The organism is Achromobacter deleyi, assembly GCF_902859705.1.
Classification (GTDB): Bacteria; Pseudomonadota; Gammaproteobacteria; order Burkholderiales; family Burkholderiaceae_B; genus Achromobacter; species Achromobacter deleyi.
In genome coordinates, this window is the sequence record NZ_CADIJO010000021.1 from 1 (window position 1) to 55141 (window position 55141).

General features: G+C 66.4%; 57 protein-coding genes, 2 tRNA genes and 1 pseudogene (1 of these 60 cut by a window edge). 9 read left to right on the forward strand and 51 right to left on the reverse strand.

Annotated elements, in window-relative coordinates; genetic code table 11:
- Positions 1-1314 (reverse strand): DEAD/DEAH box helicase (locus HV798_RS24065; protein WP_246289097.1); only part of this gene is annotated, 1314 nt, incomplete at its 3' end.
- A 306-nt stretch (positions 1315-1620) separates the two neighbouring features.
- Here HV798_RS24065 and HV798_RS24070 point away from each other — a divergent pair.
- Positions 1621-3093, forward strand: coding sequence for a YdgA family protein (locus HV798_RS24070; RefSeq protein WP_175193337.1), 1473 nt, complete (start codon positions 1621-1623; stop codon positions 3091-3093).
- A 119-nt stretch (positions 3094-3212) separates the two neighbouring features.
- Positions 3213-4649 (forward strand): YdgA family protein, encoded by a 1437-nt coding sequence (locus tag HV798_RS24075; protein ID WP_175193336.1) that lies wholly within the window; start codon positions 3213-3215, stop codon positions 4647-4649.
- 40 nt (positions 4650-4689) lie between these two features.
- Here the strand turns inward: HV798_RS24075 and HV798_RS24080 are convergent, their stop codons facing one another.
- From HV798_RS24080 to HV798_RS24115, 8 genes are all read right to left on the reverse strand, one after another.
- Positions 4690-5898, reverse strand: a complete 1209-nt coding sequence (locus HV798_RS24080) for a metal-dependent hydrolase family protein (RefSeq protein WP_175193335.1) — start codon at positions 5896-5898, stop codon at positions 4690-4692.
- A 25-nt stretch (positions 5899-5923) separates the two neighbouring features.
- Positions 5924-7651, reverse strand: coding sequence for a dipeptide ABC transporter ATP-binding protein (locus HV798_RS24085; protein ID WP_175193334.1), 1728 nt, complete (start codon positions 7649-7651; stop codon positions 5924-5926).
- 7 nt (positions 7652-7658) lie between these two features.
- Complete coding sequence (locus HV798_RS24090; protein ID WP_025139966.1) at positions 7659-8585, reverse strand: ABC transporter permease; 927 nt, start codon at positions 8583-8585, stop codon at positions 7659-7661.
- Between the two features lie 10 nt (positions 8586-8595).
- The gene (locus HV798_RS24095; RefSeq protein WP_025139965.1) at positions 8596-9567 is read right to left on the reverse strand and encodes an ABC transporter permease; all 972 of its coding nucleotides are present in this window, start codon (positions 9565-9567) and stop codon (positions 8596-8598) included.
- Between the two features lie 157 nt (positions 9568-9724).
- Entirely contained in the window at positions 9725-11332 is a 1608-nt protein-coding gene (locus tag HV798_RS24100; protein WP_025139964.1) for an ABC transporter substrate-binding protein, read from the reverse strand.
- Between the two features lie 275 nt (positions 11333-11607).
- Positions 11608-12996 (reverse strand): GTPase/DUF3482 domain-containing protein, encoded by a 1389-nt coding sequence (locus tag HV798_RS24105; protein WP_175193333.1) that lies wholly within the window; start codon positions 12994-12996, stop codon positions 11608-11610.
- Positions 12989-14419 carry a DUF2868 domain-containing protein gene (locus HV798_RS24110; RefSeq protein ID WP_175193332.1) on the reverse strand — a complete coding sequence of 477 codons (1431 nt, stop codon included), beginning with the start codon at positions 14417-14419 and terminating at the stop codon, positions 12989-12991. The genes HV798_RS24105 and HV798_RS24110 overlap by 8 nt, the downstream gene beginning before the upstream one ends.
- 78 nt (positions 14420-14497) lie before the next feature.
- Entirely contained in the window at positions 14498-15382 is an 885-nt protein-coding gene (locus HV798_RS24115) for a helix-turn-helix domain-containing protein (RefSeq protein WP_175193331.1), read from the reverse strand.
- A gap of 171 nt (positions 15383-15553) precedes the next feature.
- On the opposite strand from HV798_RS24115, the gene HV798_RS24120 reads away from it, so the two are divergent.
- Positions 15554-16447: a DMT family transporter gene (locus tag HV798_RS24120; RefSeq protein WP_175193330.1), complete on the forward strand. Its 894-nt coding sequence runs from the start codon at positions 15554-15556 to the stop codon at positions 16445-16447.
- A gap of 18 nt (positions 16448-16465) precedes the next feature.
- Here HV798_RS24120 and HV798_RS24125 read toward each other — a convergent pair whose 3' ends face one another.
- The 5 genes from HV798_RS24125 to HV798_RS24145 form a co-directional block, all read right to left on the reverse strand.
- Positions 16466-17674, reverse strand: coding sequence for an aminotransferase class V-fold PLP-dependent enzyme (locus HV798_RS24125; RefSeq protein WP_175193329.1), 1209 nt, complete (start codon positions 17672-17674; stop codon positions 16466-16468).
- A 46-nt stretch (positions 17675-17720) separates the two neighbouring features.
- Positions 17721-18194 carry a RidA family protein gene (locus HV798_RS24130; RefSeq protein WP_175193328.1) on the reverse strand — a complete coding sequence of 158 codons (474 nt, stop codon included), beginning with the start codon at positions 18192-18194 and terminating at the stop codon, positions 17721-17723.
- A gap of 113 nt (positions 18195-18307) precedes the next feature.
- The gene (gcvA, locus tag HV798_RS24135) at positions 18308-19210 is read right to left on the reverse strand and encodes a transcriptional regulator GcvA (RefSeq protein ID WP_175193327.1); all 903 of its coding nucleotides are present in this window, start codon (positions 19208-19210) and stop codon (positions 18308-18310) included.
- A 136-nt stretch (positions 19211-19346) separates the two neighbouring features.
- Positions 19347-19422, reverse strand: a tRNA-Asn gene (locus tag HV798_RS24140).
- Positions 19423-19489: 67 nt separating this feature from the next.
- A complete protein-coding gene (locus tag HV798_RS24145) occupies positions 19490-20293 on the reverse strand; it encodes an IclR family transcriptional regulator (protein ID WP_175193326.1) in 804 nt (267 codons plus the stop codon).
- 206 nt (positions 20294-20499) lie between these two features.
- Between HV798_RS24145 and HV798_RS24150 the strand changes: the two genes are divergently transcribed.
- The 3 genes from HV798_RS24150 to HV798_RS24160 all read left to right on the forward strand — a co-directional run bounded on the left by HV798_RS24150 (position 20500) and on the right by HV798_RS24160 (position 24369).
- Complete coding sequence (locus HV798_RS24150) at positions 20500-21894, forward strand: amidase (protein ID WP_246289099.1); 1395 nt, start codon at positions 20500-20502, stop codon at positions 21892-21894.
- Between the two features lie 33 nt (positions 21895-21927).
- A complete protein-coding gene (locus HV798_RS24155; protein ID WP_175193324.1) occupies positions 21928-22893 on the forward strand; it encodes a Bug family tripartite tricarboxylate transporter substrate binding protein in 966 nt (321 codons plus the stop codon).
- Between the two features lie 87 nt (positions 22894-22980).
- A complete protein-coding gene (locus tag HV798_RS24160) occupies positions 22981-24369 on the forward strand; it encodes a GntP family permease (RefSeq protein WP_175193323.1) in 1389 nt (462 codons plus the stop codon).
- 73 nt (positions 24370-24442) lie between these two features.
- On the opposite strand, the gene HV798_RS24165 is transcribed toward HV798_RS24160, so the two are convergent.
- From HV798_RS24165 to petA, 8 genes are all read right to left on the reverse strand, one after another.
- Positions 24443-24649, reverse strand: coding sequence for a sulfatase (locus HV798_RS24165; RefSeq protein ID WP_081821730.1), 207 nt, complete (start codon positions 24647-24649; stop codon positions 24443-24445).
- Complete coding sequence (locus HV798_RS24170) at positions 24650-25408, reverse strand: GAF domain-containing protein (RefSeq protein WP_232786604.1); 759 nt, start codon at positions 25406-25408, stop codon at positions 24650-24652.
- A 191-nt stretch (positions 25409-25599) separates the two neighbouring features.
- A tRNA-Thr gene (locus tag HV798_RS24175) sits at positions 25600-25675 on the reverse strand.
- A gap of 67 nt (positions 25676-25742) precedes the next feature.
- Positions 25743-26186 (reverse strand): ClpXP protease specificity-enhancing factor, encoded by a 444-nt coding sequence (locus HV798_RS24180; RefSeq protein ID WP_025139953.1) that lies wholly within the window; start codon positions 26184-26186, stop codon positions 25743-25745.
- 12 nt (positions 26187-26198) lie between these two features.
- Positions 26199-26810, reverse strand: a complete 612-nt coding sequence (locus HV798_RS24185) for a glutathione S-transferase N-terminal domain-containing protein (RefSeq protein WP_006388039.1) — start codon at positions 26808-26810, stop codon at positions 26199-26201.
- Between the two features lie 151 nt (positions 26811-26961).
- Positions 26962-27813 (reverse strand): cytochrome c1, encoded by an 852-nt coding sequence (locus tag HV798_RS24190; RefSeq protein ID WP_175193322.1) that lies wholly within the window; start codon positions 27811-27813, stop codon positions 26962-26964.
- A gap of 24 nt (positions 27814-27837) precedes the next feature.
- Positions 27838-29226 (reverse strand): cytochrome b, encoded by a 1389-nt coding sequence (locus tag HV798_RS24195; protein WP_025139951.1) that lies wholly within the window; start codon positions 29224-29226, stop codon positions 27838-27840.
- Between the two features lie 74 nt (positions 29227-29300).
- On the reverse strand, positions 29301-29942 hold the full coding sequence (petA, locus tag HV798_RS24200; protein WP_175193321.1) for a ubiquinol-cytochrome c reductase iron-sulfur subunit: 642 nt from the start codon (positions 29940-29942) through the stop codon (positions 29301-29303).
- A gap of 140 nt (positions 29943-30082) precedes the next feature.
- Between petA and mscL the strand changes: the two genes are divergently transcribed.
- A complete protein-coding gene (mscL, locus tag HV798_RS24205) occupies positions 30083-30532 on the forward strand; it encodes a large conductance mechanosensitive channel protein MscL (protein ID WP_025139949.1) in 450 nt (149 codons plus the stop codon).
- Between the two features lie 306 nt (positions 30533-30838).
- On the opposite strand, the gene HV798_RS24210 is transcribed toward mscL, so the two are convergent.
- Complete coding sequence (locus tag HV798_RS24210) at positions 30839-31615, reverse strand: Nif3-like dinuclear metal center hexameric protein (protein WP_175193320.1); 777 nt, start codon at positions 31613-31615, stop codon at positions 30839-30841.
- A 19-nt stretch (positions 31616-31634) separates the two neighbouring features.
- Here HV798_RS24210 and HV798_RS24215 point away from each other — a divergent pair, with 19 nt between their 5' ends.
- Positions 31635-32789: a trypsin-like peptidase domain-containing protein gene (locus HV798_RS24215; protein ID WP_175193319.1), complete on the forward strand. Its 1155-nt coding sequence runs from the start codon at positions 31635-31637 to the stop codon at positions 32787-32789.
- 120 nt (positions 32790-32909) lie between these two features.
- Here the strand turns inward: HV798_RS24215 and HV798_RS24220 are convergent, their stop codons facing one another.
- The 26 genes and pseudogenes from HV798_RS24220 to HV798_RS24345 form a co-directional block, all read right to left on the reverse strand.
- Positions 32910-33347, reverse strand: a complete 438-nt coding sequence (locus HV798_RS24220; RefSeq protein ID WP_175193318.1) for a helix-turn-helix domain-containing protein — start codon at positions 33345-33347, stop codon at positions 32910-32912.
- A 136-nt stretch (positions 33348-33483) separates the two neighbouring features.
- Positions 33484-34275, reverse strand: a complete 792-nt coding sequence (tatC, locus tag HV798_RS24225; protein WP_175193317.1) for a twin-arginine translocase subunit TatC — start codon at positions 34273-34275, stop codon at positions 33484-33486.
- Positions 34276-34490: 215 nt separating this feature from the next.
- Positions 34491-34967: pseudogene (tatB, locus tag HV798_RS24230) on the reverse strand (Sec-independent protein translocase protein TatB); the annotation flags it as partial.
- 72 nt (positions 34968-35039) lie between these two features.
- Entirely contained in the window at positions 35040-35267 is a 228-nt protein-coding gene (gene tatA, locus HV798_RS24235; RefSeq protein WP_006388049.1) for a Sec-independent protein translocase subunit TatA, read from the reverse strand.
- Between the two features lie 14 nt (positions 35268-35281).
- Positions 35282-35650, reverse strand: coding sequence for a histidine triad nucleotide-binding protein (locus tag HV798_RS24240; RefSeq protein ID WP_025139942.1), 369 nt, complete (start codon positions 35648-35650; stop codon positions 35282-35284).
- A gap of 16 nt (positions 35651-35666) precedes the next feature.
- Entirely contained in the window at positions 35667-36017 is a 351-nt protein-coding gene (locus HV798_RS24245) for a phosphoribosyl-ATP diphosphatase (RefSeq protein ID WP_025139941.1), read from the reverse strand.
- Positions 36014-36418 carry a phosphoribosyl-AMP cyclohydrolase gene (gene hisI, locus HV798_RS24250; protein ID WP_025139940.1) on the reverse strand — a complete coding sequence of 135 codons (405 nt, stop codon included), beginning with the start codon at positions 36416-36418 and terminating at the stop codon, positions 36014-36016. The genes HV798_RS24245 and hisI overlap by 4 nt, the downstream gene beginning before the upstream one ends.
- Before the next feature lie 2 nt (positions 36419-36420).
- Positions 36421-37239, reverse strand: a complete 819-nt coding sequence (hisF, locus tag HV798_RS24255; RefSeq protein WP_025139939.1) for an imidazole glycerol phosphate synthase subunit HisF — start codon at positions 37237-37239, stop codon at positions 36421-36423.
- Positions 37236-37976: a 1-(5-phosphoribosyl)-5-[(5-phosphoribosylamino)methylideneamino]imidazole-4-carboxamide isomerase gene (gene hisA, locus HV798_RS24260; RefSeq protein ID WP_025139938.1), complete on the reverse strand. Its 741-nt coding sequence runs from the start codon at positions 37974-37976 to the stop codon at positions 37236-37238. Before hisA ends, hisF begins: the two co-directional genes overlap by 4 nt.
- A gap of 56 nt (positions 37977-38032) precedes the next feature.
- Entirely contained in the window at positions 38033-38731 is a 699-nt protein-coding gene (locus HV798_RS24265; RefSeq protein ID WP_175193315.1) for an imidazole glycerol phosphate synthase subunit HisH, read from the reverse strand.
- 37 nt (positions 38732-38768) lie between these two features.
- A complete protein-coding gene (gene hisB / locus HV798_RS24270) occupies positions 38769-39356 on the reverse strand; it encodes an imidazoleglycerol-phosphate dehydratase HisB (protein WP_025139936.1) in 588 nt (195 codons plus the stop codon).
- A gap of 12 nt (positions 39357-39368) precedes the next feature.
- A complete protein-coding gene (gene hisC, locus HV798_RS24275) occupies positions 39369-40460 on the reverse strand; it encodes a histidinol-phosphate transaminase (protein WP_175193314.1) in 1092 nt (363 codons plus the stop codon).
- Positions 40457-41761: a histidinol dehydrogenase gene (gene hisD, locus HV798_RS24280; protein ID WP_175193313.1), complete on the reverse strand. Its 1305-nt coding sequence runs from the start codon at positions 41759-41761 to the stop codon at positions 40457-40459. The genes hisC and hisD overlap by 4 nt, the downstream gene beginning before the upstream one ends.
- Before the next feature lie 55 nt (positions 41762-41816).
- Entirely contained in the window at positions 41817-42491 is a 675-nt protein-coding gene (gene hisG / locus HV798_RS24285; RefSeq protein WP_025139933.1) for an ATP phosphoribosyltransferase, read from the reverse strand.
- On the reverse strand, positions 42488-43756 hold the full coding sequence (murA, locus tag HV798_RS24290; protein ID WP_175193312.1) for a UDP-N-acetylglucosamine 1-carboxyvinyltransferase: 1269 nt from the start codon (positions 43754-43756) through the stop codon (positions 42488-42490). Before murA ends, hisG begins: the two co-directional genes overlap by 4 nt.
- 2 nt (positions 43757-43758) lie before the next feature.
- Entirely contained in the window at positions 43759-44004 is a 246-nt protein-coding gene (locus HV798_RS24295) for a BolA family protein (protein ID WP_025139931.1), read from the reverse strand.
- A gap of 5 nt (positions 44005-44009) precedes the next feature.
- On the reverse strand, positions 44010-44822 hold the full coding sequence (locus HV798_RS24300) for an ABC transporter permease (RefSeq protein WP_006392336.1): 813 nt from the start codon (positions 44820-44822) through the stop codon (positions 44010-44012).
- Positions 44819-45622, reverse strand: a complete 804-nt coding sequence (locus HV798_RS24305; protein WP_175193311.1) for an ABC transporter ATP-binding protein — start codon at positions 45620-45622, stop codon at positions 44819-44821. Before HV798_RS24305 ends, HV798_RS24300 begins: the two co-directional genes overlap by 4 nt.
- A gap of 173 nt (positions 45623-45795) precedes the next feature.
- Entirely contained in the window at positions 45796-46425 is a 630-nt protein-coding gene (locus HV798_RS24310; RefSeq protein ID WP_175193310.1) for an MlaC/ttg2D family ABC transporter substrate-binding protein, read from the reverse strand.
- Positions 46426-46462: 37 nt separating this feature from the next.
- Positions 46463-47272, reverse strand: a complete 810-nt coding sequence (locus HV798_RS24315) for an MlaA family lipoprotein (RefSeq protein WP_175193309.1) — start codon at positions 47270-47272, stop codon at positions 46463-46465.
- Between the two features lie 84 nt (positions 47273-47356).
- Entirely contained in the window at positions 47357-47857 is a 501-nt protein-coding gene (gene mlaD / locus HV798_RS24320; protein ID WP_025139927.1) for an outer membrane lipid asymmetry maintenance protein MlaD, read from the reverse strand.
- A gap of 12 nt (positions 47858-47869) precedes the next feature.
- Complete coding sequence (gene mlaE, locus HV798_RS24325) at positions 47870-48658, reverse strand: lipid asymmetry maintenance ABC transporter permease subunit MlaE (protein WP_025139926.1); 789 nt, start codon at positions 48656-48658, stop codon at positions 47870-47872.
- Positions 48655-49491: an ABC transporter ATP-binding protein gene (locus HV798_RS24330; RefSeq protein WP_025139925.1), complete on the reverse strand. Its 837-nt coding sequence runs from the start codon at positions 49489-49491 to the stop codon at positions 48655-48657. Before HV798_RS24330 ends, mlaE begins: the two co-directional genes overlap by 4 nt.
- A gap of 263 nt (positions 49492-49754) precedes the next feature.
- The gene (locus HV798_RS24335) at positions 49755-50816 is read right to left on the reverse strand and encodes an NAD(P)H-dependent flavin oxidoreductase (protein ID WP_175193308.1); all 1062 of its coding nucleotides are present in this window, start codon (positions 50814-50816) and stop codon (positions 49755-49757) included.
- Positions 50817-50834: 18 nt separating this feature from the next.
- Positions 50835-51812, reverse strand: a complete 978-nt coding sequence (locus tag HV798_RS24340) for a tripartite tricarboxylate transporter substrate binding protein (RefSeq protein WP_175193307.1) — start codon at positions 51810-51812, stop codon at positions 50835-50837.
- Positions 51813-51846: 34 nt separating this feature from the next.
- Positions 51847-53052, reverse strand: a complete 1206-nt coding sequence (locus HV798_RS24345) for a YbfB/YjiJ family MFS transporter (RefSeq protein ID WP_175193306.1) — start codon at positions 53050-53052, stop codon at positions 51847-51849.
- Positions 53053-53117: 65 nt separating this feature from the next.
- Here HV798_RS24345 and HV798_RS24350 point away from each other — a divergent pair, with 65 nt between their 5' ends.
- Entirely contained in the window at positions 53118-53990 is an 873-nt protein-coding gene (locus HV798_RS24350; RefSeq protein ID WP_175193305.1) for a LysR family transcriptional regulator, read from the forward strand.
- A gap of 16 nt (positions 53991-54006) precedes the next feature.
- On the opposite strand, the gene HV798_RS24355 is transcribed toward HV798_RS24350, so the two are convergent.
- Together HV798_RS24355 and HV798_RS24360 are read right to left on the reverse strand one after the other, a co-directional pair.
- Positions 54007-54645 carry an OmpW/AlkL family protein gene (locus tag HV798_RS24355; protein WP_175193304.1) on the reverse strand — a complete coding sequence of 213 codons (639 nt, stop codon included), beginning with the start codon at positions 54643-54645 and terminating at the stop codon, positions 54007-54009.
- A gap of 153 nt (positions 54646-54798) precedes the next feature.
- Positions 54799-55141, reverse strand: the 3' portion of a protein-coding gene (locus tag HV798_RS24360) for a chromate transporter (protein WP_025139920.1). 185 nt of this gene lie beyond the right edge of the window; only the last 343 of its 528 coding nucleotides appear in the window; its start codon lies off the right edge, out of view; the stop codon is at positions 54799-54801.

Genomic DNA, 55141 nt, shown 5'->3' on the forward strand with positions numbered 1-55141 from the left:
CGGCGCACGGCCGCCACCGGCGCTGCGAGGCGCGGCGTTGGCCGGGCGCGAGCGGCGGTCGCCGCCATTGCCGTTGCCACCGCGGCCGCCATTGCGGTTGCCGCCGCGCGGGGAGCGCGCGTCTTCGTCGCGTTCCTGGCGGTCAAAGGCGGCCGCGCTGGTGGCGGGCGGGGTCCAGTCCAGCACCGGCTTGCGCTCGATGGTCTTCTTGATCAGGCGCTCGATGTCCTTGAGCAGCTTGATTTCGCTGTTGTCCACCAGCGAGACCGCGGCACCCGTGGCGCCGGCGCGGCCGGTGCGGCCGATGCGGTGCACGTAGTCTTCCGGCACGTTGGGCAGCTCGAAGTTGACCACCTGGGGCAACTGGTCGATGTCCAGGCCGCGGGCGGCGATGTCGGTGGCCACCAGCACCGTGACGGTGCCGTCCTTGAAGCCGGCCAGCGCGCGGGTGCGGGCCGATTGGCTCTTGTTGCCGTGGATGGCGGCGGCGGTCAGGCCGTCTTTCACGAGCTTTTCGGCCAGGCGGTTGGCGCCGTGCTTGGTGCGCGTGAACACCAGCACCTGGTGCCAGCCGCTTTCGCGGATGATGTGGCTGATCAGGTCGCGCTTGTGATGCTGTTCGACCAGGTGCACCGTCTGGGTGACCAGTTCGGTGGCGGTGTTGCGCGGGGTGACCGAGACTTCGCCCGGATCATTCAGCACGCCGCGGGCCAGCGAACGGATTTCGTCCGAGAACGTAGCCGAGAACAGCAGGTTCTGGCGCTGCTTGGGCAGCAGGGCCAGGATCTTGCGGATGTCGCGGATGAAGCCCATGTCCAGCATGCGGTCGGCTTCGTCCAGCACCAGGATCTCGACGCCGGACAGGTCGACCGTCTTCTGGCCGCAGTGGTCCAGCAGGCGGCCGGGCGTGGCCACCAGGATGTCCAGCGGCTTGCGCAGCGCGGAGATCTGGGGGTTGATGTTGACGCCGCCGAACATCACCATGGACGTCAGCGAGGTGTGCTTGCCGTAGGTCTGCACCGATTCGGCCACCTGCGCGGTCAGTTCACGCGTCGGGGTCAGGATCAGGCAACGGGGGCGGCCGGGCTTGCGGGCCTCGGGCTTTTTCTGCATCAGCAGATGCAGGATGGGGAGCGTGAAGCCAGCGGTCTTGCCGGTGCCGGTCTGGGCGGCGGCGAGCAGGTCGCCGCCTTTCAGGACCTGCGGAATCGCCTGGGCCTGGATGGGGGTGGGTGCGGTATAGCCGGTGTCGGCAATGGCGCGCAACAGGGAATCAGCCAGCCCGAGGTCGGCGAAAGAGGAAGAGGTAGTCAAAACAACTCCAGCGGCAGCCCGTCGCTCAAGTTGAGAGACTCCAATCCAGGCGGACGAATAAGGAGAAAAGGGAAGCGCCCTGATTGGGCGAAGCTTGGCGGCGAAGTGCCTAGCGGACGTGTGCAGATTGGCAAAGCACACTCGGCGATTGTAGCTGATGCCGCGCCGCAACACCCGTGCGATTCCCGATGGATGTATAACTAAGTAACATTTGGCAGCGGCTATTACGATTTAGGTGTAATCCCTAGGGCGATGCTCCCTATAATCCGAGCGCTTATCTCCCACATAAAGAAATAAAGGGTTGCTATGAAAAAGGCGGCAGTAGCGGGTTTGGTCGTTGCGCTGGGCGCAATCTGGACGGGCACGGCCTGGTACACCGGTCAAAAGGCCGAAGCATTCGTCAAGCAATCGATTGACGACGGCAACGTCGAACTCAAGAAGGTCGCCGACAAATGGGGCGTGAACGCCGTCATCGAACTGATGTCGTTCGAGCGCGGCGTGTTTTCCTCGTCCGAGCGTTATCGCGTGAAGTTCACGCTGCCTGCCAAGGATGGCAAGCCGGCCGAAGAGCACGAAGTCCAGTTCACCGAGCAACTGGATCACGGCCCCTTCCCGCTGTCGAACCTGACGTCGGGCAAGCTGGCGCCGGCCATGGTTGCCAGCCGCTTCAAGATCGAGGAAACCCCTGCCGTCAAGGGCTGGTTCACCGCCACCAAGGGCGCGACCCCGCTGTCTGGCGCCTACAGCGTCAGCTATGGCAAGACCATCACCGGCACGTTCAACCTGGCCCCGGCCGAAGCCACCAGCAACGCCACCACGCTGACCTTCGCGGGCATGACGGGTGACGTCACCTACGAAACCGGCACCAAGCACGGCATCTTCGCCATGAAGAGCGACAGCGTCGCGCTGTCGGGTCCGGCCGACGAAAGCGACATCGTGGGCATGGCCATCAAGGGCATCACGTTCAACAGCGACTTGACCCCGGGCAAGAGCGACATGCTCATGGGCAGCCAGAAGATGACCTTCAAGGACTGGACGATTTCGTCCAAGACCCGTCCGCCCGTGCAGTTCAAGGACACCACCGTGGCCGTGGACCTGGCGGAAGCCGACGCGGGCATCAGCGGCAAGCTGATGCTGGATTTCGGCATGATCAATGTCGAGAACAAGGACATGGCGGGCATGCAGCTGGCCCTGGGCCTGACCAATCTGGACCCGAAGGCGCTCAAGGCCCTGAACGACGTGTATGAAGGCGCCTCACGCCGCATGATGCAAAGCGGCGACGTGCAGAAGTCGCCGGACTTCACGCCGGAAGAGCAGCAATTGCTCAAGACCAATGCCGAACTGCTGCTGGCGGGCAACCCCAGCCTGTCGGTGTCGCCGCTGCAACTGCGCACCGCCAACGGCACGTCGACGTTCAACCTGGACGTCAGCCTGACCAAGCCCGCATCGGTGGACCGCCCCGCGTCGGAAGTGGCCATGCAGGCGATCCGCAAGCTGGACGCCAAGCTGGTGCTGTCCAAGGGCAACATGGCCGACCTGATGTCGATCCAGCCGCAGCTGCAAGGCGTGCCGGCCGACCGTGCCGTGCAGACCGCCAAGGGCCAGGCCGAAATGATCGGCACCATGGCCACCGCCATGGGCGTGGCCAAGGTTGAAAACGACAACATCGTTTCCTACCTGAACTATGCCGACGGCCAGGTCGACTTCAACGGCAAGAAGATGCCGCTGCAGCAGTTCATGATGATGGTCATGAGCGGCGCGATGGGTGGCATGCGCTAAGCCATTCAGGGCACTGATCGGATGCGCTGGCGTGATGCCGGCGCCCATTGCGGGCTGCGGCGCCTTCGGGTGCGGCAGCCCGTTTTTCATGTGACGATCACAACACCAAAAGGGGCATCATGAGAAAGTGGGTATCGACAGGCTGCGCCGTCGTGGCGCTGGGTGCGATCTGGACCGGCACCGCCTGGTACACGGGCAAGCAGCTGGAGGCGGGGCTGGGGCCGTTGGCCGAGACGGTCAATGCGCAGGCGCGGCAGATCGGCTTCACGGTGATGGGTCAGTCCGTGTCGTTCGAACAGGTGTCGTTCGAGCGGGGCGTGTTCACATCGCACGCGCGTTACCGCGTGCTGGCCGCTCCGTCCGAACAGGACCGCGTTGCCGACAAGCAGGCCGTCCAGTTCGTGGCGCGCATCGATCATGGCCCGTTTCCCCTGTTCCGGCTTGCCGAAGGCCATTTCCTGCCCGCGATGGCCGCCGCCCGCGTGCAGTTGGCCGAGACGCCCTCGACCGCCGCATGGTTCAGCGGAGCCAAGGGCGCGGCGCCGGCGATGGTCGAGGCCGTGGCCAGCTATGGCCGGGTGGTATCGGGCACGTTGACGCTGGCACCGGTGGATTATGCGCAGGACGGCACCACGGTCAGCTTCTCGGGCCTGCAGGCCCGGGCCAGCGTGGCCCCGGATGGCAGGCACACGACGTTTGCCGTTGCGGCCGAGAAGATGGATTCCACCGAGCCGTTCGATGAAAAGGGCGTCACGCGCACGCGCCGGCTGTCCCTGCGCGGGCTGGACTTTTCGCACGAATCGACCCAGGCCGCCGACGGCGCGGTGACCAGCGCCAGCCAGGCGGCGATCAAGCACTGGGCGGTGGAGATCGACGATCAGCCGGTCACGTTGCGCGACCTGGTCGTGACGGCCGACGCCAGCGGTACGCGCAATGCCATGAACAACACGCTAAAGGTGCAGGTCGCAGGGATCGATGTGCGCGGCACGCAGGTGGCCAGCGTGCGCATGGCGGCCCGCGCAGCCAACGTGGACCTGGCCTCGTTCGAGGCCTTTCGCGGCACGATGGAGCAGGCTGAGGGCGGCGCATCGATGGGCGAGAAAATGGAGGGCATGGCGCTTCTGATGAAGTTCCTGCTGGCCAAGCCGACCTTCGCGGTGGACACGCTGCAGGTGGACACGCCCAGCGGCCCGGCGACGCTGCGGCTGGAGGTGGCACTGGATGCGCCTACGCTGTGGAACCGCGCGCCGGCCGCGATCATCAAGGAAACCGTGAAGAAGCTGGACTTGCGCCTGAGCGTGCCCACCGAGAGCCTGGTGGACCTGATCTCGGTGCGTGGCCTGGCAGAGGGGCTGCCTGCCGAGGTCGCGCGCGATGCGGCGCGTCAGCAGGCCGATGCCATCCGCGACCGGTTCCTGCGGAGTCAATGGGGGCGTCAGGACGGCGACAAGCTGGTCACCAATCTGAACTTCGAGGGTGGCCAGGTGGATATCAACGGCGAACGCATGACGGTCGATGCGTTCTTGGCCCGGCCGCTGATGCCGCGCTATCGCTGAAGCACCGCGGACCCGCGCCAGGGTCCGCGTCCGCGGGATATCAAGCCGGTAAAGCCCCCGCCGCCACGTCGCCGTTACGCAGTACCGCTACGTGCGAGCGCTTGTCGGCGGCCTTCATGATGTCTTCGGTGGGGTCGCCCTGCACCAGCAGCAGGTCGGCCACGTTGCCTTCCAGCACGGCGCCGTGCCGGTCCATGCCCATCAGATCGTGGCCGCGGGATGTGCCGGCGATCAGCGCGTCTATCGGCGTCATGCCGAATTCGACCATATAGGCCAGTTCCATCGCGTTGTCGCCATGCAGGTTGAAGGGCGTGCCGGCGTCGGTGCCCAGCGCGATGCGGCCGCCGGCCTTGTAGTACATCTGGATGGATTCGCGGTGGCGTTGTTCCACCGCGCGGGCCTTTTCCACCGCGTAGGCGGGAATGCCGTTGTCCGCGTTGGCCACGATGTTGCGCACGGCCGCGATGGTCGGGACCAGGTAGGTCTGCGCTTCCAGCATTTCGCGCAGGCAGTCCTCGTCCATGAAGATGCCGTGCTCGATCGAGTCGATGCCTGCGCGCACGGCGTTCAGGATGCCCTGGGTGCCCTGCGCGTGGCTGGCCGTGCTTTTGCGAAAGCGCTTGGCTTCGTGCACCCCCGCCTTCATTTCGTCGAAGCTGTAGTGCGCATCCATGGGGCTGACGCCGGGCGTCATGACGCCGCCGGTGGCCATGATCTTGACGAGGTCGCAGCCGGCATGCACCTGCTCGCGCACCGCCTTGACCACTTCCTCGCAGCCGTCGGCCACACGGCCGATGCGGTTGCCGTGGCCGCCCGTCATGCAGATGATGCGGCCCGAAGCCTTGATGGTCGGGCCGGGAAATACGCCCCGCGCAATGGCGTCGCGCACGCCGAACTCCAGGTAGTCCTTGCCGCCGCAATCCCGTAGCGCCGTGCAGCCGCCGCGCAGCGCCGCCTGTGCGTTTTCCAGTGCGGTCAGCGTAATTTGGGCGGGTCCTTGCTTGGCCATCTGCGTCTGTGGATCGGCGCCGCCGGTGTAGACCAGGTGCACGTGGCAATCGGCCAGGCTGGGCATCAGTGTCATGCCGCTCGTGTCCACCCGCCGCCCGGCGAAACCGGTGAATTCACCGGCTGGCGCCACGCGCACGATGCGCTCGCCTTCCACCAGCACGCCGTGATTGGGCAGGATCTTGCCCAGGCCATCGAACACCTTGCCGCCGATGAACAGGGTTTGCCGCGTTGCCGTCATGTCTCGCTCCTTGGGGGTAGAGGCCCTAGCCGATCACTTCCAGCCCCTCGCGGGACATGGCCTGCAATCGAGGCATCAGCCCCAGCAGGTGCTGGCTATAGGGGTGCTGGGGATGTTCGAACAGGGCTTCCGTATCCGCCACTTCGAGCAGTTCGCCGTAGCGCATCACGCCGACGCGATCGCACATCTGGCGGATCACCGGCAGGTCGTGGCTGATGAACAGCATGGTCAGGCCCAACTGCTCCTGCAGGTCTTTCAGCAGGTTCAGGATCTGCGCCTGGATGGACACGTCCAGCGCCGAGGTGGGTTCGTCGCAGATGAGAAAGCGCGGCCGCGTGGCCAGGGCGCGCGCAATGCAGATGCGCTGGCGCTGCCCGCCCGAGAATTCATGCGGGAAGCGCTCGGCGGCGCGGTCGCCCAGCCCCACCACGTCGAGCAGGTCGGCGACCACCTGGCGGGTTTCGGCTTCGTTGGCCGCCAGCTTGTGAAAGCGGATCGGCTCGGCCACGATGTCCAGCACGCGCATGCGCGGATTGAGCGACGAGAACGGGTCCTGGAAGATCATCTGGATCTGCCGGCGAAACGGATTGAGCTGCTTTTCGCCCTTGATCGCGGTCAGGTCGGTGCCGCCGAAATTGACTGATCCTTCGCTGGGCGTATACAGCCCCGAGATCAGTCGCGCCACGGTGGACTTGCCCGAGCCGGATTCGCCCACCAGGCCGAACACCTCGCCTTCGCCGATCGAGAAATTGACGCGTTTGACGGCATCCAGCGTGCGCTGATTGCGCTTGAGCAGCGCGGCCTTGAGCACGAAGCGCATGGACAGGTCCTTGACCTGCACCAGCGGGCCGCCGGTGGCCGCGCCGAAGTCGCGGCGCTGCCCCAGCCAATGCGTGGCAAGGTCCAGCGGCTTGGCGGGCGTCTTGACGTCTTCGATGTAGGTGACCAGCGGAAAGCGCTTGAGCTTGATGTCCGGCCGCGGCACGGCCGAGATCAGGCTGCGGGTGTAGGGGTGATCGGGGTCGCCCAGGATCTTGGCGGTGGGGCCTTGCTCGACCAGCTTGCCGTGGTACAGCACGGCCACCCGGTCGGTCACGTCGGCGATCACGCCCATGTCGTGGGTGATGATGATCATGCCTACCTGTTCCTGGCGGCACAGCTTTTTCAGCAGGTCCAGGATCTGCGCCTGGATGGACACATCCAGCGCCGTGGTGGGCTCGTCCGCGATGATCACTTCGGGTTCGCAGCACAGCGCCAGCGCGATCACCACGCGTTGCCGCATGCCGCCCGAGAACTGGTGGGGGTATTGCTGCACGCGCAGCTCGGGCTGGTCGATGCCCACTTGGGCCAGCAACTGCACGGCGCGTTTCTTGGCGGCATCGTGCGTCAGGTCCAGGTGCACCAGCATGGTCTCGACCAGCTGGCTTTCCACCGTCTGCAGCGGGTCCAGCGAGGTCAGCGGGTCCTGGAAGATCATGCCGATGCGGCGGCCGCGCACTTTGCGCTGTTGCGCCGGGGTGAGCGTGTCGATGCGTTCGCCGTTGAGCAGCACCGCGCCGCCCGCCAGGCGGCCGGGCGCTTCGAGCAGGCCGATCACGGCGTTGCCGATGGTGGACTTGCCGGCGCCGGACTCGCCGACCACGCCCAGGATTTCGCCTTTCTCCAGCGACAGCGACACGCCGTCCACGGCCACCAGGGTGCCGCGGCGGCTGGGAAATTCAATGCGGATGTCTTCGATGTTGAGCAGGGCCATGACGTCCTCAGCGCAGCTTGGGGTTGAGCGCGTCGCGCAGCCAGTCGCCCAGCAGGTTGACCGACAGCACCAGCGCCACCAGCGCGATGCCGGGGAAGATGGAGATCCACCACATGCCCGAGAAAAGATAACTGTTGCCGATGCGGATCAGCGTGCCCAGCGAGGGCGCGGTGGGCGGCAGGCCCACGCCCAGGAACGACAAAGTGGCTTCGGTGATGATGGCGATGGCCAGGTGGATGGTGGCGATGACCAGCACCGGTCCCATCACGTTGGGCAGGATGTGCCGGCGCAGGATGGTGATGCGGCCGATGCCGATCAGCCGCGCCGCCTGCACGTATTCCTTGTTGCGCTCGACCAGCGTCGAGCCGCGCACCGTGCGCGCGTATTGCACCCAGCCGGAAATGCCGATGGCGAAGATGAGTACGTACAGCGCCAGCTGGTCATGCATGTCGCGCGGCAGCAGGCCGCGCGCCACGCCGTCGATCAGCAGCGCGACAAGGATGGCGGGGAATGACAGCTGTACGTCGGCGATGCGCATGATGAAGCTGTCGACGCGGCCGCCGGCATAGCCGCTGATGAGACCCAGCGTGACGCCCAGCACCATCGAGAACAGCACCGAGGCAAACCCCACCAGCAGCGATACCCGCGAGCCATACATCACGGCCGACAGGATGTCGCGGCCCTGGTCGTCGGTGCCCAGCAGGAAATCCGGGCTGCCGCCCTCTTCCCAGGCGGGCGGCGTGTTGGCGTCCATGATGTTCACGGACGCGAGGTCGAACGGGTTGTGCGGGGCGATAAGGGGCGCGCCCAGCGCGCCCAGAAAAATGACCAGCGTGACGGCGGCGGCGACGATGGCGCCTGGCGAACGCTTGAAGCTGTGCCAGAGGTCGCTGTCGGCGGCGCGCGAGAAAAAGGGAGCGATGCGGGCGATCATTGGGGTTCCCTTATTTGCTCTGTACGCGCAGGCGCGGGTCGACGGCGAAATACAGCAGATCGACCACCAGGTTGATGACGACGAACATGAAGGCGATCAGCACCAGGTAGGCGGCCATCACAGGGATGTCGACCATGCTGATGGCCTGGATGAACAAGAGGCCCATGCCCGGCCACTGGAACACCGTCTCGGTGATGATGGCGAACGCGATGATGGAACCGAGCTGCAAACCGGTGATGGTGATGACCGGCACCATGGTGTTCTTGAGCGCGTGGCGAAAGTTGATGAGCCGTTCAGGCAGGCCGCGGGCGCGCGCGAACTTGATGAAATCGGCGCGCAGCACTTCCAGCATTTCGGCGCGCACCAGCCGCATGATCAGGGTCATCTGGAACAGCGCCAGCGTGATGGCCGGCATGATCAACGCCAGCAGTCCCGACTTCGTCAAAAAGCCCGTGGTCCACCAGCCCAGCCCCACCACGTCGCCGCGGCCAAAGCTGGGCAGCCATCGCAGCTGCACGCCGAAGAACAGAATGAGCAGGATGCCGATGAGAAAGGTGGGCAACGAAATGCCGGCCAGCGAGATGGCCATGAAGGCCTTGGACAGCACGCCATGGCGCTTGAGCGCGGTGTAGATGCCCATGGGGATGCCGAGTGCCAGCGCCATCACGGCGGACACGAAGGACAGCTCCAGCGTGGCGGGCATGCGTTCTTCGAGCAGTTCGCTGACGGGGCGGCGGTGGCGGTATGAAATGCCGAAGTCGCCGCGTACCGCGTTAGCGACGAAATGCGCGTACTGCACCACGAACGGGTCATTCAGGCCGAGCTGTTCACGCAGCTGTACGCGCTGTTCGGGCGTGGTGTCCTGCCCGACCATGCTGGCGATCGGGTCGCCCACATAGCGGAACATGGAGAACGCGATCAGCGCCACCGTCAACATCACCAGCACCGACTGGATCAGCCGCTGCGCAATAAAGGAAAGCATGGTTGGATGCCCTCTTGGTCGGATAACGCCGGGCCGCGCGTTGCCGGGGTCGGCAAGCGGGGCTGGGCCGGGCGCGCCCGGGCGGCATGCGGCCGCCCGGAGATCGCATCATCGAAGGCCGGCAGGCGCCTTGCGGCGCTTGCTGGCCTTTGTGGGGCTACGGCAGGACGACGTCGCGCAGGTCCAGCACGTCATCGGCGCGCTGGATGACCTTGATGTTGTCCTTCACGCCCCACGACATCGGCTGCTGGTGCAGCGGCAGGTAACCGAAGTCGCTGCGCACGATGCCGAAGGCTTCCTTGATCATCGCGTTGCGCTTGGCCTGATCGGTTTCAACGCCGATTTTGTTGGTCAGGTCGTCGACCTTCTTGTTGCAGTAGCCGCCCAGGTTGAACTGGCCCGCGGCCGTCTTGGCATCGCGGCACGACGTCAGGTTCAGCAGCGTGTTGTGGGCGTCGGTCGAGCTGGGCGTCCATCCCAGCATGTACATGCTGGTCTGGTTGCCGGCCTGCAGCAGGATCTTGCCGAAGTACTTCGACTTGGTCTGCGCCAGCAGGTTGATCTTGATGCCGACCCGCGCCAGCATGCCGGCCACGGCCTGGCAGACCTTTTCGTCATTGACGTAACGGTCGTTGGGGCAGTCCATGGTGACCGTGAAGCCCTTGGGATAGCCGGCTTCGGCCAGCAGCTTCTTGGCGCGTTCGGGATCCGGCTTGTAGGGGGCACCGAACGATTCGTCGTAGCCGTTGATGGCCGTGGCGATCAGCGAGCCCAGCGGCTTGGCCGCGTTGCGCATGATCTTCTCGTTGATGGCCTTGGTGTCCACGGCCAGTACGACGGCTTCGCGCACCTTCGGGTCCTTGAAGGGGTTCTTGCCCTTGACGTCCGAGAACAGCAGTTCGTCGCGGTCCTGGTCCATGCCGATGAAGATGGCGCGGGCTTCGGGCGCGGTCAGGGGTTTCACGCCCTTGGCGTCTTCCAGGCGCTTCCAGTCCTGCACCGGCACCGGCTGCACCAGGTCCATTTCACCGGAAATCAGCGCGGCCACGCGCGTGGCTTCCTGCGTGATGGGCTGGAAGATGACTTCGTCGACGTTGGTCTTGATGTCCTTGTTCCAGTAGCCGTCGTAGCGCTTGAGCACCGTCTTCACATCCGGCTGGCGCGAGACCAGCATGAACGGCCCGGTGCCGTTGGCGTTCAGGTTGGCATAGTTGCCCTGGTTGTCGCCCTTGACGTTGGTAGCTTCGGTGGTCTTGTTCTTTTCCGACCACGACTTGCTCATGATGTACAGGAACACCCATTCGCGCGGCAAGATGGGATTGGGCGTGGGCGTGGTGACTTCGATGGTGTAGTCGTCGACCTTCTTGATGTCGGACGCCTTGGCGCCGTAGCCCTTCATGTCCGAGCCAGGCGTGAGGCTGCGCTTCCAGGAGAAGATGACGTCGTCGGCGGTGAAGGGTGAGCCGTCATGGAACTTCACGCCTTTGCGCAGCTTGAAGACCCACTTGGTGGGCTCGGGGTTTTCCCAGCTTTCGGCCAGCAGCGGCGTCAGTTTCAGGTTGCCGTCGTAGCCGGCCAGCGTTTCGTAGATGTTGCCCTGGAAACCCAGCGTGAAGGTTTCGTTCAGCGCCATCGGATCCATCGATGTGGCGTCGCCTTGGTACGACCAGTGGAAGGTCTTGGCGGCCGCGCCGGCGCTGAATGCCAACGAGGCAGTCAGTGCAGCCGCCAGCGCCGCTTGCTTGATGTGGGGAAAAGTACGCATAGCCCTCATGCTCCGTAATGCGCGGATAGCGCGACAGAAGTGATAGGGCCCTGGCCCCACCGGGAGCCGGGGCATGGCGTTGCTGCTTACGACGAAAGGCGGTTCACGGTAGATCCAACCCCTTGTGATTGTCATTGGCGGGGACGGACCGCACCGATGCAGATCGAATCTTATAGACGCATTCGTTTAAGCGTCAATCGGTTTGGATTGGGGTTAGTACTTGCTTGCTTCACGCTGGGAATGGTGCGTTTGGCGGGTGGCGCGGGCGCGCGGACTCAAGGCGCTGGCGCGGGGTCGGAAGCAAGGGTTTTCGCCAATTCGCGCACCACTTGCTTGCGGCGTTCGCTGTCTTCGTGGCCTTTGGCCAGCGCCGACCATTCGGGCCGGCTGCGCGCTTCCTTGAGCGCGTCGGGCAAGGGGCCGCGGCGCAGGGATTCGTCGTCGGGGCGTTGCAGCCGCAGCGGGTCGCGGGCGGCGTGGCCGCGGCGTTCCAGCGCATCGATCAATTGGCGCTGGCGCAGCGCCAACAGGCGCAGCACGGCGTCGTCCACACTGATCTCGCGCCAGCCGCGCAGCTTGCCCGCCACGCGCTTGCCGAGCTTTTCCACGCCCTGCCACAGGCCACCGGCGGCGGCGCCGATCAGCATGCCGGTGCCCAGGCTCAGGCCCGCGCTGAACAGGTCCACGGCGGCGCCGGCCATGGCGCCGGCTGCGGCGCCCATGCCCACCTGCACGCCCATGTCCTTGAGCGCCTGGGGGTGGAACAGGTCCATGCCCCAGCGTTCGCCTTGCAGCGGCAGCGCATCATCCGAAAAGTCGGACGCACGGAAGTTGTACAGCGCCAGCAGCGCGGTGACGCAGGCTTGCTCGCGTTGACGCACCTGTTCGCGCAGGCGCTGCGACGCATCGGCCAGCGCGGTGTCGTCGCCCGCGCTGGCGATGTGCAGCGCGGCGACATCCACCAGCAGGTCGGCCAGCAGTTCGTACGCGGCGGCGTGGCGTTCGCGCCGCTGCCGGGCCAGGCTGTCGGCCAGGCGCGCGAGCGTATCGGCGTGGCGGTCCAGCAGCACGCCAAGCTTGGTGTAGAGCTGCTGCTCGCCATCCAGCGGTGGCGCGACGGTATCGAATTCGACCGCGGCGTGCAGGCCCAGGCGTGCCAGGGCGTCGCGCCATTCGGCGGCGCGGTGGGCGGGCGCATTGACGAAGTTCAACACGGGCAGCAAGGGGCGGCCGCAGGCGGCCAGGATGGCGAGTTCGTCGCGGTGCTTGCTGAGCACGGGATCGCGCGCGTCGATGACGTACAGCGCGGCGTCGCAGTCCAGCATCTTCTTCAGAACGCGGGCTTCCTGCTCGTAGCGGCCATGGGCCTCGGGCGTATCGAGAAAACGCCGGATGCGCGCAGGGCCGTCCAGCCGTTCTTCGGGAGGCGCCAGGCGTTCCAGGTATTCGAGCAAGGCAATGCTGTCTTCCATGCCGGGCGTGTCGAACCATTCCAGCACGGCGCGGCCGTCCAGCCGCAGACGTGCGCCTTCGACATGGCGCGTGGTGCCCGGGCGGTCGGCAACCTCGCCGAAGGTGGTGTCGCGCGTCAGCGTGCGCAGCAGGGACGTCTTGCCGGTGTTGGTGTGTCCCACCACCGCGATGCCGATGACATGATCAGGCATGGTCGTGCTCCAGCCAGGCCAAGGGGGCGCCGGTGCTGTCCAGGATGGCGCCCGCAGCCAGCCCGAGGGCGGCCAGGCGTTCGCGCCACAGCGGTTCGCGCGTGTCGGCGTTGGCCGGGGCCAGCAGCCAGACGCGTGTCTGGCCGGCGTGCGCGGCCAGCTCCGCAATCAGCGCCAGGGTGCCCCGGTCGGGGGTCTGGCGCGCGTCGCAGGCGATCAGCAGGCGCGAGGCGGCGGCCTGAGCCAGGGCATCCAGTACGCGGTGGCGCTGTTCGCGGGTATCCAGCTTGCCGGCATCGCGGATGGTCGCGGGCAGCTCGGCCGGCGGCCAGGGCAGATCCGCGGGCAGCTCCAGCCCCAACAGCACGGGCTGGCCGCCCAGGACCAGCGGCGCGGCCGGCGCCACGCGCGGTTCGTGCAGCGGATCCACCGGCCGGTCGATGCCGGTGGATTGGACCGGCGGGTCCAGCCGGTCGCGCAGCGCCGCATGGCCTGCCAGCGTGGGGTCGATGGCCAGAGTGCGCACCGCCCGGCGGGCAACGGCCAGGCAGGCCAGCCAGGCCGCGAGGCGCGGCAGAATGCCGTAGACCACGACCACGCCGATCAGCCATACCGACCATTGCACCTGGGCGTCGGCGGCCAGCGCCTGGGCGCCATCGCTGGCGCGCACCATGGCGGCGTCAGGCAGTGCAAAGCCCAGCTTGGATGGCAGCCAGCCGATGGCCTGCGTCAGCCAGACGAAGGTGTCGGGCGCAAGTAGCGTGGTGGCCCAGATGAAGCGGTAGCTGGCGGTGGACAGCAATACCAGCAGGGTTGCCAGCGCCGCACCCAGCCCGGCCAGCCACAGGCCATGGCTGACGGCGCCGAACAGCCCGCGCAGGGCGCCGGCGCGTGCCATCAGGTTCAGGAAGGCCTGGGGCACCAGCGCGCCGTCCGGTCCACGCGCCAGCTTGCGCGTGGCCCAGAGCCACAGCCGCCCCAGTGGCGTCATGGCCGCGGGCCGCAGCAGGAAGCTGGCCAGCCACAGCAGAAACGTCAACGCATGCAGGCCCAGCAAGGCGCCCAGCGCCCACAGCACGTTCACGGGCCGCGTACCGTCACCCAGGGCGCCCGCGGCCACACCCACGCCGGACACCAGCGCCAGCAGCAGCAAGACAGCCAGCACGGCGAGCGCGCTGCGGCGCCAGCCGTCGATCAGGGGAATCAGGTTTTCGCGTTGGGCCAGCAGTTGGGCACGGGCCAGGATGCGGTCTGGCAGCGGGACATCCTGTTGGCGCACCTGCCGCACCACACTGGCGTCTTCCAGCGGCCCCCAGTGGGCTTCGCGCAGCCGGATGAGTTCGGCCAGCCAGTGGGCGCGCACGGGCGACTGGCCAGGGGCGTCGAGGGAGTAGGAAAGGTCGCGGGAAGTCGGCGATGGCATCGCGGGCAGGGCAGGCGATCAGGCCGCGAAGGGCGATGGTCCATTGTAGACCGCCCGCGTGCGGGCGCCGCCTGGGGGTCAGTGGCGGCGGGCGGCGCGGTATTGGCCGGGCGTGACGCCGACCGCGTCGCGGAACACGCGCGACAGGTGGCTGGCATTGCCAAAGCCCGAGGCCTGCGCGATGCCGGCCAGATCGCCCTTGCCGGCGGCCAGCAGTCCGCGCGCATGGGCCAGCCGGCGGCCGCGCACCCAGGCGTGCGGCGGCTCGCCGAAAGACGCGTGGAACATGCGGGCGAAGTGATAGGTGGACAGCGCAGCCACGCGGGCCAGCTCGTCCAGCGTCAGGGCGTCGGCCAGATGCGCATCGACGTAGTCCATCACGCGCCGCCGCACGGCGGGCGCCAGGCCGCCGCGCGCGGGGACGGCGGCGCGGCGCGTCACGCCCTGGTTCAGCAGGTGGTGCAGCACGGTTTCGGCCGCGCTGCTGGCGGCCAGCCGATCGGCGGGCGCGGCCCAATCGGTGCCCAGCAGGGTCCGGCAGACATCGGTCAGGGAGTCGTCGTGGATGTACGTGCGGTCACGCAGTTCCAGCGTGCGTGGTTCGCAGTCCAGCCGCATCACGGCTTCGCGCGCCAGGCGTTCCGGGGCAATGTACAGATGCAGGAAATGCACCGTGTCGTTCATGCTCCAGCGCGAATAGTGTTCGGCGGGCAGCACGCAGAACTTGCCGGCGCCGCCATGCAGTTGATGCCCGACACGAAACGATTTTTCACCGCCGTGCAGATAGAGCGACAGCGTGTGGTGCCCCGGCATGTCGTAGCCCAGCGTCTCGCAGGCGCTGCGGCCCCATTGCGAGATGGCGATGCCCTCGCCCAGCGAGGCCGCGCGTTCCAGCGTGGCGGTGGAGGCGGACAGGGTGCGAAAGACGGAGAAGTCGGACGGAGCCGAAGCGGTGGTGCCCATGGAACCGAAATGCTACTGCGATCCACGCGTGCGCGGCAGGTACCGGCGAAGAAAAAACCGCAAGAACCGGCAATTTTTCGGACTTCGTTCGAGGCAGACTGGGCCTTGCTGCCGGCCGCTGTCCGCAGGTCTGGCCCTCATGTCTTTTTCTGCCCTGCGGGGTGTCTCAAAGTGAACCTTTTCCTGTATTTCCTGACTGTCGTCATCTGGGGCACCACCTGGATCGCCATCAAGCTGCAACTGGGCGTGGTGGCCATTCCGGTGTCCATCTTCTACCGCTTCGCACTGGCCGGCCTGGTGCTGTTCGCCATGCTGCTGCTGATGCGCAAACTGCAACGCCTGGACCGGCGCGGACATTGGCTGTGCCTGGGCCAGGGCCTGTGCCTGTTCTGCTTGAACTTCCTGTGCTTCTACACGGCCACGCAATGGATTCCCAGCGGCCTGGTATCGGTGGTGTTCTCGGCCGCAACGCTGTGGAACGCGTTGAATGCGCGGCTGTGGTTCGGCACCCGCATCGCCCCGCGCGTGATGGTCGCCGGCCTGGTGGGTTTTTCCGGCCTGGTGCTGTTGTTCTGGCCGGAACTGTCGGGCCAGCAGGCCAGCCACGAGACCCTGCTGGGCCTGGGCTTCGCGTTGCTGGGCACGTTCTGCTTTTCGACCGGCAACATGCTGTCGTCGCTGCAGCAGCGCGCGGGCATTCGCCCGTTGACGGGCAATGCCTACAGCATGCTGTACGGCGCCGCGGTGCTGTTGGCGGGCTGCGTCGTGGCGGGCGTGCCGTTCCGTTTCGACACGTCCTCGGCCTACGTGGGCGCCCTGCTCTACCTGGCGATTCCGGGGTCGGTGATCGGTTTCACCGCCTACCTGACGCTGGTCGGACGCATGGGGCCGGCGCGCGCGGCCTACTGCACCGTGCTGTTCCCCGTGGTGGCGCTGAGCGTGTCCACCTTTGCCGAAGGCTACCAGTGGACGCCGCCCGCATTGCTGGGCCTGGCGCTGGTCATGTTCGGCAACCTGCTGGTCTTCACGAAATGGACGCCGTTCGTGCGCCGGGCGGCGGCGTAACGGCCCAGGCCATGGGGCTTATCGGCGCTGGCCGGCCAGGGTGCGCAGCGCTTGCACCAGCCGGTCGATTTCATCCGGATGCGTCAAGTAGCTGACCGAGGCGCGCGCAATCTGCGTCAGCCCGCGCGCATTCATGTCCAGCGGTGTGTACGGCACGCCGTTGCTGCCGATGACGATGCCCTGCGCCGCCAGCGCCTGCTGTACGGCAGTGGCTTCCTGGCCCGCCAGGTTGAACGACACCAACCCCGAAAGTTCGCGCCCCTGGTCCAGCACCTCGATGCCGGGGATGGCAGCCAATTCGGTGCGCAGCGCCTGGGCGGTGGCGTCGACCTGGGCGCGGATCGTATCCAGGCCGATATCCAGCGCTTCCTGCAATGCATTGGCCTGGCCGCAACGCAGCGCCACCGACGCCTCGGCGGATTCGAAGCGTCCCGCATCGGCGCGCAGCCGGGGCTCGCCGTCGGCATCGAGCGGCGCGGAATAGGTGTCGACAAAAGCGGGCGTCAGCTGCGCCAGGAAATCGCGCCGCACATACAACAGGCCGGTGCCGCGCGGGCCGCGCAGCGCCTTGCGGCCCGCGCCGCTGAGCACATCGCAGCCGACTTCGGTCACGTCCACCGGGAGTTGTCCCACCGCCTGCGCGGCGTCCAGGTAGTACGGCACGCCGGCCGCGCGCGTCACCCGGCCCACGGCGGCAGCGGGGTTGATCAGGCCCCCGTTGGCGGGCAGCCAGGTCAGCGCCACCAGACGCACCCGCGCATCCAGCATGGCCTGCAAGGCAGCGGGGTCGACGCAGCCGCTGTCATCGGATGGAATGGTTTCGATGGACACATCCACGCCGCGCGTCGCCAGCCGCATGGCCGCCAGGTTGCCACCCCATTCGTGGCGGCCGACCAGGATGCGGTCGCCGTCGCGCCACGGGCCCAGCGCCGCGAACGCCGAACCCCAGCCGGGTGAGTTGCCGCCCGTCAGCGCGATTTCATCGGTCTGGGCGTTGAGCAGCCGGGCCGCCAGATCGCGGGCCTTGCCAGTCAGTGCGCGGGCGGCCACGCCCGCTTCCATGGGCCCCTGCTCGGCCTCGCGCCGCAAGTGGGCCTGGATGGCGTCCAGCGTGGCGGCGGACGGCAGTGATGCGCCCGCATGGTTCAAGTGCACGGTGGTGCGCGTGCCGGGCGTGGCGGCGCGCAGCGCCTGCAAGGTGTCGGGGGTCAACGGGGCAGCGGGCATGGCAGTTCCAGAAAGCGGCGCCGGACCGCAGCCCGGCGCCAAGACATCAGGCGGGGGTCAGTGCGATGACCGCTTCGACTTCCACGGCCACGCCTTGCGGCAGCGACGCCACGCCGACGGCGCTGCGCGAGTGACGGCCCGCATCGCCGAACACCTCGACCATCAGGTCCGAGGCGCCGTTGGCGACCGCGCTCTGGCGGTTGAAGTCCGGCGTGCTGGCCACGAACACGCCCAGGCGCACCACGCGGGCCACGCGGTCGATGCGGTCGCCGGTGGCGGCGGCGATCTGCGACAGGATGCCCAGGCCCGACAGGCGCGCGGCGGCCACGCCATCCTCGTCGGACACCTGGTTGCCCAACTGGCCCAGGAACGTGGGCTTGCCGCCCTGGCGTGAAATCTGGCCCGAGATATAGAGCAGGTTGCCTTCCTGCACGAAAGGCACGTAGTTGGCGGCGGGGGCGGCCGCGGCTTCCAGCGTCAGGCCAAGTTCGGCCACGCGGCCGGAGATCGAGCGGGTCATGGGCATCACCTCTGAAACGGAAAAGGGAAAAGACATCCCCCCCGATGCTATCGGCCGCAGCCGGCGCTGACCAATCAATTCTTGCCAGGTATATATGAGTAAAACTAATGCGTTCAGTCCGATGCCGCGGCGTCGGCCAACCAGGCATGGAAGGCCTGCGCCGTGTCGTTGGCTTTGCCGCGCGGGCTGATGAACCACCAGCCGATGCGGGCATCTTCCAGAACCGCGCCCGGCAGGGCCTGGACCAGTGCACCGCTGGCCAATTGCGCGGCGATCATCCGGTGACGGCCCATCGCCAGGCCCTGCCCGGCCAGCGCGGCTTCGACCACGATGTTGTAGTCGTGCAGGCGCACCGTCTGGGCGCGGCCCAGATCCAGGCCGAAGCGACGGGCCCAGGCATCCCATTCGAAAGGGTGTTTGGTGTGCGAGGCCAGAAGCGGATAGCGCAGCAGGTCGTCGGGCGTGCGCGCACGCCGTTTGCCAGCCACCAGCGCCGGTGCGCAGACCACGGACAGCCGTTCGGACATCAGGCGCCGCGCCCGCACGCCAGGCCACGTGCCGCGGCCATAGCGGATCGCCACGTCGACCTCGCCGCCCGCCACATCAGCCAGGCCGATATCGGGCAGCAACTGCAGGTCGATCTCGGGATGGGCCGCGGCAAAATCCGGCAGGCGTGGCGCCAGCCAGCGGGTCGCGAACGAGGCCAGCAGCCCCACCTTGAGCACGCGCCGTTCGGTGGCCGGCGCGCGGATCGCCTCGGTGCCCTGGCGCAGCAGTTCAAAGGCGGCATGCACCCGCTGGTAGTAGGCCTGCCCGGCCGGTGTCAGCGCCACGGCGCGGGTACGGCGTTCGAACAGCACCACGCCCAGTTCCGTCTCCAGCCGCTGGATATGGTGGCTGATGGCGCTTTGCGTGACGAACAGTTCTTCCCCTGCCAGGCTGAAGCTCAGGCGCCGTGCGGCGGCCTCGAAGGCGCGCAGCGAGACCAGGGCGGGCAAGGAACGGTGGGAACGCATGGCAGATGCAGGGGGAACCAGGGATGCGCGTCATCCTACGCCGGGTGGCGGGCGCAATGCAAAAAGCCCTTCAAATGGGACTCGCCAATGCAAAAGGCCCGCAACAACGTTGCGGGCCCTTCAGTACTGCATTCTTTGGCTCCCCGAGCTGGGCTCGAACCAGCGACCTGCGGATTAACAGTCCGTCGCTCTACCGACTGAGCTATCGGGGAACAGGTAGAGGGGCCGAATTATGCACAAATTTTGCGGGGAATGCAAAACGGGTGTGCGCGGACCGTTTTACCCCTGCTGGATGGCCTGCGCCGTGCGGAACAATTGCGGCACGATGTCCTGCTGCAGACGGTCGACGGGATAGTCGTGGCGCAGTGCCCGCACGCTGATGGCCGCCAGCGGCGCATTGCGCGCGTCGCGCATCAGCACGGCGGCGCCCACCTGGTTCTGCAGCACCTGGTCCTCGGTCAATGCATAGCCGTCTTCGCGGGCCTGGCGCACCAGATCCGCCAGTGCGTCGGGGGCGGTCACGGTGCGCGGCGTGTAGGCGCGAGGCGGCGATTGCCGTAGCGCGGCCTGCACGCCGTCATCGTCCAGCGTCGTGAGCAGCATGCGGCCACCGCTGTTGCACCACGCCGGCATGCGACGCCCGGGCAGCATTTCGGCCAGCGTCAGCTGGCGGCTGGGCAGGCGCAGCAGATAGATCATGTCGCCGCCGGCCAGGACGCTCAGGTGCACCGCCAGCCCGCAGCGGTCTCGCAGCGCCACCAGATGCGGCGCGGCCATCGAGACCAGCCGGTCGTTGCGCAGGAAGAAATAGCTCAGCTCCACCACGCGCGAGCCCAGGCGATACCGGCGCGTCGCTGGGTCCTTGACCAGGTAGTCCAGCTTTTCCCACGTATGCACGAAGCGCTGCGCGGCGCTCTTGCCCAGGCCGGTCAGGGTGGCGATGTCGGTCAGGCCCAACGATTCGGTGGCGTCGCGGAACGCTTCCAGCACACGCATGCCCTTTTCCAGCGAGGCGACGAAGAGCGGGTCGTCGGCTGCGGGGGCGGCGGGCAACTCAGCGGCGGGGGGCTTGCGCGTGGCCATGGCGGGATTCGTCCGAAAAGCGACCAAAAGGTGTTCTATGGGCGTGGCTCACGAGTTTCCCCGAATTGTCCGGGAGGGGGATAGCCACTATAAAGTTAATTATTCAATACTTTGTATCGTATAGCAATACACCTAGGCTGCACATGACGATTGCCCCCCTGTCCGCTCCCCCCTCCCTTTCCGCCACGCCTTCTCCGCTTTGCCACATGACCGCCATGGCGCTGCGTACCGACATCGCCGCCGGCCGGGTCAGTGCGCGCGAGGTCACCGCAGCGCACCTGGCGCGCATCGCCGATGTGAATCCCCACGTCAATGCCGTGGTGACGTTGGACGCAGAGCGCGCCATGGCGATGGCCGCCGCCGCCGACGAACGCCAGGCCCGCGGCATGGTCCTGGGCCTGCTGCACGGCCTGCCGGTGGTGCACAAGGATTCGTTCCTGACCGCCGGCATGCGCACCACGTATGGCTCGCCCGTGTACCGCGACTTCGTGCCCGGCCACGACAGCCTCATCGTCAGCCGCCAGCGCGACGCCGGCGCCATTACACTGGGCAAGAGCAACCTGCCCGAGTTCGGCGCCGGCTCGCAGACCTACAACACCGTGTTCGGCGCCACCCGCAATCCCTACGACCTGCGCATGACTGCTGGCGGCAGCAGCGGCGGCGCCGCGGCCGCCCTGGCCGCGCGCATGGTGCCGCTGGCCGATGGCACGGACATGGGCGGCTCGTTGCGCAACCCGGCCTCGTTCTGCAACGTGGTGGGCCTGCGGCCGTCGCCCGGCCGCGTGCCGCAATGGCCCAGCGCCAATCCCTACAACGCCTTGACGGTCGCCGGGCCCATGGCGCGCACCGTGGCTGACGTGGCGCTGCTGCTGGCGGCCACTGCGGGCCCGGACCCGCGCGATCCGCTCTCGCTCGAGCAGGACCCGGCGCGCTTTCTGGACAGCCTGGAACGCGACTTCAAGGGCGTGCGCATCGCCTATGCTCCCACCTGGGGCGGCTTGCCGACCGAGCCCGCGGTGGTGGCGGCGCTGGCGCGGCAACTGCCGGTGTTCCAGACCTTGGGCGCGATCGTCGACGAGGCCTGCCCCGACTTCACCGGCGGCGATGCCGCCTTCCATGCGCTGCGCGGCCAGGTGTTCGCCGTGGGGTACGAGGCCACGCTGCGCGAACACCGCGCGCTGCTGAAGGATTCCGTGGTCTGGAACATCGAACTGGGCCTTACCCAGCCGGCGGCCGCGGTGCTGCAGGCCGAGCGCGACCGCACCGCCCTGTTTGCGCGCATGCACCGGTTCATGCAGACCTACGAATTCATGATCGGTCCCGTAAGCCAGGTGCTGCCGTTTGCCGCAGAAACCGAAACGGTGGCGCAGATCGAAGGCGTGCCCATGCACAACTACATCGACTGGATGCGTTCGGGCTATTACCTGTCGCTGACGGGCCATCCCGCCATTTCCGTGCCCTGCGGCTTTGCGGCCAATGGCTTGCCCGTGGGCATCCAGATCGTTGGCCGCTACCGCCAGGAGCACGCGCTGCTGCAGCTGGCGCACGCGTTCGAACAAGCCACCCAGTTCTGGCGCCAGGCGCCTGTCTTGCCGTCCTGACCTTCACTTCATAAAACACAAGGGGAATTCCACATGCACAAACCGTTCGCCCGGGCGTTTGCCCTATGCCTGTTGTCCGCCGCGCCGTTGTGGGCCGCCGCGCAAAGCTATCCCGACAAGCCCGTCACGATGGTGGTGCCGTTCCCGCCGGGGGGCTCCACCGACGTCATAGGCCGCCTGCTCGCCGCCAAGCTGGGCGCGAGCCTGGGGCAGACCGTCGTGGTCGAGAACAAGCCCGGCGCGAATACGGGTATCGGCGCCGCGGCCGTGGCCCGCGCGGCGCCCGACGGCTATACCTTCATGATCACCGGCGCGCCCACGTTCACGCTCAATTCGCTGCTTTACCCCAACCTGAACTACGACCCGCTCAAAAGCTACGAATACGTGGCCATCGCGGGCAGCACGCCGTTCGTCATCCTGACCAACCCGCAGACCGGCATCGGCAGCGTGGCCGACATCACCCGCAAATCCGCCACGCAACCGCTGAGCTTTGGCTCGTTCGGCAATGGCTCCACGCCGCATATCGCGGGCGAATCCCTGGCCCAGCTCACCGGCGCCAAGCTGCTGCACGTGCCCTACCGCGGCAGCGCGCCCGCCATGACCGACCTGATCGGCAACCAGATTCCCTTGTCCATCGATACGCTGGTGGCCAGCTTGCCGCAGATCAAGGCAGGCAAGGCCCGTGCGGTAGCCCTGACGGGCCGCACGCGTTCGACGCTGGCCCCCGACGTGCCCACGGTCGCCGAAAGCGGCGTGGCCGGCTACGACTTCGAGACCTGGTTCGGCATCGTGCTGCCACGCGGCACGCCGGCCCCCATCGTCGAACGCCTGTCCAAGGAAATCCAGGCGGTCATGGCGCAGCCGGACACCCGGGCCAAGCTGCAGGATCTGGGCTTTGACGCCACCTACCAGGACCCGGCGGCGTTCCGCAGCAAGGTCACGGCGGAACTGGACCGCAACGTGGCCATCATCAAGGCAGCGGGGATTCGTCCCGAGTGACAGGGGTATTTCAGGACGGCGCCGGCTGATCCCTTATCATGGCACCCAGAAGGTTCGCGACCTCTCTCGTTTTTTCTGGGTTTATCCATGTCTTCGTTCGACATTCAATTGCTGCTCACCGCCCTGGTGAGCGTTCTGGTGCTGGTCGCTCTCATCGTTTCGCGCATCCGCATGCATCCGCTGCTGGCGCTGCTGATCGTTTCCCTGGGCGTGGGTTTTGCCACCGGCATGGAACCCACCGCCATCGTCAAAAGCCTCACCGATGGCGCCGGCAAGACGCTGGGCGCAGTAGGCGTGGTGATCGCGCTGGGCGCCATGCTGGGCAAGATCCTGGCCGATTCCGGCACCACTGAACGCCTGGCCAACGCCATCCTGGCCCGTACCTCGGTCCGCCTGATTCCCTGGGCCATGACGCTGGTGGCTTTTGTCATCGGCATTCCCATGTTCTTCGAAGTGGGCCTGGTGGTGATGCTGCCGCTGATCTTCAGCGTGGCGCGCAAGCTCGAAAGCCAGGAACGCTTCAAGGGCTCGGCCTACGTCTATGTGGGCGTGCCCGTCATTTCGGCCCTGGCGGCCATGCATGGCATGGTGCCGCCCCATCCCGGCCCCCTGACCGCCATCGCCAGCCTGAAGACCACGGTCGGCCCCACCATGATCTACGGCTTCATTGCCGCACTGCCCGCCATGATCCTGGGCGGCCCCCTGTACGGCGCCTTCATCGCGCCGCGCATGACCACCCGCCCCGATGACGCCCTGCTCGAGCAGTTCACCGCCACCCAGGATGCCGCCAATGGCCGCGCCCAGGCCAGCGTGGGCCTGGGCGTGCTGGCGGCCCTGCTGCCGGCGCTGTTGATGCTGGTGCATGCGGTGGCCGAGATGCTGCTGCCCAAGGGCTCGGGCCTGCTGCACGCGGCTGCCTTCCTGGGCAACCCGCTGGTCGCCATGCTGCTGGGCGTGCTGTTCGCCATGGCCACCCTGGCCCTGCCGCGCGGCGGTGATGCCGAAAAACTGCGCGGCGCACTGGGCCAGAGCCTCAAGCCCATCGCCGGCATCATGCTGATCATCGCCGGCGGCGGCGCGTTCCAGCAGGTGCTGACCAGCGCCAAGGTCGGCGACGCCATCGTGCACCTGACCCAGCAGTTTGCCTTCCCGCCGCTGATCCTGGGCTGGCTGATCGCCATGCTGCTGTCGGTGTCCACCGGTTCCGCCACGGTCGGCATCGTCGGCGCCGCGGGCCTGTTGGCCCCGCTGGCGGGCGCCGACCCCAACCTGAACCTGCCCCTGTTGGCGCTGTCGATCGGCTGCGGCTCGCTGTTCTTCAACTACGCCAATCACGCGGGTTTCTGGATGGTCAAGGAATCCTTCGGCATGACCATGGGCGAAGCCACCAAGACCATTTCGGTGGTGCAGTCCATCGTCTCGGTCGTGGGCCTGATCATGGTGCTGCTGTTCAATATGCTGCCAGCGCTGGGGTGATGCCCCTGCTGGTATGAAATGCAAAAGGCCCAACCAAACGGTTGGGCCTTTTGCTTGCCGCCGAATTTGGGACTCAGGCGGGGGCCAATTTTTTCAAGGGCGACGGTGGACCGGCATCTTCGTGCGCGCCCTGCCTGATTCCTGCGCTTCCGCTGGTAATGGCACGTACGCCCACGTCGGTAAGCGTCAGTTCACGTACCTTGATGACTGCACCCGGTTTCGAAATGAGCTTGGACTCTTTGACGAACGCCTCGGACGGCTTTCTGATGGCAGTGTTCATTCAATACCTCTGGGTGACAAAGTGGCTGATGGCTTTGGTGCCTGCACCAACAATTTCCACGACATCGTTGCGTTCAAATAGCGACCGGTCACTTGAGTCCAAGTAGATCACGCCGATGGGGTGCTGTCCAGATCGGTCCAGGACAGGTACGGCCATTGCGGAGTAGCGCCCCGGCCCCAGTTTTCGTGCTTCTGCCTCCGTGTAGCCCCACTCTTGCACTAATTCGTTGCGCAGTTGCTCTTCAGTTCCGTGTTGACTGGACATCACCAAGGGCTTCTTGCTGCGAATGGCTCTGCCCGTTATGCCCGTATGGATTGAAAACGTTCGTCCGACTCCTTCACCCCCCGAGCCTGCGTAGTTGATGATCTGTTCAATCTGTTGAGGGTCATGGATGGGAGGAACAACTCGATGAAAGGTCGCACGGATATCGGCGCCACAGCCTCGTTTGTCGCACCATTCCGAAAGCATGGTGTGCACGGTGGATACTGCAGCGTATAGCCCCTCGTGGACGACATCTGGGCCTTCTTTCTGGTCCTCAGCGCGGGCCGTCGCAACGCGTACGATTGTCGCGATTGCGAGCCATATGCATGCAGCGGTGGCGAAACCGAATATCCATGGATCGAACGTGGGTTCACGCCAACTCTTGATCGCGGCGGAACCTGCCACGATGATTGGAGGGCCATTGAATAAAACTTCTCTAGGCGATTTCTTTTGCCAGAAGCGCTTTCGCTGTGCTCCTGGAAGATGATTTGCATTCATGCAGCGGAGCCTCGCCAAGCCTGAGAGTAGGCTTGATTGTAGCGTCGTGCTCCCCGGCAAAAGAGGGGCGAACTTGCCGAAACGAGTAAGTCAGACAAGGTCCGTGTTGAATTCTTATCGACCAAAAAAAACCGCGCAGCCTTGGCTGACGCGGAATTTCAAGCGGTTGTTACCGCTGGCCAGATTTGAATTGGTGCCGGTGAAAGGAATCGAACCCTCGACCTTCTCATTACAAGTGAGCTGCTCTACCAACTGAGCTACACCGGCGTGGCGTGCCGGGGCACGCGCAGGGACCGCATTGTAATTAAAAAACGCGACCCCTGCGTGGCGCTCGCTATTTGACGATCGTCAGGCGCGGACGCTTGGGTTCGTCGTCGCCGCCGTCGTCGTCAGGGGCGGCATCCGCGTCGGCTTCGGGCGTGGCGGTGTCGGACGCGTTCTGCGTGCCCGGCGCCGGCGGTTCGTAGGGCTGCACTTCGAAGCCCATGCCTGCGCCGGTTTCGCGCGCGTAGATGGCGCTGACAGCGCCCACCGGCACGTAGACGTTTTCGGTCACGCCGCTGAAGCGGGCCTGGAATTCGATGAATTCATTGCCCAGCACCAGGCGGTTCGTGGCCAGCGTGCCGACGTTCAGAGTGATCTGTCCGTCGCGCACGTGGGCGACGGGCACCATCGTGTGCTCGTCGACCTGCACGGTGATGTACGGCGTGTAGCCGTTATCGGTGCACCATTCGTGCAGCGCGCGGATCAGGTACGGTTTGGTCGAAGTTTCACCCATCACGCAACAACCTTAGCGACGCATCACTTTTTCCGAAGGCGTCAGCGCTTCGATGTAGGCCGGACGCGAGAAGATGCGTTCGGCGTACTTTTGCAGCGGCGCTGCGTTCTTGGGCAGTTCGATGCCGTAGTGGTCCAGGCGCCACAGCAGCGGGGCCACGGCCACGTCGAGCATGGAGAATTCCTCGCCCAGCATGTACTTGTTCTTGAGCAGCATGGGGGCCAGCTGGGCCAGGCGGTCGCGGATGTTCTGGCGGGCGTTGGCCAGCTTCTTCTCGTCCGGCTTGGCGCTGCGGTCTTCCAGCGTCGAGACGTGAACGAACAGTTCTTTCTCGAAGTTGTACAGGAAGAGGCGCGTGCGGGCGCGCATGACCGGGTCGGCGGGCATGAGCTGCGGGTGCGGGAAGCGTTCGTCGATGTACTCGTTGATGATGTTCGACTCGTACAGGACCAGGTCACGCTCGACCAGAATGGGCACTTGACCGTACGGGTTCATCACCGAGATGTCTTCGGGCTTGTTGTACAGGTCGATGTCGCGGATCTCGAAATCCATGCCCTTTTCGAACAACACGAAGCGGCAGCGTTGCGAAAACGGACACGTGGTTCCGGAATAGAGCACCATCATGGCGGTAAGTCCTTTATGAAAAACGAAAGGCCAGCGCCTTAATCTAGCAGGCGCTGGCCCCGATTGCCAGGCGGGGATAGGCGTACAGCCCTATCCGCCGCTTCCGGCTCCGATATTGGGGACGGAAGTTGTGCCTGGCGGGGCGTTGCGGTTAGCGCACGTGTTTCCAGTAAGAGGCGTTCAAACGCCACATCACCAGGAAAAACAACAGCAGGAACAACATGACACCGACGCCGAGCTTGACGCGGAAAGTCTGGACGGGCTCGGCCATCCAGGACATGAACGCGGTCAGGTCAGCGACGTCGTTGTCGTATGTTGCGACTTGGGCCGGGTTGGCGGCCTTAAATTTGGCATCGAAGGTGGCATGGCCGTGGTATTTGTCTACCGGTTCGGCCTTGACCGTGGAAAAACCTTGAGCATCGTACACCGTCGTGACCCGTTCCCAGGTTTTCGGGGCGCCTTCCTTGCCCTCGACCTCGTGCATGGCCACGGTGGTCAGCTCGCGCGGACCCTGCCGTTCCCAGAGGGCGTGGGGCATGCCCACCGACGGAAACACCAGGTTGTTCCAGCCCGTGGCGCGTGACGTGTCGCGGTAGAACGTGCGCAGGTAGGTGTAGATGTAGTCGGAACCCGAGGGGCCGGCGTTGACGGATTTGGCACGGGCGATCACGGACAGGTCCGGGGGCGTCGTGCCAAACCACTTCTTGGCGTCCTTGGGCGTCATGGCGATATTCATCATATCGCCCACCTTTTCGCCGGTGAACAGCAGGCTTTCCTTGATTTGCTGGTCGGTCAGCCCGATGTCCTTGAGCTTGTTGTAGCGCATCGATGACGCGCTATGGCAGTTCAGACAGTAGTTGACGAACAGCTTGGCGCCGTTTTGCAGCGACGCGACGTCGTTGACGCGGTAAGGCGCCTTGTCCAGCGGAAAGCCGCCTTCAGCGGCGTAAGTGGCGGTACACGTGAGCATCAAGGCCACGGCACCAATCAGCTTCTTGATCATGGTTAGTCCGTTATTCTCGTGGGCTCAGTGGGCGTGGAACGTGACGCGGTCGGGCACTTTCTTGAAGGTGCCCAGGCGGCTCCAGACCGGCATCAGGAAGAAGAATGCCAGGTATAGCAGCGTGCCGATCTGCGACGTGATGTTCAACGGCGGACTGGGCGGCTGCGTACCGATGTAGCCGAGCACCAGGAAGTTGACCATGAAGATGCCGTAGATCCACTTGTGCCAGGTGGGGCGGTAGCGGATCGACTTGACCGGCGAGTGGTCCAGCCACGGCAGGAAGAACAGGATGACCACGGTGCCGCCCATGGCGACCACGCCCCAGAACTTGGCATCGATGGCGCGCAGCAGCACGGCGACGATGATCAGGATCGCGGGGATGGCGATGCGCATGAAGCCCTTCAGGTTGCTCTTGACGAGCAGCGCGATGGCGCCCAGCACCGAAGCGCCGGCCAGGACCCACGTGAATTCATCGGTGGTGGCGCGCAGCATCGAGTAGAACGGCGTGAAATACCAGACCGGGGCGATGTGCGGCGGCGTCTTCAGCGAGTCAGCAGGGATGAAGTTGTTGAACTCGAGGAAGTACCCGCCCATTTCCGGCGCGAAGAACACGATGAAGGCAAAGACGAGCAGGAACCCCGCAACGCCGACCAGGTCGTGCACCGTGTAGAACGGGTGGAACGGGATACCGTCTTTGGGCCGGCCGTATTTGTCTTTCGGGCCTTCCTTGATCTCGATGCCGTCCGGGTTGTTCGAGCCGACTTCGTGCAGCGCCACCAGGTGAGCGGCCACCAGGCCCACCAGCACCAGCGGAATGGCGATGACGTGGAAGGCAAAGAAGCGGTTCAGCGTGGCGTCGGACACGACGTAGTCGCCGCGGATCCAGATCGACAGCTCGGGGCCGATGAACGGGATGGCTGCGAACAGGTTCACGATCACCTGTGCGCCCCAGTAGGACATCTGGCCCCACGGCAGGAGGTAGCCGAAGAAGGCTTCGGCCATCAGACAGAGGAAGATCGCGACGCCGAAGATCCACACCAGTTCACGCGGCTTGCGGTACGAACCGTAGAGCAGCCCGCGCAGCATGTGCAGGTAGACGACGACGAAGAACATCGACGCGCCGGTGGAATGCATGTAGCGCACGAGCCAGCCCCACGGGACTTCGCGCATGATGTATTCGACGGATTGGAACGCGCGTTCGGCGTCCGGCTTGTAATGCATGACCAGGAAAATGCCGGTCACGATCTGCAGCACCAGCACCAGTAGTGCCAGCGAGCCAAAGAAATACCAGAAGTTGAAGTTCTTCGGTGCGTAGTACTCGGACAGATGGGCTTTCCAGGTGGAAGTCACCGGGAAGCGCCGGTCCAGCCAGCCCAACAGGCCTGTCGTCTCGACGGTTTTCTCGCCAGCCATGTAACGGCTCCTTCTCTAATACGTGGCGTATTTGTTTTACTTACGTAATTCGGGAAAAAAGCGCGACGCGAGCGTCAGGCCTTGTTGTCTTCATCAACGCCCACGATGATGCGGGTGTCGGTGAGATACTGGTACGGCGGAACTTCGAGATTATCGGGAGCAGGCTTGTTCTTGTAGACCCGGCCAGCCAGGTCGAACGTGGAGCCGTGGCACGGACAGAGGAATCCGCCTTGCCATGAGGCGCCCATGCCGCCACCGCCACCTGTCTCGAAGTGCGCGGTGGGCGAGCAGCCCAGATGAGTACAGATACCGACACAGACGAAGATTTCGGGCTTGCGCGACCGGCCTTCGTTTTCGGCGTATTTGGGGGTGAACCCGGCGCGTTTGGAGTCAGGGTCCGCCAGAAGGGCGTCCTGAGTCTTGAGGCCGGCGAGTTGCTCGGGAGAGCGGTGGATGATCCAGACAGGTTTTCCGCGCCATTCCACCGTTTTCATTGTGCCGACGGGAATGTCGCCGATGTCGACTTCGACAGGGGCTCCGGCGGCGCGGGCTTTTTCGGAGGGGGAAAACGTGCTTACTAGGGGTATTGCCGTTGCGACACCTGCTACGCCACCCACAGCACAGGCGGTGGTAACCCAGAAACGTCGCGAAGGATCAGGTGGCAGGTTGGGATCAACCGCACCGTCATCGTCATGCACCAGCGTATCCTGACTCATCTTCCTATCCTTGTTGATGCGCCCGCTCTACGAGTAGCATCACTTCTGCGGCATCGGGTTCGCGGGAATGTGTAACAACATAGCAACCGCGTATTATAGCGCCAGCCCACTGGCGGGCGTATCACGAATGGAGTGCTTTTATGAGCAAAGCGACTGGTTTCGTCAAAGAATTCCGAGATTTCGCTGTTAAAGGTAATGCGGTTGACTTGGCGGTCGGTGTGATCATCGGCGCAGCATTCGGCAGGATTGTCGATTCGCTGGTCAAGGACATCGTCATGCCATTGGTCAATTTCGTGCTTGGCGGGTCTGTCGATTTCTCGAACAAGTTCCTGGTGCTGTCGATGCCTGCGGGATACAACGGGCCGATGACTTATGCGGATCTGACGAAGGCGGGCGCGAACGTGTTCGCCTGGGGCAATTTCGTCACGATCATCATCAACTTCGTGTTGCTGGCGTTTGTGATTTTCTGGATGGTGAAGGCGATCTACAAGGCTCGCACCAAGGCCGAGGAAGCGCCGGCCGCGCCGGCTGCGACGCCCGAGGATGTGGCGCTGCTGCGCGAGATCCGGGATCTGCTCAAGCGGCCGTAAAGACAAGGCGCCCTTCGGGGCGCTTTCTTTTTGTGGTTGCAGGGTGTGTTTGCTGGTGGCGGCGCTGTGCTTCGTGGGCCGCCCCGGGCTACAGACGTCGGATTTTGCAGACCGTCAGACCGAGGATTGCGTGCGGGATTTGCGGGGCCCGCCGATTGCGGCCGCGCGGGCGGCCAGCAATCGGCTTACGCGCTTGTGGGGCGTTGTGGCGGTGGGCGCTGCGCGCTGGCGTTGGGCTGCGAAATCGGACCAGTTCTGTTGCTTGCGTGGTCTTGCGCGTGTGAGCGTTCTGCCGCCCCGCTCCCTTTACACCGGGTTATCCAGGTCGACAAAGTCGACCTGGATGCCGAAGCGGTCGGCGACGGCTTGGCCCAGGGCCTGGACGCCGTAGCGTTCGGTGGCGTGGTGGCCGGCGCCGATGAAGGCGACGCCGGTTTCCTGGGCGAGGTGGAAGGTGGATTCCGAGGCTTCGCCGGTGATGTAGGCGGTGGCGCCGGCGTCGATGGCGTCGGCGAGCATGCCTTGGGCGCCGCCGGTGCACCAGGCGATGCGGGCCAGGGGCTGGTCGGGCTTGCCGACGATGAGGGGCTGGCGGCCCAGGCGTTGCTGGACGCGGGCGGCGAGGTCGCCCAGGGTGGGCAGGTCGGGGGCGGTGCCCAGCCAGACGAGGTTGTCGGCGCCACAGGTGCGGGGCGTGCCGTCGTCGCGGCGTTCGGGGGCAAGGCCCAGGATGCGTGCGAGTTGGGCGTTGTTGCCCAGCGTAGGGTGGGCGTCCAGGGGCAGGTGGTAGGCGTAGAGGTTCAGGTCGTTTTTCAGGGCCAGGGCCATACGGGTGCGGCGGGTGCCGATGACGCGGCGGTCTTCGTTGCGCCACATCCAGCCGTGGTGGACGAGCACGGCGTCGGCGCCGCGTTCGACGGCGATGCGCAGCAGGGCTTCGCTGGCGGTGACACCGGTGATAATGTGTCCGACTTCGGAACGGCCTTCCACCTGCAGCCCGTTGGGGCAGTAGTCCTTGAAACGGGCGGCTTGCAGGGTGTCGTCCAGCCAGTTGGCCAGGACGTGGGAGTCCACTTTACTCATTGCTAGTCCTATCAGAAACATGCGCCGATATTGGCTGATATTCGCTCAGGCCGTCACGGTCTGCCTGGGTATTCTATTCGTGGTGACCACTTTGCGGCCCGATCTGCTGCGGTTGGGCGGGCCGGCGGTCGCGCCGCCCGCGCCTCAGCAGGCGGTGAGTGCGCGGCCGTTGGCGGGGGCGGTGTCATATGCGGACGGGGTGGCGCGCGCTGCACCGTCGGTGGTGAATGTGTACACGACCAAGCACGTGAATGTGCCGTTGGTGCCGCTGCCGGACGATCCGATCCTGCGCCAGTTGTTCGGGCAGGTGCCGGGGGTGAGCCGGCGCCAGCCGAGCACCAGTCTGGGGTCGGGGGTGGTGGTGAACCACGACGGTTTCGTGCTGACGAACTATCACGTGGTGCAGGCGGCGGACGCGATCGAGGTGGCGTTGGCCGACGGACGCAAGGATACGGCGAAGGTGGTGGGCGCCGATCCGGATACGGATCTGGCGGTGCTGAAGCTGGCGACGCTGCGCAATCTGCCGGCGGCAACGCTGGCGCCGGATCGCGGCCTGCGGGTGGGCGATGTGGTGCTGGCGATCGGCAATCCGTTTGGCGTGGGGCAGACGACGACGCAGGGCATCGTGTCGGCGTTGGGGCGCAACGGGCTGGGCCTGAACACGTACGAGAATTTCATCCAGACGGACGCGGCGATCAACCCGGGCAATTCGGGCGGTGCGCTGGTGGATGCGCAGGGCAATCTGGTGGGCATCAATACGGCGATCTATTCGGAATCGGGCGGATCGCTGGGCATCGGCTTTGCCACGCCGATCGATATCGCACGCAAGGTGATGGACGAGATCGTCAAGACAGGCGGCGTGAAGCGCGGCTGGCTGGGCGTGGAGCCGCAAGACCTGACGGCGGAACTGGCGCGGGCGTTCCAGATGGATGCGAACGCGCGCGGGGTGATCATCGCGGGTGTGATGCGTGACGGTCCGGCCGCCAAGGGCGGGCTGCGGGTGGGCGACATCGTGCAGACGGTGAACGGCAAGCCGATGACGGATACGTCGGGGCTCTTGGCCGAAATTGCGCAGTTGCCGCCGGGGCAGCGCGCCACGCTGGGCGTGCTGCGCGGCGGCAAGGCGACCGATGTGGCGGTGGTGGTGGGCACGCGCCCTGGGCTGCCGCGCTAGCGGGCGCGAGTGGCAAGCGCAGGCCGGACGTTGAGCTTGGCGCTTTTGATCTGAGGTGGCCTCTGGCAGGTGGCGCTTGGTTCGGTGGCCGGGCCGTTTGGCGCGGTGCGTCGACCCTGCTCATGACATACCCCGGGTGATACCCGCGCGTCGCAAGGGTCGCTGCGCCTTGGTGGCCCGGTTTGTGCCCGGGTCTTCGAGCATCAGGCGCACGACTTTCAGTATTTTCCTTTGGGTGGTTTCTGGCTGACGGCGCAGCAGCGCGCAGATTTCGCTGCAGCAGCCATCGGTCAGTGCGACACCGGCCGCCGCATCAGGCGCGGCCGGCGTGGCGCCTGGCACCGCGGGGCTGGCCACGCCGTCGGTCAGCCAGGCCACGTGGGTGCCCAGCGCCTGCGCCAGCCGCAGCAAGGTGCCGCGGGTGGGCGAGTAGCGGTCTTCGCGAGTCAGGATGCGGTGGATGCAGGACTGCGGCACGCCGGACAGGCGCGCCAGCTGGTTCTGGCTTTTGATGCCGCGACGCCGCATCAGGGCGCGCAGCCGAAGGGCAAGCGACATGGTTGCAATGTAGGATTGCAGCCGGCTTCCAACAAGCGGAAACGGTCCGCTTGTTGAGTCGCTTTGGCAGGAAATGGATGCCGGGGGCGGCCTGCCGAGGGCGCAAGGCCCCCGGTATCGTCGCGATGGCGCCGGCTTAGTGGCGCTCGGTCAGCGAGCCGTCGGCCGGGGCGTCTTCGGCGCCTGGCTTGGGGGTGACCATGCGTGCGCAGATCAACCCGATTTCATACAGCAGGCACAGCGGCACGGCCAGCATGAACTGGCTGACCACGTCGGGTGGCGTGACCACGGCGGCGATGATGAAGGCGCCGACGACCACGTAGCCACGCGCGCTCTTGAGCTTGGACAGCTCGACCACGCCCATGCGCACCAGCAGCACCACGGCCACAGGGACTTCGAAGGTGATGCCGAAGGCCATGAACATCGTCATGACGAAGCTGAGGTAGGCCTCGATGTCAGGCGCCGGCGTGATGGACTGCGGCGCGAAGGTGGCGATGAAGTGGAAGACCGTGCGGAACACCACGAAATAGCAGAACGCCATGCCCGCGATGAACAGCAGCGTGCTGGAGATGATCAGCGGCAGCGCCAGGCGCTTCTCGTGCTTGTACAGGCCGGGCGCGACGAAAGCCCAGGCTTGGTACAGCACCACGGGCAGCGCCACGATGAAGGCAGCCATCATGGTGACCTTGACCGGCACCATGAAGGGCGTGATGACGCCGGTGGCGATCATGCGGGTGCCTTGCGGCAGCGAGGCCAGCATGGGCTGGGCCAGCACGTCGTAGATGGCCGAAGCGCCGGGGTAGATGAACAGGATGATGAACACGACCACCACGGCGCCAACGGCGCGCAGCAGGCGGGTACGCAGTTCGACCAGGTGGGAAATGAAGCTTTCCTGCTGGCCGTCTTCTTGGGAGGCGTCCTGGGTCACGTTGTCGTTCCGGAGGGCGTGGCGGGCTTGGCCGGCGGGGTGTCGCCAGCGGCGGACGAAGTTGCAGCAGGCGCAGCCGCGGCGGGTGATCCCGCGGCGGGCGCGCTGGGCGCCGGGGCGGGCTGGGTCGCGGGCACGGGGGCGGGCGTATCCAGGTCCAGGCTCAGGTTCGGGCTGGGCGGTGCGATGGTGCGCGGCGCGTCGGGGGCGGCAGGCGATCCTGCGGCAGGCGAACCTGCGGCAGGCGAGCCCGCGGCGGGTGCGTCAGCCGTCGCCGTGACGTTGGCCGAGGGCGTCGTGGCGGGTTGGCCGGCCAGCGGTTGCATCAGGGGTTCGGCGGGGGCTGCCGCGGCGTCGGTGCCGGCAGCGGCGGCCGGTTTGCCGCTGGCTTCGCGGGCGACCTCATCGAGCTCGGCGCGGAATTGCTGGACGGGTTCCTGCAACGCGGCGTGGGTATCGTTGAGCGATTGCTTCACGCCTTGGGCGGCGTCTTCCATTTCGTTCTTGAACTTGCGCAGTTCATCCAGCTCGATTTCGCGCTGGATATCGGATTTCACGTCGTTGACGTAACGCTGCGCGCGGCCCAGCAGGTGGCCGACCGTGCGGGCGACCTTGGGCAGGCGTTCGGGGCCGATGACGATCAGCGCGACGACGCCGATCACCATCAGTTCAGTGAGGCTGACATCAAACATTCGACGGCCGCTCGGGAATTGAGGCTATGAGGGCCGGCCGGTTCAGGCCGGGCCCGGGGGGCGAGCAGGCGCTCAGGAGTTGGACTTTTCCTTGGCCTGCACATCGATGGTGTCGCCGGCCACACGTTGCTGCGCGATCGGTTCGGCGGGCTTGTCGCCGTTGGCATCTTTCATGCCTTCCTTGAAGCCCTTGACGGCGCCGCCGAGGTCGGAACCGATGTTGCGCAGTTTCTTGGTGCCGAAAATCAGCGCCACGATGACCAGAACGACCAACCAATGCCAAATGCTAAAGCTACCCATGACGGTTCTCCGTATTACGCGGTGGGGGCCACGCGCCCTTTCCAGGGTCGCGAGCCGCCGATGATGTGGAAATGCAGATGCGGGACTTCCTGGCCGCCTTCGACGCCAGAGTTGATCATGATGCGAAATCCGCCATCAGGGCCCGGACGGCAACCGTTTTCAGCGGCAAGCCGCGGCGCCAATGACATCATTCTACCCAACCAACCTGCGTCCTCACCCGTAATATCCTGCATGGATGTGACATGACGTCGAGGGATGAGCAGCAAATGCACCGGTGCGGCCGGATTGATATCGTGAAATGCAACAAAGTCCTCGTCCTCGTAGACCTTCTTGGACGGGATTTCGCCAGCGGCGATCTTGCAGAAAAGACAGTTGGCGCTCATTTTTGCAGGTTCCGAGTCAGTCTTGGGGACGGCTGGCCTTCTCGGCCAGGCCCGACAGGCCCTCGCGGCGGGCCAGTTCGGCCAGCACGTCGTCGGGGCGCAGGTTGAAGTGCGTCAGCGCGACCAGGCAGTGAAACCACAGGTCGGCGGTTTCGCTGACGATGCGGTCGGGCACGCCGTCCTTGGCGGCCATGACCAGTTCGGTGGCCTCTTCGCCGATCTTCTTGAGAAAGGCGTCAGGGCCCTTGGACAGCAGCTTGGCCGCGTACGATGCCTTGGGATCGCCGCCGTTTTCAGGGCGGCGGGTTTCCAGGGTGTCGGCGATGCGGGCCAGGACGTCGTGGGCGCTAAGGGGCGTATCGGTCATTTGTAGATCAGTTCGGGGTCTTTCAGCACCGGGTCGACGGTAACCCAGGCAGCCTGGTCGGTCTGCCCTTCCAGGCGGCGGTAGAAGCAGCTGGCGCGGCCGGTGTGGCAGGCGATGCCGCCTTCCTGGTGAACCTTGAGCAGCACCACATCGCCGTCGCAGTCCAGGCGCAATTCATGCACTTGCTGCACGTGGCCCGATTCTTCGCCCTTGCGCCACAGGCGCTGGCGTGAACGCGACCAGTACACCGCGCGGCCGGTGGCGGCGGTTTCGGCGAGCGATTCGCGGTTCATCCAGGCGACCATCATGATCTGGCCGTTGTCCGCATCTTGCGCGATGGCGGGGATCAGGCCGTTTTCGTCGAAGACGACGTCGGCCATCCAGCTGGGTTCGTTGCTCATTTCTATAACCTCACTTCAATGCCTTGCTCGGCCATGAAGCGCTTGCATTCGCCGACCGTGTGCTGGCCGAAGTGGAAAATGCTGGCGGCCAGCACGGCGCTGGCCCGGCCGGTGGTGACGCCGTCGGCCAGGTGTTGCAGGTTGCCGACGCCGCCGGAGGCGATGACGGGCACCGGCACGGCGTCCGAGACGGTGCGGGTCAGTTCCAGGTCGAAGCCCGACTTGGTGCCGTCGCGGTCCATGCTGGTGAGCAGGATTTCACCGGCGCCGTAGGCGGCCATGCGGCGAGCCCAGGCCACGGCGTCCAGCCCGGTGGCCTTGCGGCCGCCATGGGTGAAGACTTCCCAGCGCGGGGCTTCGCCCGGGGCGGATACCCGGCGTGCGTCGATGGCGACCACCACGCATTGCGAGCCGTGGTAATCGGACGCGGCGCGCACCAGGTCCGGGTTGGCCACGGCGGCGCTGTTGATGCTGATCTTGTCGGCGCCGGCATTGAGCAGGCGCTGGATATCGGACACCTGGCGCACGCCGCCGCCGACGGTCAGCGGTATGAAGACCTGCGAGGCCACCTGCTCGATGATGGGCAGGATCAGGTCGCGGCCGTCGCTGGTGGCGGTGATGTCCAGGAACGTGAGTTCGTCGGCGCCCTGCTCGTTGTAGCGGCGGGCGATCTCGACGGGGTCGCCCGCATCGAGCAGGTTGACGAAATTGACACCCTTGACGACCCGGCCGGCGGTGACGTCAAGGCAAGGGATGATGCGGCGGGTCAGCGCGCTCTGGGCGGGCGCGCCGGCCTCGGGGGACCTGCTGGGAGTGGTCATTTTGCCAATTCGTCGGCGCGGGCCTGGGCCGCTTGGAAGTCGAGCGTGCCTTCGTAGATGCTGCGGCCCAGGATGGCGCCTTCGACGCCCTCTTCCTCGACGGCGCACAGCGCTTCGATGTCCTGGATGCCGGCGATGCCGCCCGAGGCGTACACGGGAATGCGCACGTGCTGCGCCAGGCGCACGGTGGCTTCGACGTTCACGCCCGACAGCATGCCGTCACGGCCGATGTCGGTGTAGATGATGGCTTCGCAGCCGTAGTCTTCGAACTTCTTGGCCAGGTCGAGCACGTCGTGGCGGGTCAGCTTGCTCCAGCCGTCGGTGGCGATCTTGCCGTCGCGGGCGTCCAGGCCGACGATGATCTGGCCCGGGAAGGCGCCGCAGGCGTCCTGCAGGAAGCCCGGGTTCTTGACCGCGGCGGTGCCGATGATGACGTACGAGATGCCGGCGTCGAGGTAGCGCTCGATGGTGTCGAGATCGCGGATGCCGCCGCCGATCTGGACGGGGATGTCGTCGCCGACAGCGTCCAGGATGGCCTTGATGGGCGCTTCGTTCTTGGGCTTGCCGGCGACGGCGCCGTTCAGGTCGACCAGATGCAGGCGGCGGGCGCCTTGCTCGAGCCAGCGGGTGGCCATGGAAGCGGGGTCTTCGGAGAACACCGTTGCATCGTCCAGGTCGCCCTGGCGCAGACGCACGCAGCGTCCGTCTTTGAGATCGATGGCGGGGATCAGCAGCATGGTGGGCAGCGGGAAAATATAGGTTGAATGGTCTGGAGCGCGTGGGCCGAAGCGGCCTACGGCTGCCAGTCTACAAAATTGCGATACAGGCGCAAACCGTGCTCGGCGCTCTTTTCCGGGTGGAACTGCACCGCGAAAATGTTAGCTGCCGCCACCGCGCAGGTAAAGGCAACGCCGTAATCGGTTTCACCGACGGTCAGGCCTGCATCGACCGGGTCGGCGTAATAACTGTGGACGAAATAGAAATGCGTGTCGTCCGGAATGCCGTCCCAGATAGGGTGAGAGCGTGTCTGGCGGACTTTGTTCCATCCCATGTGCGGGACTTTCAGGCGTTCGGGGCGGCCGTCGACCAGGCCCGCGGCGCCGGTGTCGGCCAGGCAGGCTTCGTCGTCGGCCGGAACCGGGTCGGCAAAGCGCGGGCCCGAGAAGCGGCGCACCACGCCGGGGAACAGCCCCAGGCAGGACGTGCCGCCCTCTTCGCTGGCGTCGAACAGCATCTGTTCGCCGACGCAGACGCCCAGCAGCGGCTTGCTGCGCGCGGCTTTGACGACCGCTTCGCGCAGGCCGGATTCATTCAGGGTGCGCATGCAGTCCGCCATGGCGCCCTGCCCGGGAAAGACGACGCGGTCGGCCGCGTCGATGTCCTGGGGCTGGCTGCAGATGCGGATGTCCGCGTCGGGGGCGGCGTACTTGAGCGCGCGCGCGACGGAGTGGAAGTTGCCCATTCCGTAGTCGACGATGGCGATAGTGGTCACTTCGATTTACCTGGTGCGTGGCGGGAGGTCGCGGCGGTTACAGCACGCCCTTGGTGGAGGGCACGACGTCGCCCATGCGGGGGTCGACTTCGACGGCCATGCGCAGCGCGCGGCCACAGGCCTTGAAGACCGTTTCGCACTGGTGGTGCGCGTTGGTGCCGCGCAGGTTGTCGATGTGCAGCGTGATCAGGGCGTGGTTGACCAGGCCCTGGAAGAATTCGCGGGTCAGGTCGACGTCGAAGGCGCCGATGTGCGAACGCGTGAAGGGGATGTGATATTCCAGGCCGGGGCGGCCGGAGAAGTCGACCACCACGCGCGACAGCGCTTCGTCCAGCGGCACGTAGGCGTGGCCGTAGCGGCGCAGGCCGGCCTTGGTACCCACCGCCTTGGCGATGGCCATGCCCAGGGTGATGCCCACGTCTTCCACCGTGTGATGCGCATCGATGTGCAGGTCGCCCTCGGCCTTGATGTCGAGGTCGATCAGGCCGTGGCGTGCGATCTGGTCCAGCATGTGGTCCAGGAAGGGCACGCCCGTGTCGATCGTCTGCTTGCCGGTGCCATCGAGGTTGATGGCCACGCGGATGCGGGTTTCGTTGGTGTTGCGGGTGATCTCTGCGGTACGCATGTCAGAACTCGATTAGGCACTCAGGATGTCTTGCAGTGCCGATAGCAAAGCGGCGTTCTCGGCCGGGGTGCCCACCGAGATGCGGAGGCAGTCGGCCAGGAGCGGATGGGCGTTGGAGAAGTTACGAACCAATATTTTGCGCGTTTTCAGGGCAAGATGCACGGCGTTGCCGTCCAGCTTGCCGGAAAAGCGGGCGAGTACGAAGTTAGCGGCGGAAGGGAATACCCTGACGCCCGGCAATGCGGCCAGGGCGGCGGCCAGCGGTTCGCGGTCGGCGCGCAGGCGGGCGGCCTGTTCGTCCAGCACCGGCTTGTGGCGCAGCACGGTCAGCACCGCGGCCTGGGTCAGCACATCCAGGTTGTACGGCGGGCGCACCTTGTTGAGCTGGGCGATCCAGTCGGGGTGGCCGGCCAGGTAGCCAAAGCGCAGGCCCGCCAGGCCGATCTTGGACACGGTGCGCATCACCACCACGTTGGGCGCGGCCAGCACCTGGGGCATCCAGCTGCGGTCGGTGAAGGGCTGGTAGGCCTCGTCCACCACCACCAGGCCGGGCGCCGCGGCGATGATGGCGGCGATGTCCGCGTCGGACCAGGCGCCACCGGTGGGGTTGTTGGGCACGGCCAGGAACACCACCTTGGGCTGGTGCTCACGAATGGCGGCCAGCATGGCGGAAATATCCAGGGACAGATCGCTGTTCAACGGCACGCCGACGAAGCGGGCGTGATCGAAGCGGGCCGCCATGTCGAAATAGACGAACGACGGCCAGGGCGACAGCACGACGTCACCCGGGCTGCAGCAGGCCTGCACCGCGATGTGGATGAGCTCGTCCGAGCCGTTGCCGAACAGCACGTCGGCGTCGGCTGGCACGCCGAACGCCGTCTTGACCGCCTGCTGCAGCTCGGACAGATCGGCGGCCGGATAGCGGTTCAGCGGTGTGTCGCGCAGCACGCGTGCCAGGTCGTCGCGAACTGCCTCGGGCAGCTCGTACGGGCATTCCATGGCGTCCAGCTTGATGCAGCCGTCGGCATGCGCCACCGGGTAAGCGGCCAGCGCCAGGATGTCGGGCCGGACCGTGCCGGCGATGCGGCCGGCGACGGCGCTCATGGCTTGTCGATCCGGTACTGGGCGCTGGCGGCGTGGGCCTGCAGGCCTTCGCCCAGCGCCAGCTCGGCCGCGATGCGGCCCAGCGTCTGGGCGCCCTGGTGCGAGACCTGGATCAGGCTGGAGCGTTTCTGGAAGTCGTAGACGCCCAGCGGCGACGAGAAGCGGGCCGTGCGCGAGGTGGGCAGCACGTGGTTCGGGCCGGCGCAGTAGTCGCCCAGGGCTTCCGAGCTGAAACGGCCCATGAAGATCGCACCGGCGTGGCGGATCTTGGCGGTCCAGGTTTCGGGCTGCTCGGTGGAGATTTCCAAGTGCTCGGGGGCGATGTCGTTGGCGATGCGGCAGGCTTCGTCCAGGTCGCGGACCTGGATCAGCGCGCCGCGGTTGGCCAGGCTGACGCGCAGGATGTCGGCGCGCGGCATGGTGGGCAACAGGCGCGCGATGGCGGCTTCGACCTCGGCGATGAAGGCGGCGTCCGGGCACAGCAGGATGGACTGGGCAAGTTCGTCGTGTTCGGCTTGCGAGAACAGGTCCATGGCGATCCAGTCGGCCGGCGTCTTGCCGTCGCAGATGACCAGGATTTCGCTGGGGCCGGCGATCATGTCGATGCCGACCACGCCGAACACGCGGCGCTTGGCGGCGGCCACATAGGCGTTGCCGGGGCCGACGATCTTGTCCACGGCGGGCACGGTGGCGGTGCCGTAGGCCAGCGCGCCCACGGCCTGCGCGCCGCCGATGGCGAACACGCGGTCGACGCCGCCGATGGCGGCCGCGGCCAGCACGATGGGGTTGCGCACGCCGTCGGGCGTGGGCGTGACCATGATCAGTTCTTCGACGCCGGCCACCTTGGCCGGAATGGCGTTCATCAGCACCGACGACGGGTAGGCTGCCTTGCCGCCCGGCACGTACAGGCCGACGCGGTCCAGCGGCGTGACCTGCTGGCCCAGCATCGTGCCTTCGGCATCGGTGTAGGTCCAGGTCTCGGCGCGTTGGCGCTCGTGGTAGCTGCGCACGCGTTCGGCGGCGGCTTCCAGGGCATGGCGCTGGGCCGCGGGCAGTGCGGCCAAGGCAGCATGCCATTCGGCCTTGGGGATTTCGAGCGTGGCCGCCGAGGCGCCGGGCATGCGGTCAAAGCGCTGGGTGTATTCCACCAGCGCCGCGTCGCCGCGGGTGCGCACGTCGGCCAGGATGCCGGCGGCGGCGCGGTCGATGGATTCGTCTTCGGTGGCCTCGAAGGCCAGCAGCTTGGACAGGGCGGATTGGAATCCGGGATCGCGGGAATCGAGACGGTTGATCAGGGCCATGGCGTCATGGTTCAAGCAAAGGAGCGGCCGCCGCGCGGGGCGCGGCGGGCGGAAGTCAGGCGTTGCGGGTGGCGGCTCTTGCGAAGGCGTCCAGCAGCGGCTGCAGGCGGTCGCCGCGGGTCTTCAGGGCCGCCTGGTTGACGATCAGGCGCGATGAGATCGGCATGATGTCTTCGACGGCGACCAGGTCGTTGGCGCGCAGCGTGCCGCCGGTGGAGACCAGGTCCACGATGCAGTCGGCCAAGCCTACCAGCGGCGCCAGTTCCATCGAACCATACAGCTTGATGATGTCGACGTACACACCCTTGGACGCAAAGTGTTCACGGGCTGACTGCACGTACTTGGTGGCCACGCGCAGCCGCGCGCCCTGGTGCACCGCGGCCTGGTAGTCGAAACCGTTGCGCACGGCGACCGCCAGGCGGCACTTGGCGATGTTCAGGTCGATGGGCTGGTACAGGCCGCCGGGCTGTTCGGCGGCATGCTCGATCAGCACGTCCTTGCCGGCGATGCCCAGGTCGGCCGCGCCGTACTGCACGTACGTCGGCACGTCGGAGGCGCGCACGATGATCAGGCGCAGGCCGGGATCGCTGGTGGGCAGGATCAGCTTGCGCGAGCTTTCGGGGTTCTCGGGCACTTCGATGCCGGCTTCCGCCAGCAACGGCATGGTTTCTTCGAAGATTCGCCCCTTGGACAAAGCCAGGGTCAGGGGCGCGAGTTGGGCATTGCTCATGCCGATTCCTTGCCGGTTGCGCGTTGAATGTTGGCGCCCAGGGCGCGCAGCTTGACTTCCATGCGGTCGTAGCCGCGATCCAGGTGATAGATGCGGTCGACCACGGTTTCGCCGTCGGCGGCCAGGCCGGCAATGACCAGGCTGGCCGAAGCCCGCAGGTCGGTCGCCATGACCGTGGCGCCCGACAGGCGCTTGATGCCGCGCACGATGGCGGTATGGCCGTCGATGTCGATGTCGGCGCCCATGCGGCGCAGTTCCTGCACGTGCATGTAGCGGTTTTCGAAGATGTTCTCGACGATGACGCTGGTGCCGTCGGCGACGGTGTTCAGGGTCATCAGCTGGGCCTGCATGTCGGTGGCGAAACCCGGGTACTCGTGGGTGCGGAACCCCACGGCCTTGGGCCGCGTGGACATGGCGCCGCGGATCCAGTCGGGGCCGGTCTCGATGGTCAGGCCGGCCTCGACCAGCTTGTCCAGCGTGGCGCCCAGGATGCCGGCGTCGGCGTTCTTGAGCAGGATGTCGCCACCGGCCGCGCCGACGGCGCACAGGAAGGTGCCGGCTTCGATGCGGTCGGAAATGACGCGGTGCTCGGCGCCGTGCAGGCGCTCGACGCCGTCGATCACGATGCGGTCGGTGCCGTGGCCCTGGATGCGGGCGCCCATCTTGATGAGCAGCTCGGCCAGGTCCACCACCTCGGGCTCGCGGGCGGCGTTTTCCAGCACGGTGCGGCCTTCGGCCAGCACGGCGGCCATCAGCAGGTTCTCGGTGCCGGTGACGGTGACCATGTCGGTGCGGATGGAGGCGCCCTTCAGGCGCTTGGCGCGCGCCACCACGAAGCCGTGCTCGATGCTGATTTCAGCGCCCAGCGCGGCCAGGCCCTTGATGTGCTGGTCTACCGGCCGTTGGCCGATGGTGCAGCCGCCCGGCAGGCTGACGCGGGCTTCGCCAAAGCGCGCCACCAGCGGGCCCAGCACCAGGATGGACGCGCGCATGGTCTTGACCAGGTCGTACGGCGCTTCCAGGTTGTCGACGCGGTCGGCCTGCAGCATGACCATGCCGTCGGAGGCGCGTTCGGCGCGGACGCCCATGCGGCCCAGCAGGCGCAGCATGGTGGCCGTGTCGTTCAGGTGCGGCACGTTGGACAGGGACAGCGGATCGGCCGTCAGCAGCCCGGCGCACAGGATCGGCAGGGCCGAGTTCTTGGCGCCCGAAATGGTGATTTCGCCGCGCAGTTGCGCGCCGCCGGTAATGCGTAGCTTGTCCATGGTCACTTGCCCGCCTGGGTGTACTCGCCAGGGGTCAGCGTGCGCATGGACAGGGCGTGGATCTCGGCTTTCATGCGGTCGCCCAGTGCGGCGTAGACCAGTTGGTGGCGCTGGATCAGGCGCTTGCCTTCGAAAGCGGCGCTGACGATGACCGCGTCGAAATGCGAGCCGTCGCCTTGCACGTCGAGATGTTCACAGGGCAGGCCGTCCGCGATGTATTGGCGGACTTGCGCGGGAGTGGGAAGCATGGACGTCAGTTCCTGAGTTTGTAGCCGCTGGCCAGAAGCCGCAGCGCATAGATCGACAGTGCGAGGAACACCCCCGTCACCACCGCCAGGCTGCGCCAGGGGGAGACGTCCGACACCGAGAAGAATCCGTAGCGGAAACCGTCGATGGTGTAGAAAATGGGGTTCCAGTGGGACACGCCCTGCCAGAAGGCGGGGAGCGTATGGATGGAATAGAACACGCCGGACAGGAAGGTGGCCGGCATGATCAGGAAGTTCTGGAAGGCGGCGAGCTGGTCGAATTTCTCGGACCACAGGCCGGCGATCAGGCCCAGCACGCCCATGATGCCGCAGGCCAGCACGGCAAACACCAGCAGCCACAGCGGGTTGGCGGGCACCAGCGACACGAAGAACAGCGCCACCACCCACACGCACAGGCCCACGGCCAGGCCGCGCACCACGGCCGCCAGCACGTAGGCGGCGAAGATGTCGCGGTGCGACAGCGGCGGCAGCAGCATGAATACCAGGTTGCCGGTGATGCGGCTCTGGATCAGCGACGAGGACGGGTTGGCGAAGGCGTTCTGCAGCATGCTCATCATCATGAGCCCGGGGATCAGGAACGCGGTGTAGGGCACGCTGCCGTACACCATGACGCGCCCTTCCAGCACGTGGGCGAACACCAGCAGGTACAGCAGCGCCGTGATGACGGGCGCGGCGATGGTCTGGAAGCTGACCTTCCAGAAGCGCAGCAATTCCTTGCGCAACAGGGTCGGAAAGCCCGACCCCGCATCCAGGCGGGGTTGCACCAGCGGCTGGCTGGCGTTGGCGGCGGGCTGCGTCATTGGGGCATCTCTTCGGGTTGCGGGGCGGGCTTGTCGTCCTGGTGCATGATGCGCACGAAGGCGTCTTCGAGGTCGACGCCGCCGACGCGCGCCAGCAGCGCCTGGGTGGTGTCCAGCGCCACGATGCGGCCACCCTTGAGCATGGCGATGCGGCCGCACAGGGCTTCCGCTTCTTCCAGGTAGTGGGTGGTGAGCATGATGGTGTGGCCGGCCTTGTTCAGGCGCGAGATGAATTCCCACAGCGTGCGGCGCAGATCGACGTCCACGCCCGCCGTGGGCTCGTCCAGCACGATCACGGGCGGGCGGTGCACCAGCGCCTGCGCCACCAGCACGCGGCGTTTCATGCCGCCGGACAGCGCCCGCATGTTCGAATTGGCCTTGTCGGCCAGGCCGAGATTGAAGAGGATTTCGTCGATCCAGTCGTCGTTCTTGCGCAGGCCGAAATAGCCCGACTGGATGCGCAGCGTTTCGCGCACCGTGAAGAACGGGTCGTAGACCAGCTCTTGCGGCACCACGCCCAGGGCCCGCCGTGCCGACTTGTAGTCGGCCACGACGTCGTAACCACAGACGGTAGCGCGGCCGGCGCTGGCGTGCGCCAATCCGGCCAGGATGGAAATCAGGGTGGTCTTGCCCGCGCCGTTGGGGCCGAGCAGGCCGAAGAACTCGCCGTGCTCGATGTTCAGGCTGACGTTGTCGAGCGCTTGGAAGCCGGCCCCAGGCGCGCGGCCGGTGAGCTTGCCCCAGCCGCTACGGCGCGGCGAGTAGATTTTGGAGACGTTCTCTAGACTAACGGCAGACATGACGGCGGGGAGGTTGCCCGGAAAAGAGCGAATTGATCATTATATAAGCGGCCCGCCTTGCGGCACGCTGATAGCCCCGGCGACCGTAGGGCATGGGCCGTAATGTGTCCCCAAAATAACAGGCCCGGCGGGCCGCAAGGGCGCGCCGGGCCGGCAGGCAACCGGACAGGACCTTACTGGTTGCGCTGGTTCAGGGCCTGGATCAGGCCGTCGATGCCGTTCTGGTTGATCTGCTGGGCGAACTGGTTGCGGTAGTTCTCGATCAGCCAGATGCCTTCGACGTTCATGTCGTAGATCTTCCAGCCCTGGGGCGTTTTTTCCAGGCGGTAGTCCACGCCGGTGGGCTGGCCGTTGGCCTGGCTGATGAGCGTGCGCACGACCACGTCGTCGGCCTTGGCGTCGCCGCGGAACGGCAGCGACGTGACCTTGGTGCTGGAGGTGACGCGGGTCAGCGCGCCGCTGTAGGTGCGCACCAGCGTGCCGCGGAAGGCATCGGCCAGGGCCTTTTTCTGGGCATCGCTGGCCTGGCGCCAGTAGCGGCCAGCGGCCAGGCGCGTGGTCTTCTGGAAGTTGACGTACGGCAGGATGTGCTCGTTGACGACCTGGTTGATGCGGGCGGTATTGCCCGCCTTGATCGCGCCGTCGGCCTTCAGGACGTCCAGGGCTTCATTGGCCACGCCCAGCACGAACTGGTCGGGCGCACCGTTGGCGTCGGGTTGCGCCTGCACGGCGGCGGATGCCGCCAGGCCCAGCAGGCCGGCCAAGGCCAGGCGCTGGAGCAGGGAAAAGAAAGAAAACCGCATGGAAACTCCTTGCTGTACTGAAACGCAATCCAACAGCTTACTTGGTTGCGGGCATCGGTGCAGGCGCGGCGGCGCCCTTGTCCTTGGTGGCGGGGGCGTCGCCCTCGTCGTCTTCGTAGTTGGGCAGGCTGGATTCGTCGTCCACACGCTGGCCGTTGACCATGGCGGCACGGCGTTGCAGGTAGGCGTCGCGAATGAAGCTGTACGGGTCGAGCGCGACGCGGTCGATGGTGTCGGTGGCGCTGAGCAGGCTGGCGCGCGTGTCGACCACTTCCAGGCCCCACAGCGAGTTGCGCAGCGGCACGTTGTCGATGGCGCTCACGCCCATGTAGCCGTACTGGCGGCCTTGCCAGTCGCCGATCAGGCCGACGCCGTCGCGCACGCTGGACGAGCCGAAGAACGGCAGCACCAGGTACGGGCCCTGGCCCAGGCCCCACACGCCCAGCGTGGTGCCGAAGTCGTTCGGGATCTTGCGGGCGCCGTTGGCCGAGGCGACGTCGAAGCAGCCGCCCACGCCCATGGTGGTGTTGAACAGGAAGCGGCCCAGCGTGTTGACGAAGTCGTGGCCACGGCCCTGCAGGAAGCTGTTGGTGCCCGACCAGAGGTCGCCGACGTTGCTGAAGATGTTGTGGACACAGCTGCGCACCGGCTGCGGCGTGACATAGGTGTAGGCCTGTGCGACCGGCTTGAAGACGGCGCGGTCGACGGTGTCGTTGAACTTGTAGACACCGCGGTTGAAGCCTTCCCAGGGGTCGCGCGGGTCCGGATGCTGCGGGGCGGCGCAACCCGCCATCAGCGCGCCGGCGGCGGCCACGGTGGCGATACGGGAAAGAGCTTTCGTGTTCATGATCAGGGCATCCCTATCAGCAGAGTTCTATTCTTATTGCAGCGCATGCCTCGCGCGGCGATAGCCGCACGCGACGGATGGTCTTTAATTCGGGGCTTTCGCTTCAGGGGCGGCGGCCGCGTTCGAGCCTTCTTTCTCGGCCGAGCCGTACAGGAACTTGCTGATCAGCTGTTCCAGCACGACGGCGCTTTGGGTATAGCGGATTTTTCCGCCATCGGCAAAGTTGTCTTCTTCGCTGCCCGGGGTCAAGCCCAGGTACTGTTCGCCCAGCAGGCCGGACGTGAGGATGGCCGCGGACGAGTCCTTGGGGAACTGGTAGGCCGTTTCCAGGTTGATCGCCACGACGGCCTGGAAGGTCTTGTCGTCGAAGGAAATCTTGGCGATGCGGCCGACCACCACGCCCGCGCTTTTCACGGGCGCACGGACCTTGAGGCCGCCTACGTTATCGAAATTGGCCGTGAGCGTATAGGTGGGAGCAAAAGAAAAGGTGCTCAAGTTGCCGGCGCGCAACGCCAGGAACGCCAGCGCGGCCGCGCCCAGCAATACGAACAGGCCTACCCAGAAGTCGGTTTTTTCGCGTGACATGATCGATCCGTATCAGTTTCCAAACATCAAGGCAGTAAGCAGGAAGTCCAGCCCCAGCACCGCCAGCGAGCCCACCACGACCGTGCGGGTGGTGGCGCGGGCGACGCCTTCGGGAGTGGGTTTGGCCTGCCAGCCTTCGTAAAGCGCAACCAGCGTCACCGTGACGCCGAACACCAGGCTTTTGAGGACGCCGTTCAGGACGTCGTTCCAGACATCGACGCCGCCCTGCATCTGCGACCAGAAGGCGCCTGCGTCAACGCCAATCATCAGGACGCCCACGACCCAGCCGCCCAGGATGCCGACCATGGAAAACACGGCGGCCAGGATCGGCATGGCGATGATGCCGCCCCACAGGCGCGGCACCAGGACGCGCCGCACGGGGTCGACCGCCATGACTTCCATCGCGGACAGTTGTTCGCCGGCCTTCATCAGGCCGATTTCAGCGGTGAGCGAGGTGCCGGCCCGGCCGGCGAACAGCAGCGCCGTGACCACGGGGCCCAGCTCGCGCACCAGCGACAGCGCGACCAGCAGGCCCAGAGATTCCGAGGCGCCGTAGCGGTTCAGCGTGTAGTAGCCCTGCAGGCCCAGCACGAAACCCACGAACATGCCGGACACGGCAATGATCAGCAGCGAGTAGTTGCCGATGAAATGGACCTGTTGCGACACCAGCCGGGGGCGCGACAGCGCGATGCCGCTGCGCGCCAGCATGGCGCCGAAGAAACGGGTGAAGCCGCCGATGCCGGTGATGCGGTTGCGCAGCCAGCCGCCCAGCGCGCCGATGGCGTTGTTCGATGCGTTCATGCGCGGCGCCCTTGTTGTTGCGACAGCCATTTCTGGAAAGCCGGCGTCTCGGGGTACTGGAACGCGACCGGGCCGTCGGGTTCGCCTTTCAGGAATTGCTGCACGTAGGGGTCTTGCGAGGCCGACAGGCTCTCGGGGCTGCCGGCGGCCTTGAGTTCGCCCTGCCCCACCAGGTAGACCTGGTCGGCGATGGCGAAGGATTCGTGCACGTCGTGGGTGATCAGCACCGAGGCGCAGCCCAGGCGGTCGGCCAGGCTGCGGATCAGGCGGGCAGTGATGCCCAGAGAGATCGGGTCCAGGCCGGCGAAGGGCTCGTCGTACAGGATGAGTTCGGGTTCGAGCACCACCGCGCGGGCCAGCGCCACTCGGCGGGCCATGCCGCCGGACACCTCGGCCACCTTCAGGTGGGCCGCGGCGCGCAGGCCCACGGCATCGAGCTTGTCCAGCACGCGTTCGGTGATGTCGGATTCGGTCAACCGCGTGTGCTCGCGTAGCGGAAACGCCACGTTTTCGAAGACATTCAGGTCGGTGAACAGCGCGCCCTGCTGGAACAGCACCCCCATGCGCTTGCGCAGGGCTTGCAGTTCGGCGGGCGTGGCGCGGGCGATGTCCTGGCCGAAAGCCAGCACCGTGCCTTCCTTGGCGACGAGCTGGCCGGTGGCGGCCCGCAGCAGGGTCGTCTTGCCGGAACCGGAGCCGCCCATGATGGCGACCACCTGGCCCGGGCGCGCTTCCATGGAAATGTCGCGCAGGACGGTGAAATCACCGTAGCCGAGCGCCACGCCTTGCAGGTGCAGGGCAAATTCCGGGGGGCTGCTGGTTTGAGCGGGCATGGGCAACGAACGGGTGTTTCGGTGGCGAATGCCCTGCTGCCGCGCTCGTGGGCGGGCGGAAAGACCGGCCGGCGCGAGCGAGACAGGCTGCGTCGGGAAGCGCCCTGTTACTCATATGCCGGGTGCAGGAAGACAAACTGTTGCACCCAGCGGCGAGGGGCCATTGTAGCCCGATGATTTGTCACCGCAGTGCGGTATGGCTGTCCGTGGAACAGTGTTTTCGCCCCGGGGAACAATCGACGGGCCGCCGGCGGGCCCCCGCGTCAGCCGTCAGAGCGCGCCGTTGCGGTCTCGCGGACCAGCCGGGCGACCAGCGCGGCCGTGCTTTCGCGCCGGGCCAGCGGGGCGCCCTGGCCTGCCCAGAGGGACAGAACGGCCACGTTGCCGGCTTTGCCGCCCGCCGTGCGCATCGGGCGCGTCAGCGCATTCTGCAGGGGGTACGGCAGGATGTCGTCTGATAATTGGTCGGCATCCCGCATGAAGGAATTCACGATGCCGCGGGCCGGACGTCCGGAGAAAGCCCGCGTCACCCGGGATTGCTCGGCGCGCGAGGCGGGCAGCACCGCCTTGTAGGCGTCGTTGATGCCGGCTTCGTCGGTGGTCAGGAAGGCCGTCCCCATTTGTGCGGCCTGGGCGCCCAGGGCCAGCGCGGCCGCAATGCCGCGGCCGTCCATGATGCCGCCGGACGCAATCACAGGCACCGACACCGCGTCGGCGATCTGCGGTACCAGCGCCATGGTGCCGATCAGCGAATGCTCGAAATCGTCCAGGAAGGTGCCCCGATGGCCGCCCGCTTCGGCGCCCTGGGCCACGATGGCGTCCACCCCGTCCTGCTCCAGCGCCATGGCCTCGCGCACCGTGGTGGCGGTGCCGACCGTCAGGATGCCCAGCTCGCGGCAGCGAGCCAGTGCATCGGCGGGCATGCGGCCGAACGTGAAGCTGAAGACCGCCGGCCGCGCGCGCAGCACCGCGTCGATCTGGCCGGGCAACGGGTCGGCCTGGGGGCCGGGAGCCGCGGGCGCCGGCAGGCCCAACTGCGCGTGGTAGCGGGCCATCAGGTCCAGCATGCGGGCGGCGTCGCCGTGGTAGGGCTGCTCGGACACCGAGGCGAACAGATTGATCGCGAATGGCCGGTCGGTACGTTCGCGGATCGCGCCCGCGGCCGCGTCAATCTGTTCGGGAGTGAGGTAAGCCGCCCCAAGGGACCCCAGGACGCCCGCCTTCGACGCCTCGGACACCAGCTCGACCGTCGTCGCGCCGCCGGCCATGGGCGCCTGGATGATGGGGTGGTCGAGCTTGAGCTGATCGAGAAGGCGGGATGCCATGGAAGTCTCCTGGTTGGTTTACTGAAGCTGGATGTTTCCAGCCTTGATGACGTGGGCCCACTTGGCCGTTTCGCTCTTGATGAATGCGCCGAATTCCTCGGGCGTGCCGCCGCCGGCCTGGCTGCCGGTGTCGGCAATGGCCTTCTGCACGTCCGCTTCCTTCAGGATGCGGTTGAGCTCGGCGTTGAGCTTGGCGATGATGGGCGCGGGGGTGCCGGCGGGAGCGACGATGCCCTGCCAGTTGTACGACTCGAAACCCGGCAGGCCGGATTCCGCCATGGTGGGCACGTCCGGCAGCACGGCCAGGCGCTGGGCCGACGTCACCGCGATCGGATGGATCTTCTTGCCCTGGATGGCAGGCAGCGCCGAATAGCCCATTTCGAACATCATCGAGATATGGCCGCCCATCAGGTCGGTCGCGGCCAGGCTGCCGCCCTTGTACGGTACGTGCACGATGTCGATCTTGGCCTGCTCGCGGAACATTTCACCCGACAGGTGGTGTGCGCCGCCCACGCCAGACGAACCGAACGAGAGCTTGCCCGGCTGCTTCTTGGCCATGGCGATCAGGTCGGCCAGCGTCTTGACCGGCAGCTCGTTGTTCACGCTGAGCACCAGCGGGCTGTTTTCGATCAGGATGACCGGCGCCAGGTCTTTCAGCGGGTCATAGGGCATGTCCTTCATCAGAGACGGGTTCACCGCCATCGGCGCCAGGTTGCCGGTGCCGATGGTGTAGCCGTCCGGGGCGGCCTTGGCGATGAGGTTGGTGCCGACGACGCCACCCGCCCCGGCCTTGTTTTCCACCACGATGGGCTGGCCCAGCGATTCGCCCAGCTTGCGCGCGAGCAGGCGCACGCGGGTGTCGGCAAAGCCGCCCGGGGCGTAGGGCACGATCATGGTGATGGGTTTGGCGGGCCAGTCGGTGGCCTGGGCCTGAGCGGCGCCGCTGAAGGCGGCGAAGGCCGCCAGGGCGGCGACCAGGGGGCGTAGCGATTTCATGCTGGGTGACTCCTCTTTCTAATGTGATGGGTTCCTAGGAACCGATCGCATTATGCCCAGCGTTGGGGGCGGCGACGCTGATATTTCCCAAGCGCCAGGCCGACAGCGCCAGCAGCGCCGCGCCGCCCGCCAGCACCTGCGGCAAACCGGCGCCCCAGCGGGCCGCGCCCGAGGCCAGCAGCGGGCCCAGGATCTGCCCGGCGGCAAAGGCCGACGTCATGATGGCAGCGGCGCGCGGCGCAGCCGGCCCGGCCAGGCGCTGGGCGGCCAGCATGCCCGCCTGGGTGATGACCATGAACGTGCCGCCTACCAGCACCGCCGCGACGATGACGGCGGCTAGCGTGTGCCAGATCGCCACGGCCAGCATGCCCAGCGCCATCACGGCTTGCGCGCCACGCCAGACCGCCTTGTCGTCCAGCGCTTGCGCCACGCGGGGCGCAAGCAGGCAGGACAGCGCGGCCGCCAGGCCGAACAGCGGCCAGGCCCAGCCGAACACCGCGGGGTCGGGAACGATCTCGCGGGCCATGGCCGGCAGGAATGTGGCGGGAATGATGTAGCCGGCGCCGAAGATGCCGTAGTGCAACGCCAGCCGGCCGATGCCTGGAGGCAGGCCGGCAGTCGCGGCCACCGTTCCCAGGTGCGCCTTGGCATCGGCGCGGGACAGGCGTGGCCAGGCCAGCGCGGACAAGCCCAGGGTCAGGATGCCCAGCGCCGTCCAGTTGCCGTTGGCGTCGGCGCCCGCGGCCATCAGCGCCAGGCAGGCCAGGCCCGTCAGGGCGATGCCGGCGCCAACCCCGGCGTAGGTGATGGCGGCGACGGCCGGCCGGCGCGGATCGTCGGCGGCCACAGGCCGGGCGGCGGCAATGCAGATGAAGGCGCTGGCGCTGGCGTAGCCCGCCGCCAGCCGCAGCAGGGCCCAGGCCAGCACGCCGTGGACCCAGGGCATTGCCAGGGTCAACAAGCCCACGGCCAGCAGACTGGTGGCCAGCATGGCGCGCGGATGGCGCGGCGGGCGCACCGCCGCGGCCAAGGCGCCCAGCAGGTAGCCCGCGTAATTGGCCGATGCCAGCCAGCTGCCCTGCGCCAGCGACAGCCCCGCCTCCTGGGCCATCAGCGGCCAGACGGGGGTGAAGGCGAACCGGCCGATGCCCATGGCGGCGGCCAGGGCCAGCGCGGCAGGCCAGGCCAGCGAGACGGCCCCGCGCGGGCGGACGGAATCAGGGTGGGTGGCTATTGACATGGGTCCCACTCTACGGCTGTACTAATATCTTGAATAGTGAATTATTAAGAACATGAGTTCTTGAAATGAGAAACTTAGACCTCGACGCGTTGCAGATTTTCAAGGCGGTGGCCGACCACGGCGGCGTGGCGCGCGCCGCGGCCCACCTGAATCGGGTGCAGTCCAATGTGTCGACGCGCCTGAAGCAACTGGAAAGTTCGCTGGCGGCGCCGCTCTTTCGGCGCCAGAACCGGCGGCTGGTGCTGTCCGACCAGGGGCGCGTGCTGCTGTCCTATGCCGACCGCCTGCTGCGCCTGTCGGCCGAGGCCCAGGCCGCGGTGCGCGACGGCGCGCCGCAGGGCCTGCTGCGCATCGGCACCATGGAAAGCACGGCTGCCGCGCGCCTGCCGCCCATCCTGGCGGCCTACCACGCGGCCTGGCCGCAAGTGCGCATCGAACTGATCACCGGCACGTCGGGCGCCTTGGCGGCCAAGGTGCGCAACTACGAGATCGAAGCCGCCTTCGTGGCCGAACCGTTCGACGCCCAGGGCCTGGCGCAACAGCCGGCCTTCCAGGAAGAACTGGCGCTGATTTCCCCCTTGGCCTGGCCTGAAATCCATGGCCCCCAAGATGTGGGCGACCGCAGCGTCATCGCGTTCACGGCCGGCTGTTCGTACCGCCGCATCCTGGAATCGTGGTTCGGCCAGGCAGGCGTGGCGCCGGGCAAGGTCATGGAATTCGCCTCGTATCACGCCATCGTGGCCTGCGTGGCCGCGGGTTCGGGCGTGGCCATCGTGCCGCGTTCGGTGCTGGCCGTGCTGGGGGCGCAAGCGTCGCTGCGCGTTACACCCCTGTCCGGTCAGCACGGCCGCGCGCAGACGCAGCTGGTCTGGCGCGCAGATGACGAAACGCCTGCATTGCAGGCGTTTCAGGACATGCTTGCGCAGCGCCGCCCATGATGGGCGGGCTTTGGGGTCAGAAGCGGTAGCCGACGCCCATGGTCAGCACCCACGGGTCGATGCGCGCGGTGCCGATGTGTTCGCCGTTCAGCTTCACCTTCGACTTGATGTCGATGTAGCGGATGTCGGCGTTCATGAACCAGCGTTCGTTGATCTTGATGTCCGCGCCCAGTTGCGCAGCCACGCCCCACGAGTCGCCCATCTTCAGGTCCGAACCCTTCAGCGCGCCTTCGGCCTTGGTGTCGAAGAACTTGGTGTAGTTGATGCCCACGCCGATGTAGGGCTGGACCATGCTGTCGGGCAGGATGTGCCATTGCAGGCTGAGCGTGGGCGGCAATTGCTTGCTCGAACCGATCTTGCCCAGGCCGCTGCCGTGCACGTCATGCTGGAACGGCCAGGCGCCCAGCAGTTCGATGCCGATGTTGCGCGTGGCCATGTAGGCCAGCGTGAAGCTGGGGCGCACATTGTTGTTGGCATCGAGCTTGACGCTGCCGTCGAGCACGGTGCCGTTGTTCGATGCGGGGCGGACCTGCGTTGCGCCGACCCGGAACAGGATGTCGCCGGCTTCGTGGGCCTGGGCGGGGGCGGCAAACGCGCCGGCAGCGATCAGGCCGGCGATGGCGGTGGCGCGGATACGCCCATTCAGCGAAAACATTTTCTTCTCCGATCTTTCCATGGGGTGAGTGGAAAGGTTCGCAGACCCGGCGCCGGGGCCGGTTGATATGCGTCAAACGCTGCGGGCAAGCCGGCGCCGCCGTGGCTGCACTGCAACAACGGGCAGCGCAGACGGCAAGCGCAAGGGGGGGAATCAGGCCAGCGCGGCCAGGAACACGGCGGCGCCCAGCGCCAGCATCAGGAAGGGGCTGACCCGCGTGTAGACCAGCGCCAACGTGGATGCCGCGGCCACGCCCCAGGCCCACGCGCCGCCTTCGGCCGCGCGCAGCACGGTGCATGACGATGCCAGGATCATGCCGGCGGCGACCGGCACCAGTCCGGCTTCGATGGCGCGCACGCAGGTCGCGTGGCGGTAGCGGGCCCAGACTCGCGCCAGCGCATAGATCAGCAGCGAACAGGGCAGGAAGATCGCGATCGACGCGGCGATCGCACCGGCCCATCCACCGACGTGCCAGCCGATCAGCGTCACCAGCAGC

Bases quoted from the DNA above. Each gene is read 5' to 3' on its own strand.
- HV798_RS24070 (WP_175193337.1), top strand. From the start codon at position 1,621: ATGAAAAAGGCGGCAGTAGCGGGTTTGGTCGTTGCGCTGGGCGCAATC.
- HV798_RS24075 (WP_175193336.1), top strand. From the start codon at position 3,213: ATGAGAAAGTGGGTATCGACAGGCTGCGCCGTCGTGGCGCTGGGTGCG.
- HV798_RS24080 (WP_175193335.1), bottom strand. From the start codon at position 5,898: ATGACGGCAACGCGGCAAACCCTGTTCATCGGCGGCAAGGTGTTCGAT.
- HV798_RS24085 (WP_175193334.1), bottom strand. From the start codon at position 7,651: ATGGCCCTGCTCAACATCGAAGACATCCGCATTGAATTTCCCAGCCGC.
- HV798_RS24090 (WP_025139966.1), bottom strand. From the start codon at position 8,585: ATGATCGCCCGCATCGCTCCCTTTTTCTCGCGCGCCGCCGACAGCGAC.
- HV798_RS24095 (WP_025139965.1), bottom strand. From the start codon at position 9,567: ATGCTTTCCTTTATTGCGCAGCGGCTGATCCAGTCGGTGCTGGTGATG.
- HV798_RS24100 (WP_025139964.1), bottom strand. From the start codon at position 11,332: ATGCGTACTTTTCCCCACATCAAGCAAGCGGCGCTGGCGGCTGCACTG.
- HV798_RS24105 (WP_175193333.1), bottom strand. From the start codon at position 12,996: ATGCCTGATCATGTCATCGGCATCGCGGTGGTGGGACACACCAACACC.
- HV798_RS24110 (WP_175193332.1), bottom strand. From the start codon at position 14,419: ATGCCATCGCCGACTTCCCGCGACCTTTCCTACTCCCTCGACGCCCCT.
- HV798_RS24115 (WP_175193331.1), bottom strand. From the start codon at position 15,382: ATGGGCACCACCGCTTCGGCTCCGTCCGACTTCTCCGTCTTTCGCACC.
- HV798_RS24125 (WP_175193329.1), bottom strand. From the start codon at position 17,674: ATGCCCGCTGCCCCGTTGACCCCCGACACCTTGCAGGCGCTGCGCGCC.
- HV798_RS24130 (WP_175193328.1), bottom strand. From the start codon at position 18,194: ATGACCCGCTCGATCTCCGGCCGCGTGGCCGAACTTGGCCTGACGCTG.
- gcvA (WP_175193327.1), bottom strand. From the start codon at position 19,210: ATGCGTTCCCACCGTTCCTTGCCCGCCCTGGTCTCGCTGCGCGCCTTC.
- HV798_RS24145 (WP_175193326.1), bottom strand. From the start codon at position 20,293: ATGGCCACGCGCAAGCCCCCCGCCGCTGAGTTGCCCGCCGCCCCCGCA.
- HV798_RS24150 (WP_246289099.1), top strand. From the start codon at position 20,500: ATGACCGCCATGGCGCTGCGTACCGACATCGCCGCCGGCCGGGTCAGT.
- HV798_RS24155 (WP_175193324.1), top strand. From the start codon at position 21,928: ATGCACAAACCGTTCGCCCGGGCGTTTGCCCTATGCCTGTTGTCCGCC.
- HV798_RS24160 (WP_175193323.1), top strand. From the start codon at position 22,981: ATGTCTTCGTTCGACATTCAATTGCTGCTCACCGCCCTGGTGAGCGTT.
- HV798_RS24165 (WP_081821730.1), bottom strand. From the start codon at position 24,649: ATGAACACTGCCATCAGAAAGCCGTCCGAGGCGTTCGTCAAAGAGTCC.
- HV798_RS24170 (WP_232786604.1), bottom strand. From the start codon at position 25,408: ATGAATGCAAATCATCTTCCAGGAGCACAGCGAAAGCGCTTCTGGCAA.
- HV798_RS24180 (WP_025139953.1), bottom strand. From the start codon at position 26,186: ATGGGTGAAACTTCGACCAAACCGTACCTGATCCGCGCGCTGCACGAA.
- HV798_RS24185 (WP_006388039.1), bottom strand. From the start codon at position 26,810: ATGATGGTGCTCTATTCCGGAACCACGTGTCCGTTTTCGCAACGCTGC.
- HV798_RS24190 (WP_175193322.1), bottom strand. From the start codon at position 27,813: ATGATCAAGAAGCTGATTGGTGCCGTGGCCTTGATGCTCACGTGTACC.
- HV798_RS24195 (WP_025139951.1), bottom strand. From the start codon at position 29,226: ATGGCTGGCGAGAAAACCGTCGAGACGACAGGCCTGTTGGGCTGGCTG.
- petA (WP_175193321.1), bottom strand. From the start codon at position 29,942: ATGAGTCAGGATACGCTGGTGCATGACGATGACGGTGCGGTTGATCCC.
- mscL (WP_025139949.1), top strand. From the start codon at position 30,083: ATGAGCAAAGCGACTGGTTTCGTCAAAGAATTCCGAGATTTCGCTGTT.
- HV798_RS24210 (WP_175193320.1), bottom strand. From the start codon at position 31,615: ATGAGTAAAGTGGACTCCCACGTCCTGGCCAACTGGCTGGACGACACC.
- HV798_RS24215 (WP_175193319.1), top strand. From the start codon at position 31,635: ATGCGCCGATATTGGCTGATATTCGCTCAGGCCGTCACGGTCTGCCTG.
- HV798_RS24220 (WP_175193318.1), bottom strand. From the start codon at position 33,347: ATGTCGCTTGCCCTTCGGCTGCGCGCCCTGATGCGGCGTCGCGGCATC.
- tatA (WP_006388049.1), bottom strand. From the start codon at position 35,267: ATGGGTAGCTTTAGCATTTGGCATTGGTTGGTCGTTCTGGTCATCGTG.
- HV798_RS24240 (WP_025139942.1), bottom strand. From the start codon at position 35,650: ATGAGCGCCAACTGTCTTTTCTGCAAGATCGCCGCTGGCGAAATCCCG.
- HV798_RS24245 (WP_025139941.1), bottom strand. From the start codon at position 36,017: ATGACCGATACGCCCCTTAGCGCCCACGACGTCCTGGCCCGCATCGCC.
- hisI (WP_025139940.1), bottom strand. From the start codon at position 36,418: ATGAGCAACGAACCCAGCTGGATGGCCGACGTCGTCTTCGACGAAAAC.
- hisF (WP_025139939.1), bottom strand. From the start codon at position 37,239: ATGACCACTCCCAGCAGGTCCCCCGAGGCCGGCGCGCCCGCCCAGAGC.
- hisA (WP_025139938.1), bottom strand. From the start codon at position 37,976: ATGCTGCTGATCCCCGCCATCGATCTCAAAGACGGACGCTGCGTGCGT.
- hisB (WP_025139936.1), bottom strand. From the start codon at position 39,356: ATGCGTACCGCAGAGATCACCCGCAACACCAACGAAACCCGCATCCGC.
- hisC (WP_175193314.1), bottom strand. From the start codon at position 40,460: ATGAGCGCCGTCGCCGGCCGCATCGCCGGCACGGTCCGGCCCGACATC.
- hisD (WP_175193313.1), bottom strand. From the start codon at position 41,761: ATGGCCCTGATCAACCGTCTCGATTCCCGCGATCCCGGATTCCAATCC.
- hisG (WP_025139933.1), bottom strand. From the start codon at position 42,491: ATGAGCAATGCCCAACTCGCGCCCCTGACCCTGGCTTTGTCCAAGGGG.
- murA (WP_175193312.1), bottom strand. From the start codon at position 43,756: ATGGACAAGCTACGCATTACCGGCGGCGCGCAACTGCGCGGCGAAATC.
- HV798_RS24295 (WP_025139931.1), bottom strand. From the start codon at position 44,004: ATGCTTCCCACTCCCGCGCAAGTCCGCCAATACATCGCGGACGGCCTG.
- HV798_RS24300 (WP_006392336.1), bottom strand. From the start codon at position 44,822: ATGACGCAGCCCGCCGCCAACGCCAGCCAGCCGCTGGTGCAACCCCGC.
- HV798_RS24305 (WP_175193311.1), bottom strand. From the start codon at position 45,622: ATGTCTGCCGTTAGTCTAGAGAACGTCTCCAAAATCTACTCGCCGCGC.
- HV798_RS24310 (WP_175193310.1), bottom strand. From the start codon at position 46,425: ATGCGGTTTTCTTTCTTTTCCCTGCTCCAGCGCCTGGCCTTGGCCGGC.
- HV798_RS24315 (WP_175193309.1), bottom strand. From the start codon at position 47,272: ATGAACACGAAAGCTCTTTCCCGTATCGCCACCGTGGCCGCCGCCGGC.
- mlaD (WP_025139927.1), bottom strand. From the start codon at position 47,857: ATGTCACGCGAAAAAACCGACTTCTGGGTAGGCCTGTTCGTATTGCTG.
- mlaE (WP_025139926.1), bottom strand. From the start codon at position 48,658: ATGAACGCATCGAACAACGCCATCGGCGCGCTGGGCGGCTGGCTGCGC.
- HV798_RS24330 (WP_025139925.1), bottom strand. From the start codon at position 49,491: ATGCCCGCTCAAACCAGCAGCCCCCCGGAATTTGCCCTGCACCTGCAA.
- HV798_RS24335 (WP_175193308.1), bottom strand. From the start codon at position 50,816: ATGGCATCCCGCCTTCTCGATCAGCTCAAGCTCGACCACCCCATCATC.
- HV798_RS24340 (WP_175193307.1), bottom strand. From the start codon at position 51,812: ATGAAATCGCTACGCCCCCTGGTCGCCGCCCTGGCGGCCTTCGCCGCC.
- HV798_RS24345 (WP_175193306.1), bottom strand. From the start codon at position 53,052: ATGTCAATAGCCACCCACCCTGATTCCGTCCGCCCGCGCGGGGCCGTC.
- HV798_RS24350 (WP_175193305.1), top strand. From the start codon at position 53,118: ATGAGAAACTTAGACCTCGACGCGTTGCAGATTTTCAAGGCGGTGGCC.
- HV798_RS24355 (WP_175193304.1), bottom strand. From the start codon at position 54,645: ATGTTTTCGCTGAATGGGCGTATCCGCGCCACCGCCATCGCCGGCCTG.